At 52.3% G+C, this 57,671-nt stretch carries 51 protein-coding genes and 1 tRNA gene (1 of these 52 running past the window's edge); 33 read left to right on the top strand and 19 right to left on the bottom strand.

Features of this window, described 5'->3' with window-relative positions; all coding sequences use genetic code 11:
* Positions 1-1,416, bottom strand: partial view of a hypothetical protein gene (locus HRF49_06800; GenBank protein ID MEP0814357.1) — the 5' portion only. The gene continues 114 nt to the left of window position 1, outside the view; the window shows 1,416 of its 1,530 coding nt (coding positions 1-1,416); it begins with the start codon at positions 1,414-1,416; its stop codon lies beyond the left edge, outside the window.
* Between the two features lie 541 nt (positions 1,417-1,957).
* Between HRF49_06800 and HRF49_06795 the strand changes: the two genes are divergently transcribed.
* From HRF49_06795 to HRF49_06775, 5 genes are all read left to right on the top strand, one after another.
* Positions 1,958-4,903, top strand: coding sequence for a PD-(D/E)XK nuclease family protein (locus HRF49_06795; protein ID MEP0814356.1), 2,946 nt, complete (start codon positions 1,958-1,960; stop codon positions 4,901-4,903).
* Entirely contained in the window at positions 4,900-8,715 is a 3,816-nt protein-coding gene (locus HRF49_06790; GenBank protein MEP0814355.1) for a UvrD-helicase domain-containing protein, read from the top strand. Before HRF49_06795 ends, HRF49_06790 begins: the two co-directional genes overlap by 4 nt.
* 113 nt (positions 8,716-8,828) lie before the next feature.
* The gene (locus tag HRF49_06785; GenBank protein MEP0814354.1) at positions 8,829-9,923 is read left to right on the top strand and encodes a hypothetical protein; all 1,095 of its coding nucleotides are present in this window, start codon (positions 8,829-8,831) and stop codon (positions 9,921-9,923) included.
* 34 nt (positions 9,924-9,957) lie between these two features.
* Positions 9,958-10,602, top strand: a complete 645-nt coding sequence (locus HRF49_06780; protein ID MEP0814353.1) for an iron-sulfur cluster assembly scaffold protein — start codon at positions 9,958-9,960, stop codon at positions 10,600-10,602.
* A gap of 21 nt (positions 10,603-10,623) precedes the next feature.
* Positions 10,624-10,845 carry a hypothetical protein gene (locus HRF49_06775; protein MEP0814352.1) on the top strand — a complete coding sequence of 74 codons (222 nt, stop codon included), beginning with the start codon at positions 10,624-10,626 and terminating at the stop codon, positions 10,843-10,845.
* A 27-nt stretch (positions 10,846-10,872) separates the two neighbouring features.
* On the opposite strand, the gene lptC (HRF49_06770) is transcribed toward HRF49_06775, so the two are convergent.
* Both lptC (HRF49_06770) and lptC (HRF49_06765) read right to left on the bottom strand, forming a co-directional pair.
* A complete protein-coding gene (gene lptC / locus HRF49_06770; GenBank protein MEP0814351.1) occupies positions 10,873-12,090 on the bottom strand; it encodes an LPS export ABC transporter periplasmic protein LptC in 1,218 nt (405 codons plus the stop codon).
* A 173-nt stretch (positions 12,091-12,263) separates the two neighbouring features.
* Positions 12,264-14,441: an LPS export ABC transporter periplasmic protein LptC gene (lptC, locus tag HRF49_06765; GenBank protein ID MEP0814350.1), complete on the bottom strand. Its 2,178-nt coding sequence runs from the start codon at positions 14,439-14,441 to the stop codon at positions 12,264-12,266.
* A gap of 287 nt (positions 14,442-14,728) precedes the next feature.
* Between lptC (HRF49_06765) and HRF49_06760 the strand changes: the two genes are divergently transcribed.
* From HRF49_06760 to tsaB, 4 genes are all read left to right on the top strand, one after another.
* The gene (locus tag HRF49_06760; protein ID MEP0814349.1) at positions 14,729-16,030 is read left to right on the top strand and encodes a replication-associated recombination protein A; all 1,302 of its coding nucleotides are present in this window, start codon (positions 14,729-14,731) and stop codon (positions 16,028-16,030) included.
* Between the two features lie 88 nt (positions 16,031-16,118).
* Complete coding sequence (locus HRF49_06755) at positions 16,119-16,964, top strand: DUF58 domain-containing protein (GenBank protein MEP0814348.1); 846 nt, start codon at positions 16,119-16,121, stop codon at positions 16,962-16,964.
* A gap of 46 nt (positions 16,965-17,010) precedes the next feature.
* The gene (gene tsaE / locus HRF49_06750; protein ID MEP0814347.1) at positions 17,011-17,451 is read left to right on the top strand and encodes a tRNA (adenosine(37)-N6)-threonylcarbamoyltransferase complex ATPase subunit type 1 TsaE; all 441 of its coding nucleotides are present in this window, start codon (positions 17,011-17,013) and stop codon (positions 17,449-17,451) included.
* Complete coding sequence (gene tsaB, locus HRF49_06745; protein ID MEP0814346.1) at positions 17,444-18,118, top strand: tRNA (adenosine(37)-N6)-threonylcarbamoyltransferase complex dimerization subunit type 1 TsaB; 675 nt, start codon at positions 17,444-17,446, stop codon at positions 18,116-18,118. The genes tsaE and tsaB overlap by 8 nt, the downstream gene beginning before the upstream one ends.
* Positions 18,119-18,135: 17 nt before the next feature.
* Here the strand turns inward: tsaB and HRF49_06740 are convergent, their stop codons facing one another.
* Positions 18,136-18,522: a prepilin-type N-terminal cleavage/methylation domain-containing protein gene (locus HRF49_06740; GenBank protein ID MEP0814345.1), complete on the bottom strand. Its 387-nt coding sequence runs from the start codon at positions 18,520-18,522 to the stop codon at positions 18,136-18,138.
* 216 nt (positions 18,523-18,738) lie between these two features.
* Here HRF49_06740 and pyrF point away from each other — a divergent pair, with 216 nt between their 5' ends.
* The 6 genes from pyrF (at position 18,739) to HRF49_06710 (ending at position 25,129) form a co-directional block, all read left to right on the top strand.
* Positions 18,739-19,734, top strand: a complete 996-nt coding sequence (pyrF, locus tag HRF49_06735) for an orotidine-5'-phosphate decarboxylase (GenBank protein MEP0814344.1) — start codon at positions 18,739-18,741, stop codon at positions 19,732-19,734.
* A gap of 212 nt (positions 19,735-19,946) precedes the next feature.
* Positions 19,947-21,119, top strand: a complete 1,173-nt coding sequence (locus HRF49_06730; GenBank protein MEP0814343.1) for an alanine--glyoxylate aminotransferase family protein — start codon at positions 19,947-19,949, stop codon at positions 21,117-21,119.
* Between the two features lie 55 nt (positions 21,120-21,174).
* Positions 21,175-22,110 carry a 3-phosphoglycerate dehydrogenase gene (locus HRF49_06725; protein ID MEP0814342.1) on the top strand — a complete coding sequence of 312 codons (936 nt, stop codon included), beginning with the start codon at positions 21,175-21,177 and terminating at the stop codon, positions 22,108-22,110.
* 81 nt (positions 22,111-22,191) lie between these two features.
* Positions 22,192-23,532 (top strand): DUF1015 domain-containing protein, encoded by a 1,341-nt coding sequence (locus tag HRF49_06720; protein ID MEP0814341.1) that lies wholly within the window; start codon positions 22,192-22,194, stop codon positions 23,530-23,532.
* 52 nt (positions 23,533-23,584) lie between these two features.
* Positions 23,585-24,769, top strand: a complete 1,185-nt coding sequence (locus tag HRF49_06715; GenBank protein MEP0814340.1) for a pyridoxal phosphate-dependent aminotransferase — start codon at positions 23,585-23,587, stop codon at positions 24,767-24,769.
* A gap of 33 nt (positions 24,770-24,802) precedes the next feature.
* On the top strand, positions 24,803-25,129 hold the full coding sequence (locus HRF49_06710; GenBank protein ID MEP0814339.1) for a carboxypeptidase regulatory-like domain-containing protein: 327 nt from the start codon (positions 24,803-24,805) through the stop codon (positions 25,127-25,129).
* Positions 25,130-25,138: 9 nt separating this feature from the next.
* Here HRF49_06710 and HRF49_06705 read toward each other — a convergent pair whose 3' ends face one another.
* Positions 25,139-26,335 carry a phosphodiester glycosidase family protein gene (locus HRF49_06705; protein MEP0814338.1) on the bottom strand — a complete coding sequence of 399 codons (1,197 nt, stop codon included), beginning with the start codon at positions 26,333-26,335 and terminating at the stop codon, positions 25,139-25,141.
* Between the two features lie 141 nt (positions 26,336-26,476).
* Between HRF49_06705 and HRF49_06700 the strand changes: the two genes are divergently transcribed.
* The 5 genes from HRF49_06700 to HRF49_06680 all read left to right on the top strand — a co-directional run bounded on the left by HRF49_06700 (position 26,477) and on the right by HRF49_06680 (position 31,653).
* Positions 26,477-26,941, top strand: a complete 465-nt coding sequence (locus HRF49_06700; protein ID MEP0814337.1) for a Rieske (2Fe-2S) protein — start codon at positions 26,477-26,479, stop codon at positions 26,939-26,941.
* Positions 26,938-27,633, top strand: coding sequence for a cytochrome b N-terminal domain-containing protein (locus tag HRF49_06695; GenBank protein ID MEP0814336.1), 696 nt, complete (start codon positions 26,938-26,940; stop codon positions 27,631-27,633). The genes HRF49_06700 and HRF49_06695 overlap by 4 nt, the downstream gene beginning before the upstream one ends.
* Positions 27,634-27,714: 81 nt before the next feature.
* A complete protein-coding gene (locus HRF49_06690) occupies positions 27,715-28,077 on the top strand; it encodes a cytochrome b subunit of the bc complex (GenBank protein ID MEP0814335.1) in 363 nt (120 codons plus the stop codon).
* Between the two features lie 155 nt (positions 28,078-28,232).
* A complete protein-coding gene (locus tag HRF49_06685) occupies positions 28,233-29,357 on the top strand; it encodes a cytochrome c3 family protein (protein MEP0814334.1) in 1,125 nt (374 codons plus the stop codon).
* Between the two features lie 154 nt (positions 29,358-29,511).
* Complete coding sequence (locus tag HRF49_06680) at positions 29,512-31,653, top strand: hypothetical protein (protein MEP0814333.1); 2,142 nt, start codon at positions 29,512-29,514, stop codon at positions 31,651-31,653.
* 58 nt (positions 31,654-31,711) lie between these two features.
* Here the strand turns inward: HRF49_06680 and queA are convergent, their stop codons facing one another.
* From queA to HRF49_06665, 3 genes are all read right to left on the bottom strand, one after another.
* The gene (gene queA, locus HRF49_06675; GenBank protein ID MEP0814332.1) at positions 31,712-32,827 is read right to left on the bottom strand and encodes a tRNA preQ1(34) S-adenosylmethionine ribosyltransferase-isomerase QueA; all 1,116 of its coding nucleotides are present in this window, start codon (positions 32,825-32,827) and stop codon (positions 31,712-31,714) included.
* Positions 32,828-32,843: 16 nt separating this feature from the next.
* Entirely contained in the window at positions 32,844-34,202 is a 1,359-nt protein-coding gene (gene trmFO / locus HRF49_06670) for a methylenetetrahydrofolate--tRNA-(uracil(54)-C(5))-methyltransferase (FADH(2)-oxidizing) TrmFO (protein ID MEP0814331.1), read from the bottom strand.
* Between the two features lie 63 nt (positions 34,203-34,265).
* Complete coding sequence (locus HRF49_06665; protein MEP0814330.1) at positions 34,266-35,003, bottom strand: rhomboid family intramembrane serine protease; 738 nt, start codon at positions 35,001-35,003, stop codon at positions 34,266-34,268.
* A gap of 63 nt (positions 35,004-35,066) precedes the next feature.
* Between HRF49_06665 and HRF49_06660 the strand changes: the two genes are divergently transcribed.
* Positions 35,067-35,138: transfer RNA gene (locus tag HRF49_06660), tRNA-Glu, on the top strand.
* Positions 35,139-35,196: 58 nt separating this feature from the next.
* On the top strand, positions 35,197-35,823 hold the full coding sequence (locus HRF49_06655; GenBank protein MEP0814329.1) for a hypothetical protein: 627 nt from the start codon (positions 35,197-35,199) through the stop codon (positions 35,821-35,823).
* Positions 35,824-35,883: 60 nt separating this feature from the next.
* Here the strand turns inward: HRF49_06655 and HRF49_06650 are convergent, their stop codons facing one another.
* Positions 35,884-37,176, bottom strand: a complete 1,293-nt coding sequence (locus HRF49_06650) for a citrate (Si)-synthase (protein ID MEP0814328.1) — start codon at positions 37,174-37,176, stop codon at positions 35,884-35,886.
* Between the two features lie 342 nt (positions 37,177-37,518).
* Between HRF49_06650 and HRF49_06645 the strand changes: the two genes are divergently transcribed.
* The 4 genes from HRF49_06645 to HRF49_06630 all read left to right on the top strand — a co-directional run bounded on the left by HRF49_06645 (position 37,519) and on the right by HRF49_06630 (position 40,089).
* Positions 37,519-38,151, top strand: coding sequence for a sigma-70 family RNA polymerase sigma factor (locus HRF49_06645; GenBank protein MEP0814327.1), 633 nt, complete (start codon positions 37,519-37,521; stop codon positions 38,149-38,151).
* The gene (locus HRF49_06640) at positions 38,148-38,714 is read left to right on the top strand and encodes a zf-HC2 domain-containing protein (protein ID MEP0814326.1); all 567 of its coding nucleotides are present in this window, start codon (positions 38,148-38,150) and stop codon (positions 38,712-38,714) included. The genes HRF49_06645 and HRF49_06640 overlap by 4 nt, the downstream gene beginning before the upstream one ends.
* Entirely contained in the window at positions 38,711-39,778 is a 1,068-nt protein-coding gene (locus HRF49_06635) for a hypothetical protein (GenBank protein ID MEP0814325.1), read from the top strand. Before HRF49_06640 ends, HRF49_06635 begins: the two co-directional genes overlap by 4 nt.
* Before the next feature lie 86 nt (positions 39,779-39,864).
* Complete coding sequence (locus HRF49_06630; protein ID MEP0814324.1) at positions 39,865-40,089, top strand: 50S ribosomal protein L28; 225 nt, start codon at positions 39,865-39,867, stop codon at positions 40,087-40,089.
* A gap of 22 nt (positions 40,090-40,111) precedes the next feature.
* Here HRF49_06630 and HRF49_06625 read toward each other — a convergent pair whose 3' ends face one another.
* Positions 40,112-40,387, bottom strand: coding sequence for a DUF167 domain-containing protein (locus tag HRF49_06625; protein ID MEP0814323.1), 276 nt, complete (start codon positions 40,385-40,387; stop codon positions 40,112-40,114).
* Positions 40,388-40,416: 29 nt separating this feature from the next.
* Positions 40,417-40,797 carry a helix-hairpin-helix domain-containing protein gene (locus HRF49_06620; protein MEP0814322.1) on the bottom strand — a complete coding sequence of 127 codons (381 nt, stop codon included), beginning with the start codon at positions 40,795-40,797 and terminating at the stop codon, positions 40,417-40,419.
* A gap of 186 nt (positions 40,798-40,983) precedes the next feature.
* On the opposite strand from HRF49_06620, the gene HRF49_06615 reads away from it, so the two are divergent.
* Positions 40,984-42,078, top strand: coding sequence for a YjgP/YjgQ family permease (locus tag HRF49_06615; protein MEP0814321.1), 1,095 nt, complete (start codon positions 40,984-40,986; stop codon positions 42,076-42,078).
* Here HRF49_06615 and HRF49_06610 read toward each other — a convergent pair.
* Together HRF49_06610 and HRF49_06605 are read right to left on the bottom strand one after the other, a co-directional pair.
* Complete coding sequence (locus HRF49_06610) at positions 42,065-42,820, bottom strand: hypothetical protein (GenBank protein MEP0814320.1); 756 nt, start codon at positions 42,818-42,820, stop codon at positions 42,065-42,067. The two genes, HRF49_06615 and HRF49_06610, sit on opposite strands and share 14 nt — an antisense overlap.
* Complete coding sequence (locus tag HRF49_06605; protein MEP0814319.1) at positions 42,817-44,001, bottom strand: type II secretion system F family protein; 1,185 nt, start codon at positions 43,999-44,001, stop codon at positions 42,817-42,819. Before HRF49_06605 ends, HRF49_06610 begins: the two co-directional genes overlap by 4 nt.
* Before the next feature lie 167 nt (positions 44,002-44,168).
* Between HRF49_06605 and HRF49_06600 the strand changes: the two genes are divergently transcribed.
* Positions 44,169-44,477, top strand: coding sequence for an antibiotic biosynthesis monooxygenase (locus HRF49_06600; GenBank protein MEP0814318.1), 309 nt, complete (start codon positions 44,169-44,171; stop codon positions 44,475-44,477).
* A gap of 162 nt (positions 44,478-44,639) precedes the next feature.
* Entirely contained in the window at positions 44,640-45,503 is an 864-nt protein-coding gene (locus tag HRF49_06595) for a mechanosensitive ion channel family protein (GenBank protein ID MEP0814317.1), read from the top strand.
* On the opposite strand, the gene HRF49_06590 is transcribed toward HRF49_06595, so the two are convergent.
* From HRF49_06590 to HRF49_06575, 4 genes are all read right to left on the bottom strand, one after another.
* Positions 45,500-46,435, bottom strand: coding sequence for a quinate 5-dehydrogenase (locus HRF49_06590; GenBank protein ID MEP0814316.1), 936 nt, complete (start codon positions 46,433-46,435; stop codon positions 45,500-45,502). The two genes, HRF49_06595 and HRF49_06590, sit on opposite strands and share 4 nt — an antisense overlap.
* Before the next feature lie 6 nt (positions 46,436-46,441).
* Entirely contained in the window at positions 46,442-46,939 is a 498-nt protein-coding gene (locus tag HRF49_06585; protein ID MEP0814315.1) for a hypothetical protein, read from the bottom strand.
* Positions 46,936-47,553: an aminoacyl-tRNA hydrolase gene (locus HRF49_06580; GenBank protein MEP0814314.1), complete on the bottom strand. Its 618-nt coding sequence runs from the start codon at positions 47,551-47,553 to the stop codon at positions 46,936-46,938. Before HRF49_06580 ends, HRF49_06585 begins: the two co-directional genes overlap by 4 nt.
* Positions 47,554-47,620: 67 nt before the next feature.
* Positions 47,621-48,868: a DegT/DnrJ/EryC1/StrS family aminotransferase gene (locus HRF49_06575; protein ID MEP0814313.1), complete on the bottom strand. Its 1,248-nt coding sequence runs from the start codon at positions 48,866-48,868 to the stop codon at positions 47,621-47,623.
* 117 nt (positions 48,869-48,985) lie between these two features.
* On the opposite strand from HRF49_06575, the gene HRF49_06570 reads away from it, so the two are divergent.
* Positions 48,986-51,571 (top strand): PDZ domain-containing protein, encoded by a 2,586-nt coding sequence (locus HRF49_06570; protein MEP0814312.1) that lies wholly within the window; start codon positions 48,986-48,988, stop codon positions 51,569-51,571.
* A 30-nt stretch (positions 51,572-51,601) separates the two neighbouring features.
* Here HRF49_06570 and HRF49_06565 read toward each other — a convergent pair whose 3' ends face one another.
* Together HRF49_06565 and HRF49_06560 are read right to left on the bottom strand one after the other, a co-directional pair.
* A complete protein-coding gene (locus tag HRF49_06565; protein MEP0814311.1) occupies positions 51,602-52,426 on the bottom strand; it encodes an ankyrin repeat domain-containing protein in 825 nt (274 codons plus the stop codon).
* Positions 52,427-52,453: 27 nt separating this feature from the next.
* Entirely contained in the window at positions 52,454-53,293 is an 840-nt protein-coding gene (locus HRF49_06560) for a hypothetical protein (GenBank protein MEP0814310.1), read from the bottom strand.
* A gap of 87 nt (positions 53,294-53,380) precedes the next feature.
* Between HRF49_06560 and HRF49_06555 the strand changes: the two genes are divergently transcribed.
* From HRF49_06555 to xseB, 3 genes are read left to right on the top strand one after another with little or no spacing between them, the layout of a single operon-like run.
* Positions 53,381-55,483, top strand: a complete 2,103-nt coding sequence (locus HRF49_06555; protein ID MEP0814309.1) for a hypothetical protein — start codon at positions 53,381-53,383, stop codon at positions 55,481-55,483.
* A 9-nt stretch (positions 55,484-55,492) separates the two neighbouring features.
* The gene (gene xseA, locus HRF49_06550) at positions 55,493-56,851 is read left to right on the top strand and encodes an exodeoxyribonuclease VII large subunit (protein ID MEP0814308.1); all 1,359 of its coding nucleotides are present in this window, start codon (positions 55,493-55,495) and stop codon (positions 56,849-56,851) included.
* Positions 56,848-57,228, top strand: coding sequence for an exodeoxyribonuclease VII small subunit (gene xseB / locus HRF49_06545; GenBank protein MEP0814307.1), 381 nt, complete (start codon positions 56,848-56,850; stop codon positions 57,226-57,228). The genes xseA and xseB overlap by 4 nt, the downstream gene beginning before the upstream one ends.
* Positions 57,229-57,671 lie beyond the last annotated feature (443 nt).

Below are 57,671 nucleotides of genomic sequence, written 5' to 3'. Positions count from 1 at the left end.
ATCGGCGTAAATAACTTCCCTGGTTGTTTCCGAAAGAGTAAAAACCGGCGTGGAATAACCGTATCCCATTGTTCGAAAGCCGCGCACGTTCGCAGAAGTGGCTATAATCTCCTTTAAAGTGAACGATTTCAAATTCAACCTGCAAAGAATGTAATTTGCGTCCGGTCCGGCGGAATCCATACCGATTACGGCTTCGTTCTCATCGCGAAACGACGTTTTTCGAAATGGAAAGCTTGATGCTTGTTCCGGCTTTTTGGAAGTGAAAAAAAAGTATTCGTCCAATTTGTAGTCTATAAGCCCGCCGGTCGAATCCCAACCCACCTTGAACAGCGGTTTAAACATGCTGCTCATTGGATCGAAGCTAGCCATTATCCTATAATATCCATCCTCCCAAAGATTTTCGACAACACCAAGCAATGTCCCTGTTGATTCCACGTAAGTAGCTATGACAAAAGTATTGACCAGCTCACCATTTTGCGCAACGTGTTCTGGAACCAAATGCGCAACCATTTTTGCGCCTGTATCGTCCAACATACTGCAAAATATAATACCGCTTTGAACAATCACCTGTTTTTCCCCCCCGACTGTGTAAAATACAAAATACACCCCGTTTTTCGCGCCCTGAAGCGGACGGATTATGTTCCTGATCGGCTCCCGAGACCCGTTCAATTCAGGCAGTTTAATTTTAAATCTGCGCGTCACCGCGGGCGCGCTGTATCCTCCAAGTTGATCCGCTGGCGCCATTTCGATGGTAACTTCTTTTTCTCCGGTTTTCCCGTCGAAAAACAGCGGGCCGTCAGAGCGACAGATAAAGAGGTTGCGGCCGCTTGGATCAGGAATCACAATCGCCCTTGCAGTGCTTCCTCTTGGGTCAGGAGGCAGTGAAAACTTCTCCCCGGAAGCGATATTGAAATCGTCCAGTCTAATTACAAAACGGCTGTAAACCGATGGATACATTTGCAACGCTAAGTTCGGACTGTTTTCCCTTCCGAATAGGCCAGCGATATTCTGCAAAAGCAATTTAACATGATCCAGAATGTCAACCGGATGCCTATCCTCCCGCAAGTAGTCGAACGCGTTTTCGTACCTGGACATGAAACTGGTGCCGCCGCTCATCGAATACGCGACATCCAACAAAATTGGCTTTTCTTGCGAAAGAGGATATGCATACATCTTTGAGCGTCCGTTTTCATAACGCGAAGCTATTACCCCGGCACCGGATCCCAAGGCAGATTTAACCTTCTTGGACAACTTCTTCAGCTGATTGTCCGACATCCTGGACAAGTTCGGAGGGGCGAACAGCATGCTGATCGCCTGGGCCAGAAGCAAAATTGCAAATCCGCCTGCTATAAGTATCAGAAATCCGCGAAGAGTGAAATTTACCGCGTTCCTGTCGACGACAAGCCTGTCGTCCATTTTGTGAAACCGGGAAGGCGGCGGAAAGCTGCCCGGAGGTTTCCCTGAATCGTTGATTGCCGGCACGTGCAGATTGTACCCGACCGGGGCTTGTATAATCCTTATTCCGCGGCAACGAAGCGGCATAAATATGGCTAAACTAAAATTCATCATAGGACCTGCAGGCAGCGGGAAAACGCACGAAATCGCGCGGGATATATTGGATATCGCGGCAAACCGTGCGGACCGGGAATCACTTATGATTTTGCTGGTTCCCGATCAAGCCACCGCGCAGTACGAGCGGCTGCTCCTTTCAAAATCGAAATCTCCCGTCATCAGCGATTTGGCCATAACCGGTTTCAAAATGCTCCCGCGTGTTCTTGGCTACGAGCCTAAACAAGAACTCGCCGATCCTAATATTAAGCGGTTGTTGCTTTTCAGGATTCTTGCCGATGAACAAATGCCCCCGTTTTTGGCGAGCACCGGTACCGCAGGTACCGGGCAAATGGATCAAATTCTGGATTTGATTTCGGAATGCAAAAGATGCGGATTTCCTTTGGAAATGCTTGCCGAGGCGGCAGATGCATCCCAAAGACCTTGGTTGCACTCCAAAATAAATTACATCAGTTATCTCGCGGCAAAATTGAATTCGGAACTGGAATCCCGCAACCTTGTTGATGACACCGCGGGATTGGAGATTTTGGCTGGTGATATTCCCAAACTTCTGTCGAAACGGACACTTCGCCTATGGATTGACGGCTTCAGTAGGTTTACGGCGGGCGAACTAAGCGTTATTCGTGCGCTTGTTCAAGGCTCCAGGCAAACGACAATTGCTCTTCTTATGAATCCGTCCGATCTATCGCCGAGCGGGAAGAATAAAGATAATCCCAGGGATCGAATTGATACATCGCCACTGGGATATCCATTGGCCACGTACTTTGCTCTGGATTCGATGGCATCGGCGTTTAAGATCGAGCGAGAATACCTTAATCTTGAGCGGAAGACATGGAGATTCGCCGAAGCACCCGAACTTAACGCGCTTGAAATCGGCATTAGACAAGGAAGGAAGTCCCCAAATAACCTGCCCAGACAGAAGCTGCCAGGCTCGCAAATCAGGGATTTCCGGCTTGTAGCCGTCCCGACATCATCTGCCGAAATCAGGTTTGTCGCCAGGGAAATTAGGCGGCTTGTTTGCTCGGGTGTAAGGTACAAAGATATTTCCGTCGTGTCCAGGTCTCTTGAGCCGTATCGAAGATTGATTTCGGATTGCTTTCCCAAATACGACATACCCTTTTTTCTGGACTGCCCGCGGCCGCTGGCCGTCAGACCTGCTCTTAGGTTGTTTTCAGATCTTCTCGATTTTGCGGTTGAACCCGACAGGCGCAGCATGTTGTCGCTTCTGCGAAATCCGCATTCCGGTGTGCCGCTCGAATCCACAGACAGACTTGAAAATCTTTTGCTTCGTTTTGCTGTGCCAAACGAAGGAATATGCGAGCATTCAGTTAAGCTTGTTGGCGAATTTGAGCCGGCGCATGAAACTCATTTGGCTGCCTTTCTGATTTCACTAGGCGAATATGGTTCTAGAATCACTCGTCCCCTAACTGCGCCTGAATTTGAATATGAGATGCAGGGAATAGTAAAAATGCTGTTCCCCGGAATCGAAGAGCGCGTGCGCGGAGATATTATTGAGCTTGAAGCTTATAACTTGGCCGTAAGGACGCTGCATGAAATAGGCGTTTTGTGCGGTGACGAAAAAATGTCAGTTAGAATGTTCAGTGAACTATTTGAAGCTGCCGTATCGGATGCAAAAGCAAAAATTCCGCCGCCCGCACTGGATGAAGTAATTGTCTCTGAAATCGAGCGCGGCCGCCAGGAATCTCCAAAACATGTTTTCCTTCTTGGACTTATTGACGAACGATTTCCACTCAAAGGCGGGGATGGCGGATTAATCACGCAAGAGGAAAAATTATATTTGCGGCAACAGGGATTTCCGCTGGAAGGAGACGGCGTCAGCAGGTTTATTATGGAAAGATATTTGTTTTACGTTGCATGCACTCGCGCTTCAAATAGCTTGACCGTGACTATTCCAATAAGGGAATCCTCTGAAGCTGTTCCTTCTCCGTTGCTTTCGATGCTTCCCGATTGGGCTGCCGGAAGAATCGAGGAAAACGACGTGCCCGAAACGCCCCGCAATTTAAGCGAAGCCGTAACACCTATTGAGTTCGCATCTTATCTTCAATCCAAAGGCATGCAGAGGGAATTACTGGTTCCTTCAAATGGCGAAGTGAGATTGGCCGAAACATTGAATTTGCAGGCTCCTCCTGCCGCGGCAAAACTTCATAAATGGGGAACCGCTCTCCGAGTCAAATACTGCAATCGGATATCGCCAACCAGATTGGAAAAGTATTCAGCTTGCCCGTTTGCTTACTTCGCCGAGGCCGACCTAAGGTTGTTTAACAGGCCCGAGGGGCGGCCGGACTCGCTATCCCTAGGCGCAATATATCACGCAATTCTGGAGAAAACCCTTACAGAATCACTTACTCGCAAGCTTTGTTGGAGGGGTGGCGACCAATCTGCATTGCTTGCACTGATGGATGAAGCCGCAACTTATGTCCTTAATGATGCATCTTGCGACTGGAGCAGGATTCCGGCATTCAAGCTTCTTCAAGATCAAATCAAACGTGATGTCAAAAAAACTTTCCTTATAATTCTTCAAACGCTGAATGCGGGCCTTTTCGACCCACTGCTTGCAGAACAATGGCTTGGTAATCAAGAAGGGGCGCTTCCACAAGTAAAAATTGAAGTGGACGATGTTCGGTTTTTGGTTTCTGGAAGGATTGATAGAATTGACTTGGAGGCCAACAGCGGATGCCTTGCAGTCGTGGATTATAAAAGCGGCCTAAAAAAAATTTCGTGGGATAAGTTGTTTCACGGCCTGGATATACAGCTTTTATTTTATGGGTATGCACTTGAAATGTTGGCCGGGAACATTGTTCAAGCAATTGGCGTAGCCGATAACCCGCCGCGGCCAAAAGTAGGCGCGTTGCTGTGGTTTCACATTTCGCCCGATATTTATTCGCGGCCAACGTTCGAAGATGCTGGAGAAGATAAGGGAATAATGCGTAAATCGCGCGGCCTAATAAGCGAACATGCGGCAAGGTTATTGGATAAGTCTGCAACAGGCTGGTCAAAATACTATTCAATATACTTTAATAAAAATGGAGGATTCGGATATCAAAATAAAATAGACGTGATAGGGGCGGGCGACTGGAAAACTTTATTCGACTGGTTCACCGCATATTTGCGCAGAATCCTGTCCGAGATAGCGGAAGGTCGAATCGCGGTCGCGCCCGTAAAAGTGGGCAATTACTGTCTTTGCGATTATTGCAACTATGCTTCCGTGTGCAGGATGAATCCTTCACACGACATTGTGAGATTAGCTGGGAAAGCGGGCGATAAAGAATCAGTTATCTCCCTTATGAAGCGGGAATTGGAGGGAGTCCAATGAAAAATGGCCCGGTGAACTGGACAATGAGTCAGCGCAAAGCGATCGAGGCCGTCGATCGCCGGATACTTGTAAGCGCTGCTGCTGGAGCGGGAAAAACTAGCGTTCTTATTCAGCGATATTTAAAACTGCTAATTGAAGGAAACGCACCGGAGCGGATTCTGGCAATTACTTTCACCAGAAAAGCAGCGTCTCAACTCAAGATTGGCGTAATAAACAGGCTCGTTGAATCGAACGATCGCAATTTGGAGCTTTTGATCCCTAGAATCACCCAAGCGCCTGTTGGTACGATACATTCTTTTTGTTTGCAGCTTATACGGGAATTCGCAGGACCGTTGTCTCTTCCCGCGGACTTTGCAATTCTAGATGAGGATAAGTCACGCAATTTAAAAGAAATCGCTATTGGCAAGACAATCGCCGAAATGGCCAGTAGCAAAGCTGGACAAAAGCGCTATGCGCAGTTGTTGAGGTCATTCGGCACAGGCAGGGGCGATGAATGGCTGCATACTTTGGTGCTTGATTTGGCGGATTTTTTCGAAAAACTGCCCCAGCCGAGAGCCAGAAGCAAATATTGGCTTGGCCTCTACGATGAAGTAAAGTCAGCGGAAAGTTTTTGGCACACGACTTGGGGTAAGCTTTACAAAGATGCTTTAACAGCGGAAATAGAGAAAATCAGGCGCGAACTTGAATGGTTCGAAACGGAATTCAGAAAGTCGGCGATACCGGCAGCATGGCGCGAGGCAATTTACAACGATGTAAAGCTGCTGTCTGAATTTCTGTCAATGGATACGGAAAAAACCGGCGCAATGAATGACTTTCTTTCGGGCGCAAGCTGGACTCCCCGCTATCCTGCGAAGTGTAACATTTACGAGCTGGATCGAACTAAGGAGTCTTGGGTGAAATTTAGAAACAGGATAAAGTCCGATTTTAGAAAAACGTGGCTGGTTCCGGAGCTTATCATACTTTCTGAATTGAAAAAGTTTTCGTCCTCGCAGATATTGCCCGAATTAATAGATTTGGTTTACAAGTACACGGAGTGCTTTTCGAAAATCAAACTACGCTTGAAAATGCTGGATTTTTCCGACCTGGAAAGATACGCACATACTTTATTAGCCGAAACAGCGGCAAGCAACAAGCATGTGGCCGAAGTTTTGGCCGACAGATTCGATCATATTCTTATTGACGAATATCAGGACACCAGCCCTATTCAAGATGCGATTTTCGAATGCCTGTCGCAACGCGCGAAAATGTTTTTTATGGTTGGCGATGTAAAGCAAAGCATTTATCGCTTCAGGCATGCCGAGCCGGATTTATTTGTTAACCGATTGAACCTTATCCGAAAGGGCAAAGATGAATCGTCCAGTTTAATCGACCTGCCCGATAATTTCAGAAGCGTCAAACCCGTAATAGACGTGGTAAACGCTGTTTTTTCACGGATTTTTTCCGAGAATTTCGGCGGGATTGACTATTGCGATGGACACAAGCTTATAAGTGGCGCTGGAAATGAATTGAGCCAGTGCGCATCCGGATGCGTAACTCCGCACGTATCGTTGAAGCTTATTTTGTCATCGGGAACTCGCGTAGACGACAAAGAGGTTGAAAACGATGATTTTGATACGGAAAATGCGGGCGGCGACTTTGAAGAAACCGACTTATCCCGCAAAGAGCTGGAGGCATCACTTGTCGCCAGGGAAATTTTATCGTTGGTTAATTCGGTGCCTGCAATTAAAGTAATCGAAGAAAATGATGGGCAGAAAAGGCCTGTCCCGATATCGTTCAGGCACGTAGCCCTTATTTTGTCCGCACCGGTCAATTGGGTGGATACATATGCGGAGGTGTTCGGCCGTTACGGAATTCCGTTCTGGTTTTCAGCAGGAGGTAGCGCGCAACTTATGTCCGATCCATTGTCTAGGGATCTGTTAAGCATATTGCGCGTTATTGACAATCCGTTGCAGGATATTCCGCTTTCTGCGGTTTTGCTCGGTCCTTTGGTCGGCCTAACGCCTGACTACCTTCTTGCCATCAGAAGCTCAATGGAACATTGCGAGCTGCTGTTCGATGCAGTTGTGTCTTCGGTCACCAGCAAGGGTTATAATCAAGTTCTGACAGTTCTTTCAGAGGCCTTGGGCGAAAGTGCTCCATCAGAGGAGCTTATGCGATTCGCAACTGAAGAGCGATTGAAAATTGAGCGTTTCCTGGAATGGCTTACTGAAATGCGCCAAACTGCCCAGTCGGATGAGTTGTCTGAAGTGGTGCTGAAAACTATACGCGATTCTAATCTGGACAGCCTTGCCCGGCTCGGTTACGGGACAGCGGATTCAAGCTCCAGACTGGAATGGTTCGCCGGAATTTCGGAATCCATGCCGCCGGGAGGACTCGGAGATTTGATTAAAAAAGCGTCGGCGGAAGACAAAATCGAACTTCCCACATCGGCGGTCGGAGACCGAGTTCAAATCACAAGCATTCATCAAGCGAAGGGGCTTGAGTTTCCGATAGTGATCGCAGCCGGTTTGGGACATAAATTCAGATTCGATGAATCGAAAAGAGCCGTAATTTTCGATCGTGAAATTGGTTTTGGTTGCAGGTTACTTCACCCCAACCGCCACGCTACCTATCCATCTCCTCCTTACCGCATTGTCGAACGGGCGCTGCGCCACAAAATGCTTGAGGAGGAGGCTAGAAAACTTTACGTTTCCCTAACGCGCGCAAGAGAACGGCTGATAATGGTCGGTTCGGTACGCGAATCCGCCTTCAAGGTAAGCTATGCAGCGAGGAGGACCGCCAAAAACGAATGTATAAGGGAACGGGACGAAGCCTGCAACTTTATGGATTGGCTAATGCCCATTTTTATTGAGGCAAAACCTGTTTACGCGGCCCTGGAATCAATCGGCGTTCAAATTGGTGGGATTGCGCCGCAAGGCTTGGATGCGGATTTGAGCTGCGATGTGTTCCGGGAATCCGAGCTGAAGGCTGCAATCGGAAAAGAGACACTTCCCAACCTTGCTCTTAAAACCGAACTTGGCATGGATGTAACTCCGTTGAATGAAGCGGAACTGAAGATTCCCGATGCCGTGCTCTTTAAGTATCCATTTTCTTCAACGATAAGCATTCCGCGAAAGATAAGCGCATCGTCCCTATCCAAATACGACGATCCGGAAGGTTTGCGAATGATCGCCGAATCGTTCGAACCGAGGGATGCCTCGCGAAATTCACACAATCTGCGCAATGACTCGCTTCGACTCGGCTCGGCGGTTCACATTCTCATGTCCAATTTGCCATTCGGTTGTGGTGTCGGTATAAATCCGGAAGAAACTCTTGCGGAGCTCGTTTCTCTGGGCAAAATCGCCGAATCAGATGCAAGCAATATAGAAATGAATCGGATTCATTCTTTTCTGGAAACGCCGCTTGGGCGTTTTTTAAGCGGGAAAGGATTTGCAAGAACAGAATGGAGATTTTTGTTAAGGTTAAATAGAGAGGACTTCGCATCAGAACCAAGAGCATTAAGAGCCCTAACGGCACTGGCAAATCCAAACATGCCGCAATCATCCGCAATCAGCCCCTCAATTGTAATGCTTAATGACGATGATTTCGTGGTGGCTCAAGGCGCGGTGGACTTGATTTTTGAATGCGACCGACGCAGAATTTTGGTTGACTGGAAAACGGACGCGGTTGACATGGCAGAAGTAAATGGAAGAGCCGAGAATTACTTCCTCCAAATGTGGGTCTACATCAAGGCGGTTGAAGCAGGATTGGGGCCGGTGGATTCGGCCAAGTTGGTTTTTCTTACTCCCGGTGTGGCAGTCGAAGTAACCTGATTTGATGCTCGTGCGCTTATTAGGACGATTTCGCCAAGGTGTACCTGTATAATAAGTGCCCCATGCAAAAGACGTTATTGTTTCGCTTCGCATCTTGGATGCTCGTGTTTTTGATGAATTCGATCTCTCCGGCGTTGGCGGATAATCCTTACGCGCGGACGATCTCATTCAACGACGGAAGCCGCATATCCACGTTTGCGTGGTTCGACGAAAACAACGTGTTGCTGTATGCAATCAATCCAAACGGAAGCATCCTGTGGAAGCACAACATTCACGATGGCACCCGCAGCAAGGTCATTACGGCAACCCAGCTTGAAAAATTGTTTCCGAGCGGCACAAACATTTCCAATCTAAAGCTTTCGGTGTCGCCAGGACATAATTATCTTCTGTTTTACGAACCATTTTCGGATCCCGCCGTCAGGCCGTTTTTCCGCGTTATCAGCCTTAAGGACGGCGAGCCGAAACTTGTGAATTTTGAGCACATGCCGGATAATTTCTGGGTTAAGGAATTTGCCTGGGATCCGACCGACCAGTATCTTTACGTCGCAGCGGTTCCATACCTGTTTCCAAACGAGCCGACTTCGATTGCCAGACTCTCTTTGAACACGAACAGCTTTGTTGCGCTGGTGGTCAAGGACAACGCTGACCTAATTGACGAAATCGTGTACAGCTTTGAATTGGATGCCCTTATTATTGACTGCTGGAGCTTCCGTGGAGAGTATCCTGCGGATCACTACATTCTGAAATACGATTTTTACGAGAACTCTGCTTCGATTCTGGGGCTTTTTCCCTACGTTCACAGTATGTTCATAACCGATTCGGGCAAGGATATTTACTTCAGTCTGGTTTCGAGGGATACAAACAAGGACGGGGTGCTGGATTTTCTTGACGAGTCGGACATCTCCACTTTCAACCTCGAAAAAAAGGAAAATCAAGTTCTGGTCAAGCATTCGGGATACGAACTGCAACCAAGTCTGACGCCGGACCGCAAATGGCTAGGATACTTGCGGATACCCGAACGTATTGGCGAACCGCCTGAATACTCGGATTCAAAAGACCTGTGGATTATGCAGCTTGACACCCGCCGCGAAATCCTTGTGCAGGATGGATGCGCCCAGTATCTGTTCAGCCTTGATTCAAAGAAAGTGCTTGCTTTATCTGAAGACAGGCTCAGACTGGAAGTGTATTCGATACCCAGCAGGACTTGATTTTTCGAGGTCTTCGCAAATGGCAGAATTCGACATGATGGACTGGCTTTATGGAGAGGTGGTTAAGGACCATTTCCTCAACCCGCGCAACGCCCTTTATTCGGACACCGCGGACTGGGACGCATCCGCGGACGGTATCGGCACGGTCGGTTCTCCGGTATGCGGTGATATGATGCGTGTTTGGATTAAGGTTGACCGCGACTCGGGCCGCATTCGGGATCTGAGATGGAAGACCTTCGGCTGCGCAAGCGCCATCGCATCCACTTCAATGATGAGCGAAGTCGTACTTGAGGATGGCGGCATGACGTTGGAACAGGCTCGAGCACTAACGCCCAGGGACATACTTAGAAAGCTCGGCGGTTTGCCTGAGCATAAAATTCACTGCAGCGTGCTTGGAGATAAAGCGCTTAGAGCCGCAATAAATGACTATTATACTCGGATTGGAATGTCGGAAAAGGTCATCGACAAGCCTTCCGCGGTGATATGCGAATGCTTGCAGGTGACCGACAACGACATAGAAGAAGCTGTTCTGGAAGGAGTACGTGATTTCGCGGGTTTGCAAAACAGAACCAAGGCTGGTACGGCTTGCACCAAATGCCATGACTCGCTTAAAAGAATTCTCGGCGAGTATATGGCGAAATATTTTTCCGCAGATGCGGAGGATGCTGTCCAATTTTAGTAGTCAATTAAGGAGCGCCAAATGGAAGGACACTCGACCGAGTTCACTTTTTCAGATCCGGTGGATGCGATTCATTTCGCCCAGCGCCAGGAGCGAAAGGCGGAAGCCGTTTACCGCAAAATTGCCGAAAACGTAGACGATCCCGGCATCAAGGCGCTTATGCTCGAATTGGCCGAAGAAGAAGTCGGGCACTGGAACAAGCTGCAGGCCATCCTTGACCAGCATTTTCACGCGGAGTTCTAGGCTCAAACCAGCGCCGGACGGCGCGCGTTACCGCGTCGACTCGCGGGATTGACTTCCATTAGCGTTGCCCGAATCCGCTGGCGCGATTTCTTCGGCTTCGCCCTTCTTTTCGCGGTTCTGATACATGAAAAATCCGTCCACGTCCCCGCTGAAAATATATACCTTGTTGTCTGTATCAGCCGACAATGAATCGCAATAAAGAAATTCCTCGCCGGAATTAATAATCACGCCGCCGGACATTTCAAGAAGCTTTTCCTTGTCGTCGAAGGTCATTTTCTTCGATTGGGCTCCCCTGCCCTTTCGGCCTTCGATTTTGATTGTTTCACCATCTCCCGCCAGGCCTTCCATCTTACGCTTGTCATAATCAAAAAGCATGGTTTCGGCTAGGATTGTCATCGGTTCCTGTATTTCGTCAAGAAGTTCCTTCTCCGCTTCTTCCCGTTTAATAAGGCCGCCTTCGACGAGCCAGTTGCCGTCCTTTTGCCAGTATTTGACATTGCCCTTGGTTGTCATTGTTTTCTTTGCATCGTCAACCGCCAAATCGTCGCATTCAAGCCTTTTATCGCCCTGATCCACAGTCACGCGGTCCTCTCCGGTCCCCTTAAGACAGCGCACGTTGCCATTTTCGTCGTTCACAAGCATGCTTTCGCACTTGATCGTCGTCTTGCGTTTGGTTAGGGATTTGACCAAGTCCGCATCTTCCTGCGCTACCACCTTTGCCTGGTAAAGCCAGTCGTAGTTGTCCATTACCAAGACGACATCTCCAGACAACGAGTAATTGCCGGTTGCCTTTTCGTAGCTCATTTCGGAAGCTTCTATTGTCAGACCTTCCTGTACAACCTTGACTTCGCCTTCTGCCGAAAAGTCTTCAGTATCCCAATTGTAATTGAGCTTGCCACAATAAACTTTGGTTGTTTTGTTTTTCAACACTGTAATCAAACGGTTGCGCTTGGACAGAGTTTCAACGACTTTGGCCTTGCCTTCGTTGTACCGGTTGAACTGCACGAATCCTTCCGCGCTCATCCAGTTGTTTTTGTAATCCACAAAAAGCTTGTTGCAAGTGATTCGATATTCCGGATCCTCGAAAAAAACATTTCCGGAAAGCGTGGCAGTTTCGGTGTTTTGGTCAATATCCGCCTCGTCCGCCGTAATCTTGACATCGAAGTAATAAACTTCAAGGCCGCCTTCCACATGATAAAGCTTGTCGGTTGTATTGCCGGTAATCCGCCCATTGGGGATAAACATCCGGACAAATCCGCGCCGCGTGTACTTGCCCTGCTCCGGTTCTGATTCGCCGTACTCAGTGGAATCCGCGCCACTTTCTTGGGCCAACGCCCGCGTGCCAAGCGCAAACTGCAATGCGAATAAAAGTAACACCAAACAAGCAATCAATTTTGAAGCCGACAAACTGACAGACTTCATTTGTCATCCACATCCTTGCGCGGTTCGATGACAATCGCATCGCCCGGATCTCTTTTGTTACCGCTGTCGGCTGGAATGTCGTTGGATTCGCCCGATTTACCTGAGTCTCCTGATGAGTTGTCGTGCCTTGAATTCATATCGTCCTGGAGTTTGAAAAAAAGCTCCAGTGGTCCGTCTGCACTTTTTTCGCCAGATTCCTTTATTGGAGGGGGAATGAACTCGCCTCCGGTCGGAGGGGAGAGCGGCAATCGCCCCGGAACCTCTCTTGGATCTTCCAATCCGAGTTCGCGCCTCTTTTCGCTGACCGCATCTCGCCCCGAAAGTCCCGAAACTTGCGGCGGAGCCAAGGGAATGCCTTCGGGAAGAACCTCGGCATCACCGGAACGGCCAAATCCGGGTTGGCCCGGCGCCGCGCCGTCCTTTTTCCACGGTGTAATTCCTACCTCGTCGCCCGACAATCTCTGCATCCAATCAAATCCGTCCGCCGAAAACGCTTCAGCCGGGGCTTCTGGAAATAAGGGACGGCTTCCTTTGCCAAATCCCGGCAGCAGCACGTCGTCAATCCATCCGGGCAGAAATTCCCAGGGCTTGTTCTCCTCGCGCCACTTGGCCCGCTCCGCTTCGGCAATCGCGACGGCCTCTTCGTCGGATGTGTTTTTTGCACCGCGTTCCGCCAGACTGCGCTTAACTTCGTCAAATTTTTTCGTGTACTTCGGCGGGATTCTTATCGAAGCGTCGGCTTTGCCGTTTACCTCGATGTCGTCAGAATCCGAGAAAAAGATGATCTGCTCGCCCGTAAAACTTTCATCCTTCTTGTTGACGTACAGGACGTGTCCTTGACATGTGAATTTCTTTTTCTTGTCGTCAAACAGCATCTCGTCGCAAGTCGCGATTTTATCTTTTTGCCTCACGCGGACGTTTCCGGCTCCGTAAATATCCGCCGAATCAAGAAACAACACGGCTTTATCGCCGGTGACTTTGACCGCCTCAAATAACATCTTCTCGACATCCGGATTTTTAAAATCTTTTAGAACCTCGTCTTCCTTAAGCCACTCTCCGCTGCCTTGAAAAATAAAAATCTCGTCATCCAGCCACACAACCTTGCGCAATTGGCCGGTTTCGTCATCCTGGAACTTGCCGTAATAGGTGACTCCCCAGGCGCCGGCCCTGCGATCGTCTTGCATGACAACGCTTCTGCCGTACGTGCGCGCGTAGTCCGAATCCCAAAAGTATTCTATGTCGTTGGCGGTAATCAGGGTCGTACGCTTTTTCATCGAACGCAGGGCGGGAGCGTCGTTTGGCTTAATCTCCGCTGGATTGATCCTCATTTGCACGTTGCCGTAGCATTTCGCCCAGGAGTCCTTTTGATGGACTTCCACGTGATTGGCGACCAGCTCGATTTCTCCCTTCCGAAAATAAATCTGACCGGGCGGCTCGTCGCCGTAGTCGATTTCAACCGGCATTCCTGTCCGGGGATCGGTCACATTATACTGTTTGTCGGAAAACGAACTTACAGCGACAGTAACCTCGAGCTCCTTGTCGTAATAGACCTTGTCTGCCGAAATGAAGATGTTTTTGAAGTCCTGGAGCTTGAGCTGTGTTTTCGTAAGCTCGCGGTCGCTAATGAATTTTGTGTCTTTGAGTTCAATGATTTTAATCTGGCAATGACCCACGAAGAAAAGCTGGCGAAGGTTTTTATCCCCGTGCATGTAATCTGCGGAAACCAAATTTCCTTCCTTTGTACGAAGTTCGACCTGCTTCGGAAAGATGAATTGATTGGAATAGTGCCGCCAGTGGACTTCCTCGGTTGAGACGGCCATTTCATCTCTGGTTAAAAGGTGCACTCCGCCAAGAAGATGAAGATCCTGGGAAGGCTCGTCGTACACGATTTTCTCGACTTCGATATACAGGTTCGGACCCTGGCTGTCAAAAAACCGGGCGGTAGCCTTATGAAATTCATACTGGTCTTCGCGTGCGGAAACGGTCACTTTTTCACTCTCGATTTCCCAGACGATTTCCCCGCGATCGTTTATACCCGTAGCCCGGTTCTCGTTTAGCGCGATGCTGTATTTCGCCTGGCGTGGCCTGTTGACAATGGCGTTTATTTCGCGTTCAGAATTGTAGAAAATCAGATTGACGCCGCCAATAACCGCGGCAATAGTGACGATTGCCAAGACCGCCTTGGTTATTCGCGCAACGGACGCAAAAGCACGCGCGCGGCTTATATCTTGTTTTAATACCATTTTCCCCTTGCCGAAGGGTTCCTTTGCGGGCTGAAATTGCAACCGGCCCGGATCCCGGCCCGATTGTACCTCAAGGTAACGTCAGTCGGACAGCATTTCAAGACGGAATTTAAAAGGTATGAGTTCACAAATCGAAATTGCGTCCGATAAGATCCCACATCCGAAGATGCGCTTATAATTGGCTTGTGGCTGGGTTAAACGCGCCATTAGCCGAAAGGATGCGCCCTCGGACGCTCGACGAGTTCGCAGGACAGGAGCATTTAGTCGGCGAGGGCAAATTGCTGCGGAATCTGATTGTCAGCGACAATATGCCATCGCTGATACTTTGGGGGCCGCCGGGATGTGGAAAAACGTCGCTTGCCAACATAATCGCGGAAGCGACAGGAGCGCAGTTTATTAAACTATCCGCGGTTACGAGCGGCATCAAGGATGTAAAAGAGGTCGTTGATAAGGCCGGTACCCACCGATCCATGTTCGGAAAGCCAACGATCCTTTTCGTTGACGAGATTCATCGGTTCAACAAAGCCCAGCAGGACGCGTTCCTGCCCCATGTCGAAAACGGGACAATCACGCTTATCGGTGCAACAACCGAGAATCCGAGCTTCGAGGTTATCGGGCCGCTACTATCAAGATGCAAAGTATTGGTTTTGCAGCCTCTGAATGCCGATTCAATAGTTTCGATATTGCAAAACGCTCTTTCGGAAACCGAGCGCGGCCTTGGAACGCTCAAAATAGTAGTGTCCGACCAAGACCTGCATAGAATTGCGCAGGTGTCTGACGGCGATGCAAGATTTGCACTCAACACGCTCGAGCTTGCAGTCGAGATTTATTTAGCAAGACATCCGGAAGCTAAAGATTACGAACCGGCCACCGTGGAGCTTACGGAGGAACTTCTGAAGGAAGCGCTGCAGGAAAAGGCCGTGCGCTACGACAAGGAGGGCGAGGAGCATTTTGACCAGATAAGTGCTCTGCACAAGGCGGTTCGGGGAAGCGATCCTGACGGTGCGCTTTACTGGCTGATGCGTATGCTTGCGGGAGGCGAAGACCCGAAATACCTTGTACGAAGGATGATTCGGATGGCGGCGGAGGATATCGGATTGGCCGATCCAAATGCACTCGTGCTTGCCGTCGCGGTGAAAGACGCCGTCGAGTTCGTGGGGCTGCCGGAGTGCGACGTTCACCTTGCAGAGCTGGCCATATACTTGGCATGCGCCCCGAAGTCAAACAAGGCGTACCTCGCGGTTGGTACGGCCCGCCGGCTAATCGAGGACACCGGCAGCCTGCCGGTTCCTTTGCACATCCGCAATGCGCCGACAAGACTGATGAAAGAGCTGGGATACGGAAAGGATTACGACTACCAGCACGATCACCCGGGAGCCTTCAGCCCGCAGAAGTACTTGCCGGATGAAATAGATGGAAGTGTGTTATATAGGCCGTCTTCCCGCGGTTATGAGGCGAAGCTGGCCGAAAAGCTTAAGAAGTTGTGGCCGGAAAGATATTCTGGCGACTCCCGGGATTAGGGATACCTGGGGCTGGTAAAATCGATTCGTGGAAACTTCGAATACTCAACCTACTGATTCGGCTTCAGCTCTTTTTGATGCCGCATTCATGTCCCAGCTTGAGCAACTGCAGATAATCGCCAAAAAGATGTTTCGAGGCAAGCTCCGAGGGGAAAAACGCAGCCGAAAGCTCGGACAGAGTGTTGAATTCCACGATTTCAGGCAATACATGCCGGGCGACGATATCAGGCGAATCGATTGGAACCTCTATGGTCGGATAGAACGCTATTTCGTAAAGTTGTTCGTCGAAGAGGAGGATTTGACGCTGTACCTTCTCGTGGATTCCTCGAAATCGATGTCGTTCGGCACGCCGCCCAAGTTCGATTACGCACGAAGGCTCGCCGCGGCGTTGGCATATATCTCGCTTTCAAACCTGGAAAGGGTATCGGTAGCCGTTTTCGATACCGACCTTGGTGTGATTCAAAGACCGACACGCGGGCGCAGCAAATTCGTCCACCTGTTCAAAATACTCGAGGCGCAAAAGGCTGACGGGAAAACGTCGCTTGTTCAGGCGGTAGCCGAGTTCCTTGCACTTAAACAAGCGCCGGGCGTTGTCGCGATTATTTCCGACTTTCTGTTTCCTTTTCCCGCTCGTGCGCTTTCCGGGCTTGTCGGCAGAGGAAACCAGGTGGCGCTTATCCAAGTGCTTCTTCCAGAAGAAATAAAGCCGGAATTGTCCGGCGATTTGGAGCTGCTGGATTCCGAATCTGGCGAACGAGTGGAAGTTAGCATGGGAAGTTCAGTATTCAAGATGTATGTCGAAAGGCTGGCGGAACTTCAATCCGAGCTTTCCCGATGGGCAGCACGTACATCAAGCGATTATGTATTAATTCCTTCAGGACGTGACCTAACCAAGGCGGTTCTGGGCGATTTGAGAAACCGAGTAATTCGGTAATGCTTGGTATACTTCATCCGTGCGCATTTTTGATTCGCGCGAATGCATGTTCCAGCTTGGATTCGATATAGCTTCCAGAATTGCGCGGCCGCTCAATTTCTGGCTAATCGGGCCGCTGGGTGCCGGAAAAACGGTGTTTGCAAAGGGCCTGCTGAAAGGAATCGGGGCGTCCGAACAAGCAACGTCTCCTTCATATTTGGTTGCTAAAGAATACATCGACGGCAGAATCCGCGCCGTTCATTTGGATCTTTTCAGAATGTCCGGAATCGAGAAAATGAGGGAGCTTGGTCTTCTGGAATATTTTGACGACTCCTGGCTGGTGATCTGCGAATGGGCGGACCGGCTGGAAAACCACGCGGAATACGGAGGTTTAATAGTTCGATTCGAGTATGCCAATAGCGACAAACGTACCGTTGAATTTGAGATAGTTCAAAATGCTACGTCCAGTGAAATAAGCGCTGAACTTGGAGAATTGATTCTTGGTTAAGCTGTTAGCAATTGATACGAGCGGCCCGACGTGTATTTTGGCCGTTCATTTGGACGGGGAAGAGGCAGAGGTCAAAATTGAATTTGACAAGTCAAAAAACGAGGCTTTAAAGCAATCCGTCGCCGGTTTACTGTCGGATTTCGGACTGCGCCCGGATATGCTTACCCATATAGCCGTAGGCGTAGGGCCGGGAAAGTTTATTCGGCTGAGAACCGGTATTTCATTTGCGAACGGGCTTGCATCATCAATCGGCGTACCGATTGTCCAGGTGGACTCTCTTGCGGTTCTTGGATATTCTTGTATAGCGGATCCGAAAAAAATCGCCGCCGTTCGCGAAGGAGGAAAAGGCAAAGTATTTTTCGCCGTTGGCCTTAAGGATTCAGAAGATCCACTATTCGATCCGCGCACGCCTTGGAAATACGGCCCTTCTGAAACCACTTTTGACAAATTGTGTGATTCCGCGATGGCTTACGCCGAGCTGATTGCACTCGATGACGATGCACAAGCAGGCTTTCAACAAAGAATACTGGTTCCCGGCACCCACTTTGCCCACGTTCACAGTGACGCCAAAGTGCAGGCGTTTTTAAGGCTGGCTATCGAAGGAGTAAGGCGCAACAGGTTTTGCGCGATCGCTGTGCCCCGATACGGCGATCCGATTTGGAAATGACGGCGACCGGAATTTTCTTACGATTCGGTTATGGCGTAGTCTTCCGTCAACGTGAATGTTGGACCGTCGAAGGAGGGTGTTGCCACCACGGTGAAACCCTGACCTCCGTTTGTGAGGGAAATCTCAATCGTGTATCCGAACATTTCTACGGAATTAGCGGAGAAGCGTGCATCTAGAAAACCATTCGTTTGAAGCGTTATGAAATCCCCGTAAATCCAGTTTTTGGGATAAAAGGCTTCCTCCGCCGACGAAATGTTGCGTAGCGTACTGATAACCGACTTGATTTGCGCTTGTTGTCTAGATGCAAGCATTATCGGCACCGCGGTTGCCGCGATAATCGCGATTATCGCCACTACAATCATCAGCTCGATAAGCGTAAATCCGCTCGAACGGGAATTAATCATGGATGGCTCCTGAAATAGCGCCTGCCCATAAGCAAGCAAGCCGATTAATAATACCCGTGAATTTATGCGTCAGCAAGCATAAATTTTACAACTGCATCAACTTATTCGAATTGGAAGAAAGATTGCGAATTGCATCTAATTAGGCCAAGTCCTTGTAATGCCGGGAAAGCCTCGTATAATCGAATTTCCATCTCCTTAGTAGGCGGTAACATCGGGATGAACCAAAACATTTCGGAACGTGCGGCAAAAACAAATTTCGGCGACAGGTTGCTCCGGTCGGTTATGCAAAAAAAATCCGTTCTTGTAATCGGGCTGGATCCGCGCCCTGAAGACTTGCCTTCTCCATTGCTGTCCGAAATTCGTAGTGGATTCAGCCCCGATTCCCTGGGACCGGGAAGGGAAGACAAAAGTCTTGCCCGCGCCGTTTACACGGGCGTAAGAAAGTTCTGCATCGAAATTATCGACTCTACGGCCGACTTTGCATGCGCCGTGAAACCGCAGATTGCTTTTTTTGAACAGCTTGGCCCGGCCGGATACAGAATTTTGGGTGACATACTTGCGCGAGCGCGCAACAGGGAACTGATCGTGATTATGGACGTCAAGCGGGGGGACATAGGAACTACAAGCGACGCCTATGCCCGCGCTTGGCTTGCATCGGTAACGCCTGCTGGAGTGCCAAACACCCTCGAATGCGATGCGGTTACCCTGGCGCCTTATTTGGGATGGGACACAGTCGCTTCGTTCGCCCCTTATTTTGAAAACGGTAAGGGTGCGTTCGTTCTTTGCAGAACGAGCAATAAAAGTGCCGTAGAATTTCAGGATTTGAAATCCGGAAACGAGCGAATATGGGAGAAAACCGCGCAGTTGATTGCAAAATGGGGCTCGGACAAAACCGGGGAGTCAGGTTTTTCTTCGATTGGAGCGGTCACTGGCGCCACTTACCCGGAAGAAGGCCGCCGGATTAGGGAAATTCTGCCGAACGCCTGGTTTCTGGTGCCCGGTATTGGCGCGCAAGGTGGAAAGCCGGAAGACGCCAGGTGCTTTACAAGAGCGGACGGAACCGGAGCAATTTTCAACGCCAGCAGGGGCGTGATATACGCATATAAGTCCAGAGAATACGAGCGATTTGGCGAAAAGGGATTTGCCGATGCCGCCAGAGCAGCCGCCGAAAACCTCCGAACCGTACTTTGGGAAAATTGCGGTATATTGTGATTTGGTGGTTCGAATTACAGCCGGCGGCCGATTTGATCTACCTTTGCGGTTTATGGCTCTTGGCGTAGGGTTCACATTCGCATTCATGAGAACTTATGCACTAGCTTCACAAAATCTCCATTTCACAAGCTCCTTTAGTACAATCGCCAGATGAGAGGCCTGACGCGGAATCATTTCCGCCGATCGCCTTGACCGTCTCACGGAGGCCTGAAATGAAGAAAGTGCACCTGTTTACGCCCGGCCCAACAATGGTGCCGGGAGATGTCGCTCTCGCCGGTGCGAAGGATATGATTCACCATCGCACGGATGAATTCAAGGTTATTTACGACAAAGTCGCAGCGGCATTGAAGAAGATTTTTGTTACAGAAAACCCCGTGCTTGTTCTTATGTCCACCGGAACCGGCGCGATGGAGGCTGCTGTTTCCAACCTAATCGGTCCTGGCGAAAAGATGATCACCTTCAACGGAGGCAAGTTTGGGGAGCGCTGGGGGAAGATCGGCAAGGCATACGATTGCGTTGTTCACGAAGTCAAGTATGGCTGGGACGATTGCAGTTCGATTGACAAGCTCGAAAAAGCCATCTCGGAGTGCCCGGACGCAGTTGCGATTTTTACCCAATTGAACGAAACGGCCAGCGGAATAAGGAATCCAATCAGAGAAATGGCGGAAGTTGCCCATAACGCCGGAATGATGATTGTCGTGGACGGAATTTCCGGCCTGACCGCGATGGAATGCCCGATGGACGCTTGGGGGTTGGACGTTTTGCTTTCGGGCAGCCAGAAGGGTTTCATGCTTCCACCCGGGCTCGCTTTCATTTCCCTCAATCCCAAGGCTACCGAAAAGGTCAACAACACAAAACGTCGTGCCTTTTACTTCAACCTGCAAGCGGCCATTAAAAACGATGCCGATCACACCCATCCGTGGACAAGCAATGTCAGCCTTTACCAGCAACTTGCAGTCGCTCTGGACATGATATTGGAGGAAGGTCTGGAGAACGTGATACACCGCTGCCACATCCAAGGCGAAGCCGTGCGAAGCGCTGCCAAATCCTTGGGGTTCGAGATCCTGAACGCCAAGAGCCCAGGCGACGTTTTGACTCCTATATTGCTCCCTGAATCCGTCCCCGCTTCAAAGGTTGCTAAGTATGTCCGCGGCAACTGGGGAGTTTACTTCGCCGCAGGCCAGGATGAATACAAGGACAAAATCCTTCGAATCGGCCACCTCGGATATCAAGACCATTTCGATACGATTATGGCCGTCGCGGCATTCGAAATGGCCATGAAGAAATTCGGCGTCGATATCGAATTGGGAAAGGGAGTCAAAGTAGCCGAAGAAATACTTCTTGAGGATCTAATCGGAAGCGCGGCCAAGGCCGCAGCCGGATAGCTAGTTCGTTTCCCATTCGCCGCGCATCGCGCGAACATACAAAGGAGGCAAGCAGATGGCGAAAGTTTTAATATGCGATTCGATGTCCAAAGGACCGCTTGAGGAGATCAAAGCGTGCCCATACCTTGAGGTTGTTTACAATCCGGAAATCACTCCCGAGCAGTTGCTTACTGCGGTGAAAGGAATGGACGCTATTGTCGTCCGGTCGCGCACAAAGGTGACTGCTGCCGTCATTGATGCTTCCGACTCGCTAAAGCTAATCGTGCGCGGTGGCGTCGGGGTAGACAATATTGACTGCAACGCTGCTGAAGCGAAGGGCATCGAAGTGAAAAATACGCCGGCCGCATCCAGCGTATCGGTCGCCGAGCTTGCGATCGCCTGCATGTTCGCCCTGGCGCGAAAAATAGTTCCCGCCGTTAATTCTATGAAGGCGCATCAATGGGAAAAAAAGGCATTTGCCGGTGTTGAGCTCTGGCAAAAAACTCTAGGATTGATCGGCGTAGGCAGGATTGGAATTGAAACGGCACGGCGAGCAATAGGCCTGGGGATGAAGGTGATAGGCTTCGATCCCTACGTGGACGTAACAGGCATTTCCGACGTGCCAATCGAAGCGGCCGCCCTTGACGATTTGTTGTCCCGGTCTGACTATATTTCAATTCACACACCACACACCGAGGAAACCCACAATTTGATTAATGCCGATAAACTTGCCCTAGTCAAGCCAACAGCGTTTCTTATCAACTGCGCGAGAGGCGGAATCGTTGATGAAAAGGCGCTAGCGGAAGCGCTGCGCCAAGGCAAGATTGCAGGAGCTGCGCTGGATGTTTTCGGCAGCGAACCGCCAACGGAGTTTCCCTTCGACGGATTGGACAATGTTGTTTTGACTCCCCACATCGGAGCCCAAACCGCCGAAGGGCAAGGCCGGGTCGGAAACGAAGTTGCGTCTATACTCCGAGAGTACTTTGCTTCCGAAAAGTCAGCCTCGGTTTAACGCCGCTCGCTTACGCAAAATCCGCGCAAGCACCTTAAACATTGATATTCCGGGGGCGCGCCCCGTTCCTGAGGTATGCCAATGGCAAAAATAGAACCTTTTCGAGCAACCAGATTTTCCACCGAATTGGTTGGTAATCTCTCCGATGTAGTCGCACTGCCCTACGACAAAATAACTCCAGCGATGCAGGATGCTTACTACGCCAAAAGTGAATTTAACATTTGCCGGATAAGCAAGGGAATACCACAAACTGGCGACTCGGAAGGAAACGATGTCTATTCGCGTGCCGCGGAAACTTGGAAGAGATGGCTTGAATCAGGCGTTTTGCGCGAAGACGATCGACCTGCGCTTTACGTCTACCACCAAATATTTCAAGTTGGCGGAACTGAATTCACGAGGCGCGGCTTGTGCTGCATGGTGGAGCTTCAGGATTACGGAACCGGAGGCGTAAAGCCGCATGAAAGAACGCTCGACGCGCCCAAACAAGATAGATTCAAGTTGTTGATGGCGCTAGACGCTCATCTCGGGCAAATTTTTCAGCTTTACCCGGATCCCGACAACGAGGTCGCTTCCTTGTTGGCTGAAGCCTGCATAAGTGAACCGGAAATGGAAGCAACAATCGAGGAAGACGGCCAGGTGGTTCATCGGGTTTGGGCGATTACGCACCCGGATACTATTAGTACGATCCAAAACCTGCTCTTGGGAAAACAGCTTTTTATAGCCGATGGCCACCACAGGTACGAAACGGCTTTGAATTACCGCAACGCAAGAATGGCCGAATACATAGGAGGCCCTGACGGGCATAATCCGCGGTTCGCAATGATGACGCTGGTTGGAATGAGCGATCCCGGACTTGTGGTTTTGCCGACCCACAGAGTGCTATTTAACTTGGCGCATTTCAACCCAGGTGATTTCATAAGCCAGATTCGGCAATACTTCGCGATAGCCGAAATGCGCAGCCTGGATGAATTGGCGGCCGAGATGAAATCCCGCTCCGATAAGCTGGGCCGCAATGCATTTGGATTTTATATGGGCGGGCGCTTTTATCTGTGCGAGCTTTCGGACCATGATATTATGCGCCGCCTCGCGCCCGAAAGGAGCGAGGCATGGCGGTCGCTGGACGTTGCCGTGCTCCACGAAGTGGTATTGGAACATTTGCTTGGCATATCGAAGGAAGCCCAAGCTGCGAAAACCAATATCAGCTACGATAGATCGGCAATTTCGGCGCTTGCAAAGGTCAATTCCGGTACGCACCAGCTGGCGGTTTTGATGAATCCGACAAAGCTGAGTCAGATTCGAGAAGTCGCTGGCAACGGGGAAGTGATGCCCCAAAAGAGCACGGATTTTTATCCGAAGCTCATAACGGGTTTGCTTGCCTGTAAGGTGAATTTGGGAGCCAAAAGGCAAGCTGCCGCGTCGTAAACTTCGTATTCGATGCGGCCGCTTCATCCCACGAGAGCTTTGGAGGAATGGAATGAAGTTCGCATCGAGAATGTCAAAGCTGGGAACCGAGACGGCTTTTGTTACTCTTGCAAAGGCGAAGGAGCTCGAAGCCCAGGGAAAAAGCATTGTCCATCTGGAAATCGGAGAACCTGATTTCGCAACTCCGCGCAACATAATCGATAAGGCTCATTGGGCCTTGGAAAACGGTTACACGCACTATACTCCCTCAGCGGGATTAAGAGAAATGCGTGAAAAGTACGCGGAATATGTTTCGAACCGCTACGGAGTGCAGTTATCGGGCAAAAACGTTGTAATTATGCCGGGGGCGAAACCCGTCGTATTTCTTACCGCGCTTGCGCTCGTGGACGAGGGTGACGAAGTGATCTACCCGAACCCCGGTTACCCGGCGTATGAAAGCGTTTCTACGTTCCTTGGAGCGAAGTCTATTCCGATCATTCTAAGGGAAAAAAACGAATTCAGATTCGACATTGACGAGCTCAAGTCGCTGATAACCCCGAAAACGAAGCTGGTTTTCATCAATTCGCCCCAGAATCCTACCGGCGGAATGCTGGCCAAAGAAGATATCATTGCTATTTCCGAGTTGGCCGAAAAGCACGACTTTTACATTCTGTCCGACGAGATTTACAGCAGGATCGTTTACGAAGGCGAGCACTTCAGCATAATGAATACCGATAATCCGCTCAAGCGCGTGATCTTGCTTGATGGCCACAGCAAGACATATGCAATGACTGGTTGGAGGCTAGGATACGCCGTCTGCAACGAGGAGCTTGCCGCCAAGTTGGAGCGACTGATGACGAATGCGGCATCGTGCACCGCTGCATTTACGCAAATCGCCGGTGCGGAAGCGCTTCATGGAGATCAAACAGCGGTGGAAGATATGGTACGCGAATTCAAAGAGCGCCGGGATTTGATAGTAGACGGACTTAACGCTATTGAAGGGGTTTCTTGTCTGATGCCGAAGGGCGCTTTTTACGTGTTCCCCAACTTTTCTAGCTTCGGAAGGTCTGGGCGGGATATTGCAGACCATCTACTTTACAATGCGGGCGTTTCCTGTTTGGCTGGAACCGCCTTCGGTGAACACGGAGAAGGGTTCCTGCGGTTCTCCTACGCCAACAGCAAGGAAAACATCAAGGAGGCCCTCAGGCGTATAGCTGAGGCGATGCCGCTGCTCGAAAAGCATTCAAGCGCCACTTAGACTGCGCTATACTGTATTTTTGCTTTGGAGGTAATGATGAATTTCAGACGCATTTCAATCGCTTTTGCGGCGCTGTTGTTGTTGGCGGCATATTTGGTTTCCTGCTCGGAGCCGCCGCCCGGTGAAATAACCGGCAGTGTCCGCAAGGATGGCAACCCATATGGCGCCACTCTGGTGGCGGTCAATGACAAAGGCGAGGAAGTCAGCCAAGGCCAGGCAGTCGACGGCGTGTACACGATTACTGGGCTACCCCCGGGGCATTACACCGTTAAATGTATGGATTTTCAAGGCAACTTGCTTGGGGAACAGGAAGTGGATGTAGAGCCTGATGGATCCCACCCCCTGCATTTTGAGCTGTAGCGGCCCGGTTTAAAGAAACTCGTCGAAAGGCACTACCGCCAAAATATTGCTGACGCGCCTTGAAGCGCCGTCTTTGGGCTCGTTTACAACTTTGCCGTCTACGAACATGGTGGACGACCCGCCGCCATCAAAGCCCATCAAGTCGGATAGTGGATACAGGCCAATCATCGCATAGGCCAGCTCCGTCCAGGTGGCGCCGATACTGTAATCCTTCGAACCAGAGTCAACCACGACGATGAGTATTTTCCCGCTGACGGTTTTTCCTACGGCGGTTCTTGCAGTAGGGTAATTGAACGACGCTTTGAATCCTTCTTTTGCTGGATCCAAAACCAGCCTACCTTCTTTTACAAGCATCGGGCCCCCGCCCAGTAGGTATGGAAAGGAATCCCACTCCTTTGGCAGGTTCGTTCGCACAATTACTTCCTCGCCAAGCATCACTTTGTCCAGCCAAGTAAGGCCCTTTAGTATGGACGAATGGAAGGAAAGCACCATGCCATCGCTTGGAATTCTTGTGTTGTTCCTGTTTACTTCCTGAATTAGATACCTCTCCGGTTCGAGAACCGCAAAGGGGTAGTAGGTTGAAGTGGGACTGATGCGCCTGCAGAGAACTTCCACGCCCCATTCGTTCGTTTTTGTTGATGGTCCGAACTCCGGATAGAATACAATTAAATCGCCTTCCTTTCTCGGGCGGTTGATGCCGTGAATTGGCACCGACTTGTCCACATCCGGAAAGTAAAGCTCGGCGCTAACCCTGAAAGTGCCAAAACTCGCGAAGCCCTTTTCGTCAATTCCCAGTACGGCCCGGTTAAGCCATTGGTTGTATAAAAGTCGGTGTTTAACACCGATTAACCCAACCGGTAAATTGGTTTTGGTGTCAAAGAATCCGCCGTTGATGGCAGCCACCGCCCCTGCTCTCTTGGCGATCGAGCCAACTTCTTCCAAGGAACCTATTCGGTTATTTGCTATAACCGGCTTAAGGCTATACGAACTGAGCGGATCAACCTCGACGACGAAAATGTGCGCCGGCCCACGCTCGAAAATCATCCTGTAATGTACAAATTCAACGCCGTCGGCGATATTGCGGCGCCATGTCTTGTCCAGTTCCCAAGCTGAAGCAATCTTTGACGGCAGACAAAAAAACAGCGCGGCCGCCCACCAGAAAGCGGTGGCGGCAAACATAAATAAACGTATCGGCCCCGAAAACACAACGGGATGATAAGCGAGCTCCTCGTGATAGTCAAACCGATATCAATAAAAAGGTACCGATTTACCGATAACTGTTGACAAGTTGAGAAAACACCACTAGCATTTTTATGGCTCTGTGTTTCCCCGATTCGGAGGTTAATAGTGGTAAAGGAATTCGAACCAGGGCATGCTGACGAGTCCAATGAGGCTCGTCGCAAGGCTGTCGAATGGCTTCTTGGGAGCTCTTTCCTCGGCCTTGCATTCATCATTTGCTTCCCCTTACTCAACATCCTTATTCCACCCAAACGAACGTCGGAGAAAAACGAACTGATCGAGGTGGGCCCCGAGGGGTCGGTGGGCGACGGTTCTCCCAAAACTGTAATGGGATCTGATGGCGTCCCGATTATCGTATTCCTTGCCGATGGAGCGTTAAAAGCACTAGAAAAAAAATGTCCTCACCTTGGCTGCATGGTCGACGTTGCAAGCAATGAACTTGATTGTCCCTGCCACGGCGCACGGTTCACGTTCGACGGCAAGTTGATCGCCGGCCCCTCACCCAGGGATCTTAAGCAATACAAAGTGGTAATACGGGAAGGAAAAATCTTCGTTGGGGCGGAGGTGTCATGAGCGCATCTCCTCAAAGCAAATCTGAAAGGCCTTGGAGTTGGCGGGTAGGCGACTGGTTCGAGGAACGGTTCGAATGGCGGGAATGGTGGCGCGCGCAAGCCAACCAGATCGTCCCATTGCACGCAACAAACTGGATGTACTGCCTTGGCGGCTTGACCTTTTTGATGTTCGGCATCCAGCTTGTAAGCGGAATTCTTTTGCTTCTTTACTATAAGCCAACAGTTTCAGAGGCATATAACTCGGTTAGATTCATCGCTACCGAGGTCAGCTTCGGCTGGTTTGTCAGAAGCGTCCACCATTGGTGCGCGAACTTGTTCATTGTGTTTCTCTTCCTCCATATGGCGCGGGTTTTCTTTACAGGAAGCTACAAAGCACCGCGAGAGATGACTTGGGTCAGTGGGGTGGTATTGCTCTTAATCGGACTCTTATTCGGTTTCACGGGATACCTGCTTCCTTGGGATCAAATTGCCTACTGGGCGACTACTGTCGGCACCGATTTGGCTAAGGCCGTGCCCCCGCCTGCGCTTGGAAACCTTCTTATAGTGCTTTTAAGGGGCGGAGCCACGGTATCCGGCGACACTTTAACCAGGTTTTTCATGTTGCACGTTGTCTTTCTTCCTTTGGGGACGCTTGTTTTTATGCTTGGTCATTTCCTTATGATCAGGCGCCAGGGCATTTCAGGCCCGCTTTAGGAGGTCATCGTGGTTTACCATCCGCGTCCAGGAGAAAAAGTCGTTGGGCCAAGGTTTTGGCCGACGCACCTTTTAACCGAAATGGCGGTGGCGATTTTTTGCCTAGGCCTGATTGTAATTTTGTGCGGCTTATACGTAAAAGGGCTCGAACCTCCCGCAGACCCTTTCACGACTCCAACCCACATAAAGCCTGAGTGGTATTTTCTGGCGGTTTATCAACTATTAAAAGTGGTTCCAAAAGACTTCGCCGGCATTCAAGATTTCAACAAGCCGTTTACGATCATTATCTCCGGCCTGTTTTTCCTGGCGGTTGCTTTACTGCCGTGGCTTGATCGCACTCCGGCAGATGCACAGCACCCCATCAAAAGGCCGCTGGTTTCACTCGCCGGCTTGGCATTTGTGATTTTCTATATCACTTTCACAATCTGGGGGTATTATTCGTGAAAACTCCTAGAATCGCATTTCGCGAGGTTTTTTTGCCGATAACTGCTCTTTTATTGTTATTCTTGACCAAACCCGCCTTGGCTCAAGAGGTTGTAGGGAAACGCTCGGATAGTTGTATCGCCTGCCACGAAAAAATGGGAGGCAAATATCTGAAATTGGTTCAGGATTTCAAAAAAAGCACGCACTGGGATAAGGGACTGGGTTGCGTTGATTGTCATGGAGGCGATCCAACTTCAGGAGACGTGGCGGTCGCGATGGATCCTGCAATTGGTTTCGTCGGCAAGCCGACCGGCGGCCAGATACTTGATACCTGCACGAAATGCCATGCAAACCCGGAATACATGAAGCAGTTCGGAAATATGCGCACCGATCAGCTTGAACTTTACAAAACGAGTATTCACGGCAAGCGCTTTTTTGAAAACGGCGACATGAATGTTGCATTCTGCTCGGACTGCCATTCGCCGCACTTAATTGCTCCAGCGTCAAATCCGCAGTCATCCACGCATCACGAAAACATCCCTGCAACCTGCGGCAAATGCCATGCAGATAAATCGCTAATGTCCGCCTATGGAATAGACGCCGATATAGTGAGCGATTACATGGCCGGCCGGCATGGCGAACTGCTTTTCAAGGAGAAGGAAACAGCCGCACCGGTATGCACTTCCTGCCACGGCTATCACGGCGCTGCGCCTCCGGGAGTAGATTCTGTCGTGAATGTATGCGGCTCTTGCCATCTTCGAACCGAGCAATATTACGCGCAAGGGCCTCACAATGAAGCCTTCAAAGCTATGAGCTTTCCTCGCTGCATAACTTGCCACGATAATCACAAGCTTAAAAAACCTACCGACGAGTTCATAACATCAACCGAAAAAGGCGGATGTTTATCGTGCCACGACACCAAAAGCGCGGCGTACGCAACGATTAACACGATAAAAACATCGCTTGCCGGACTAAACGAGCTTCACGAGGAGTGTCTTACACTAGTTGAAGAAACGGAAAAAACTACGCATTTAAGTATGACCGATATGCTTCCAAAGGTGGAAGAAATAACCACGAAACTGCTTACGGCGCGCGGCCTCCAGCATTCAGTCGATGGAAAGCTCATTTCCGACAACCACAAAGAGGCCGAATCCATTTACATGGAAATCAAGTCTTTCACCACGAAACTGATTTCGCGGGGCAGACAGGCCAAGCGCACAGTTTTGATTTTGGGGGCTTTGGTGTTTGCTTACGGCCTGCTGATGCTGTACTATACGAAGGTGGTTTTGGGAAACCGGTAGTAATTCTCAAGCCCCGGACGGCGTCCCTGGGCGCCTGTCCCTGTTTAGACAGATGACCCTGCCGTCGCCAACCAAGCTTCGTTTTTGGTCGCAAATCTCGCTCAAATCGAGCGCAGATTTGCGTCTTTTTTTTCTTCTGCCGGCTATCTTGATATTGACCACGTGTGGCGGTCAGGACAAGCACAACGCCGCCAAAGTGCCCGTCTCCGAATTTTCCGAAACACCTCCTGCCGGAATTTCCGCAGACCTGTGGAAATCCCTTCCCAACACGCCCGGCCACGGCTCCCACGTACTCAAAGAGCGGATGGAATGCGCAACGTGCCACAACACCGACAACTTCCTGGAGCTGCCCGATCCCAAAAAATGCCTCGAATGCCACGCTGAAGGCCATTTCACCAGCGAACAGGCAAAAAACCATTGTTGGGCTTGTCACGTTTTCAAAGTCCAAAAAACGGGAATGGAGCTTGTTCCCGAATTCAACGACTGCCAGATATGCCACGCCGAACCACTGCAGACTGAAATTAACAAGGATTTCTTTTCCCCCGATGCTGCGATGGCAATATCCTGCAAGAGTTGCCACAATCCACACGACGAAAGTTACGAGATTACGTCTTCTACCTGCCTGAACTGCCATGCGGTTTATAAGCCGGGCCAGACTTCCAATCCGGGACATCAATCCTGCGTTCAGTGCCACAAGCCCCATTCCTGGACCAACGTCGGAAACGCCGAGTTTTGCACGCAGTGCCATACCCAAACAACGGAAGTGCTTGAACACAACTTCCCATTCCACCCCAAGAACTGCATCCAATGTCATAGCCCACATTATCTGGGCAATTTCAAAACCGGTACTTGTGCAAGCTGCCACGAACCGGGCTGGAAGGAGCGTTTCGCTCCCGCATCGGCACCGGCGAAGCACAAAGATTGCCTTAGCTGCCACGCGATTTCCGACTGGAAGGTTGCAGCTCCATCCAAATGCCTCGAATGCCACTCAAGAGCCATTTATCCGGGCGCGGTGCCCGCTTCCAGCATTCCTTCCAAACATAAGCAATGTTTGTCATGCCACCAGAACCACACGTGGAAAGCGCCCAGAGGATCCTCAACTTGCCGCAGCTGCCATGCTCCAGTTGTCAAGGAAGTGCTCAAAGGCAAAATGCAAAACTGCGCCATTTGCCACAACACCCACGAAGGCAGCTTCAAGGGCTGGCAGTCTTGCGCCGCTTGCCATCACAGCCCGGTCGCCAATTCCAAAGAACTGCCCGCCAAAGCGGATTGCAGCCTCTGCCACAATCCACACACCTGGAAGCCCAATCTTCCCGCGGCAACGGACGCGGAACTTGCTCAAATCTTAGAAATCTCCGAAGCGGAAGTAGCGAAGCAAAAGGCCGACAAAGCTCTGAAGCTGAACGAATTCCAGATGGCCGCGGTTCACACTCTCCGGAACAGCAAGTTCTGCGGCCAATGTCATCCTGACGTGCGCGATTCCGGTCTGGCGTCGCTGAACAACGTAAAGGCGGATTGCGCGCTTTGTCATTCCGATCACCTGTGGAAACCCGAGCCTATTTTGTGTCTGTCCTGCCACGCAGACATCGGAACCGACACTGCCACGGCTGGAATGCCCGAGTGTGCAATGTGCCACGCGGGGCACAACTGGTCTCCCGAACCGCCGGGAGCCTGCAAGACCTGCCATCCATCGCAGGTGGATAACGGCAACGCCTCTTCAGGTCAATTCAAAGCAAACTGCGCGCTGTGCCACATCCCTCATACCTGGACTCGGACGCTGGATTGCGCTAGCTGCCATGCGGATAAAGCGGATGAAACTTCCTCCGGGCCGCATGTATCCTGCTCTTTCTGCCATGCTGACCACAACTGGACGCCCAAGCCGGAAGTAGCCTGTGCGACTTGTCATGCGGACATTGCGGAAACCAACTTGAAATCGAAAATGACGACGTGCACGATGTGCCACGCAGCCCACTCATTCAGCAAGACTGAAATGCCATCTTGCACGATGTGCCACGCGGACAAGCTTCAGGCAAACGAGGAGAGCATCAAAAACAACTGTGCAATGTGCCATGCGACACACGAGTGGAAGGCGGATCCCGAAAGCTGCGCGTCTTGCCATGCGGATATGACATCCAAGGGGCTGCACGTTCGCGATGGTCATCAAAGCTGTATGACCTGCCACGCAAACCACGCCTGGCGGGAGGTGCCGAGGCAAAACTGCCAAATGTGCCATGCCGACAAGGACGAGGCGCATTATCCGGATAAATCCTGCCGGGAATGCCACTACTTTAAGTAGCAAAAACATTAATGTTTGGCGTTTGACTTTTCGGGCGCAGAATCTCAACGATTTTTCATCACTCTATAAGCATGCAGTCGCCGAACGAATAAAAGCGGTAGCGTTCCGAGATGGCCGATTGATAGGCGTTTCTTATCACGTTCCGCCCCCCAAACGCATACACCATTGCCAGCAAAGTGCTTTTCGGTAAATGAAAGTTGGTTAACATTGCACCAACTACTTTGAAATTGTAGCCGGGAAAGATGAACAAATCCGTTTCGCCTTTTAATTTGAAAGGTGTACCGTCCACCGAGCAATTGCACGGCGAGAATACAGCTTCGAGCGTGCGCACGGTAGTTGTGCCTGCTGCAACGATCCGCCGGCCTTCGCGGATTGCTTTTATAATCGCCTCGGCTGCTTCTTCGGAGACGCGATATTCCTCCTTATGCATTTTGTGCATGGCCAAATCCTCTGACCTTATCGGCAAAAACGTTCCAATGCCTATATGCAGAGTGATTCGCTGGATATCAACGCCGCGCCTCGCGATTTCGTCAAGAACCTCTTGCGTGAAATGCAATCCGGCGGTAGGAGCGGCCGCGCTACCCCTGTTTAGCGCGTAGACCGTCTGATATCGGTCGGGAAATTCCGACTGACGTTTGATGTATGGTGGAATGGGCATTTCCCCGCCGGAATAAAACATTTCGAGAAATAACGGCTCCTCCAATTCGGCCGCAGGATGCATGTCATCGAGTTTGAATTGCTCTTCATCGTGGCATTTGGGCAAGTAGGCCGTTGCTTTTATTATTCCACGCGGGCCTCCTTGCTCCGCCCATTCGACCTCGATCAGAAAATCGTTCACAAGCAAGTATCTATCGCCTTTCTTCAATCCTCCCCGCACTTCGGCGATTACTTCGAACCGATATTCATCCATCTCCTTCAGTACGACGATTTCCACCGAGCCGCCGGTGAGTTTGCGTCCGCGGATTCTTCCGGGAATCACCTTGCTGTCGTTCAGCACCAATACATCCCCAATCCTAAGCAGCTTAGGAAGATCACGGAAATTTCTGTGAATTATCTCGCCGGAATTGCGGATTACATGGAGCATTCTTGACGCCGATCTATCGTCCAGGGGCTCCTGCGCTATCAGCTCGGACGGAAGCTCATAATCCAGGAGTTCAATGGGATAAGAAGACATGTCCGCAAGTGTTGGATTAAGTATCGACATATCGAAATTCCGTTTCGGACTTGGCTGCAATATCTGCGGCGATTTTTGCAATTCCTTCCCTGCTCCTTCTAATGAACCATTCGGCCCGGTCTTTCTTTTTCAATTTTGGAACATCCTTCCACATGCCGAAAACCGGCGCAGTCGGCCTGTATTCCTTGTTGCCGAAATCGGTCATCCAACGAAGCGCTTCGCCGATTACCGTTTTCTCCGGGATTCGCAAGGGTTCCGCTCCCGAGACTATTCGCACGGCGTTCAATCCCGCCACCAATCCGGTCGCTGCCGCGGATTGATAACCTTCCAGTCCTGTAATCTGTCCGGCGAAGAGCAAATTGGGATTAGCACGATATTGAAGCGTCGGATAAAGCAGCTTCGGAGCATCTATGTAGGTGTTTTTGTGCATTCTTCCATGCCTTAAAAACTTCGCCTTTTCGAGACCGGGAATCAAGGACAAAACGCGTTCCTGCTCGGGAAATTTAAGCCGGGTTTGAAATCCGACAAGCGAATAAGCCGCCCTCATCGAATCTTCCTGGCGGAGTTGCACGACTGCGTACGGTTCCCTGCCCTTTACCGGATCCACAAAACCTACGGGTTTCAGCGGCCCGAATCGCATCGCATCTTCGCCGCGGCGCGCAAGCTCTTCGATGGGCAGACATCCTTCGAACAGGCTAAGCTCCTCGCCATGTCCTAGAGGTACCAATTCGGCCGAGAGCAGCTCCTCTCTGAATCTAACATATTCATCCTTGTCCATCGGTGAATTTAAGTAACCTTCGTTTTCCCCCTTGCCGTATCTTGACGCCTCGAAAATGCGGTCGAATTTCAGCGAATCTGCAGAGACAATTGGGCTGGTTGCATCGAAGAAATGCAGTCTTTCTGAGCCAAGAAACGCGTCCAAACTTCTCCAAAAATTATCGGTTGTGTTTGGCCCGACTGCGACAATCACCGGATCGTTGCCGGATTCGGCTGCAAATTCCGCGATATTGTCGACCGACCCGCGGATGACATGAATCAAGGGATTACATGAAATTGCTTCGGTCACTCTGGCGGAAAACCGTTCGCGATCAACCATCAGCGCCGTACCGCCGGGAAGCGCCTCCGCCTCCGCACAATCGAGTATAAGCGAGCCCAGCATCCTCAATTCTTCCTTCAAGAGACCTGCACTGGTATGCGGATCTTTGCTTTTAAAAGAATTGCTGCAGACTAGCTCGGCAAATCCTGATGTGCGGTGTGCGGGCGGCATGGTGTGGGGACGCATTTCCCATAGCTCAACTTGGACGCCGCGGCGCGCGCATTGCCAAGCTGCCTCGCTCCCAGCTATTCCGGCACCGATTATCCGAATCCGCTTCATGGAAGAAATACTACCCCCATCGAGTAATACCAGCTTCAAACGCTTGAATGCCTGCCGGGAAAATTAGTCGAAATCATAAATTCGGCGCGTCCAGCCGTAGTGTTTGCCACGCGGCGGAGACTTTCTGGCCATAAAGGCTTTTGCAAGCAGCAAACCTGCTGCGAATCCTCCGATATGCGCGCCGTACGCGATGCCTCCCCCGGTAAGTTGGTCCCCCATCGCGCTCCATATCTGGAAAACAATCCAAACAATCAGAAAAAGCGCAGCCGGAATGTATACGAACCTCACGAATACAAAAAGCCACATAAGACTGTAAATTCTGGCCGCGGGATAGTAAACCAGGTAGGCGCCCATCACTCCCGCAATAGCGCCGCTTGCCCCTACCATTGGAACGTCCGACAGTGGCGAAAGCACCACCTGGGCGATTGTTGCCGCAATTCCGCAAAGTAAGTAAAAACCCGCAAATCCAAGCCGACCCATTACATACTCGCAGTTGTCGCCGAACAACCACAAAAACCACATGTTGCCTATTAAGTGCATCAATCCGCCGTGCATGAACATAGAAGTGAAAATGTTCAGATAGACCGGCAGGCCGGTAGCGGGCGGAAAGTCCCTAAAGGTCACAAGCTCCTTCGGTATCGCCCCCCATGTGAATACCGCCGCTTCCATTCCCCCGCTGAACGTAATTTCCAGGTAGAAAGCATAGACGTTGATTGCAATCAACAAAAGCACGACAATCGGCAGGCCGTAGCTTGGATTCTCGTCTCTTAATGGCAAAAAGAACACGCTCCGATTATACATCCTCGGTTTTGCGGCCGAATGTTGCACCCGAAGCCCGCTTTTGGTACTATCTCCCGCTCTCAAGGCCCTATCGTCTAGTGGTTAGGACGTAGCCCTCTCAAGGCTAAAACACGGGTTCGAGTCCCGTTAGGGCTACTTTCCCCGGCAGGCTCACAATTAAAGCATTCCATTCTTGGGGTGCTACTATCTTTCCGTGGAAATCGAAGAGTTATCCATCGGCTCGCTCAAGACGCACGCGCGGGAATGGGCCGAAAGACAGGTCCGCTTCCGCTGCATCATGTGCGGCTATGTGGGCCGCCAGCACGACTTTTACGATGGAAGCGTAGCCTGTCCCAACTGCGCCGACAGGGGGCGCTACCGGCAAAGCTTTCCTGTAAACGTCAACTATCAGCCACTCCTACAATCCATTCATTTGCTTTTTCATGTGCCCGACGAAAATGTGAAAAGCATGGTGGTGAACTTATTCGTGACGGCATACGAGCTGATGTTCGAGGAACTGTACGCGTACCATTTGCTCAACATCGGCGTTTCGGGGGATCTGACCGACTTTATCGTCGACGAAGCAAGAAGCTTCGAAAGAAAAAAGCGGCTGTTTCACGCTCTTTCGCGTGTTTATTTTGACGATGCGGCCGAAAAAATAGGTGAGGCAAACACGGTCGCACGCTTTGAGTACTTTGTACGCTCACGTAACATGATCATCCACAGGGGCGATTTGACTGTAAACGCACGGGCTGTGGAGGAGTGTTTCCGGTTGGTCGAAAAACTTCCTGCCGTTTTTCGAAAGTTCAACAACGAATTCTTTCTCTGGAAGCGTAAATAAGAACGGAGCCGATGCCTTAGCACCGGCTCCGCGAAAGGAAGTTCAGCCAAGTTTATCCGGTTACCCGGCGGCTTCCGCTTTTGCAACCTGCTTCTTAATCCATTCGGTCGTCACGCTCTTCGGACGCGTAATCGGAGTGCCGATCGCCCGATTGTATACGAGCTGGGCAAGCATACCCATCGCGCGGCTCACGCTGAAGAGAACCGTATAGTAGTCGAACTCGCGCAGGCCGAAATAATAGAGCAGGCACCCGCTTGCCGCATCCACGTTCGGCCAAGGATCCTTCGCCTTACCCATTTCGGTCAGGACCTTGGGCACTACTTCGTAAACTCGCGCGACGATCTTGAAAACCGGATCCTCCGGGCATACCCGCAAGCCGAAACCGTGAAACGCCGTGAATCTAGGGTCGGTAATCCTAAGAACTGCGTGGCCATATCCCGGAATGACGCGGCCGGCATTGAGAGTATCCCAGCTAAATTGCCTTAGCTCCTCTTCCGAAGGAACTCCTCCGAACTTTTCCTTTACGTCGAGCACCCATTTGAGGCATTCTTGGTTGGCCAAACCGTGCAATGGACCTGCAAGCCCGTTCAGTCCGGCGCTGACTGCGTAGTAGGCGTCGCTTAGCGCACTGCCGACCGTGTGGCAGGTGTTGGCGCTGACATTGCCGCTCTCATGATCGCTATGAAGCGTCAAATACAGACGCATCAAGTTGGCGAACTCGCCCGTGGGATCGTCAAACCCGAGCATCTTAACGTAATCCGCGCCCATGTCCAAATTCTTGTCCGATGGAATCAGGTCGCCCTTTTCGTAGCGGATGCGGTACACGCCCGCGGCGACTTCAGGTATCCACGCGATTATGTTAAGCGCGTCTTCAAGCATCGGTTCCCAATATTCGTCTTTCTTCATCCCTTCATCGTAGCGTTTGCGGAACTGGCTTTCGTTTTCCAGAACCAGTATCGCGGCGTCAAGCATCACCATCGGATGGGTGCCCTTTGGCATTGCACGCAGAACATCCCAGATGTAAGCTGGAACGCCTTTTCGCTCGGCGAGGTTCTTTTGCAGATCCTCCAACTCTTCCTTGCTCGGAAGCTCACCGGTGACCAAAAGCCAGAAAATTTCCTCCGGCAACTTGTCCTTGATGTCCAGGATCGGGTAGCCGCGGATAACAAGCCCGGTGTCCGGCTCAACAAGCGAAGTGTCACAAATCAGGCCTTTAACCCCCCGCATTCCGCCGTAGGCCTGCCCCACGTTAACTTCGCTGATTTTGACCTCTCCGTGGGTTTTCACAAGATTTTTAATCTCCTCGCGCAAGGGGGGGATGATCTTGGCGAGTTTTTCGTGAAGCTTGGACATATCGGTCCTCCTTGGGGTTCTGTAAGGTGCTTTGTAAGCCGTTTCACTAACAAACTTCAGATGCGGCATAGCATTGCACCTTGAATATTATATCACTAGTCAAGCCCAATCCAACGCAAAGAAACATTGTGAACAAAAGCAGTAGCTCAAAAAAGTGACCAGGTTCACAAATCGGTTCGGCATCATTCTTAAAGTGAACTGTTGCTCTAGGATTCACAAGCCTGAAGATGTATAACCCAGTTTAGGGCCAGACAGGCACTCCATTTACGCAAACCGGGTTGTTCCACCGATTTTTCGTTCGTGGCCTATAATGATGAACAAGGGGGCGGCTTTTTCGTCTTTTTGGATGTGGCTCGAGCGGTTCCAAATTTGCTTATGTGCAACAACCTGTCAACGGGCATACTAGACGAAATCGGCCATGAAGCCGAAATCGTCGAACTCGCCCGCCGCGGAGACGAATCCGCTTACGGTCAACTTGTGCGCGCCTACCATCGCAGGGTTTTCCATTTCATTCGTGGAATGGTCAAAAACAATGAAGATGCGGAAGATCTCGCCCAGGATGTGTTCGTAAAAGCGTATTTCAACTTGCGAAGCTTGAAGAACAACGCAAGCTTCAAAAGCTGGCTCTTCAGAATCGCCTACAACGTGACGCTCGATTTTATTCGGAAGAAAAAGCCGCAAGTTGTCGATACCGAGGATAGCATCCGCGAGACATTCGTTGACGTCGGAAATCCGAAGGCCGAGCTTACGCGAGAGCACACCAGAAAGCACGTTCGAAAATGCCTTGATATGTTGAACGACCAGCAGCGAAACGTCTTAGTGCTTTGCGATCTCGAAGGTATGTCCTACCAAGAAATCGCCGATTCGCTTTCGATTCCATTCGGTACGGTGCAGTCCAGGATTTTTTATGCCCGAAAGAAGCTTCGCGAGCTTTTGGAGTCTACGGGATTCAGCGAAGGAGATGCAACCCAGTGAACTGCAATTATCTGAAACATCATATGGATCCATATCTTGACGGTGCTATTAAGAACGCCGATCTTGCCCAAAAGATTCGCAGACATCTTGATGTTTGTCCTGAATGCCGGCACCGTTTTAATGAGCAGCGCGAACTTAAGCTTGCGGTCGCGAATATTGTCCGCGACGAACCTTCTCCATACCTTGAAACCAGAATAGGCGCGGCAATCAAACTCAGGAAACGCGACAACGTCAGACGGGGCGCCGTTCGGCTTGCCTTTTTCGGATCGCTTTTGGGCGTTTTCGCCGCGATTATCTGGCTCGGCATCCCCTTTGCATCGCGCGCACTTGCGCCGGACAACTCGCAATTTTATGTTTCCGCGGATTTCGATCGCAATGCACAAACCGGTAATTCTTCATCAATACTCGTCAATTCGGAAATAACTGCGGACGAGTTTCTCCGTTTCGCGGTTGACAGCCACAGGCTTGCCGAATCGGAAATGAACGGGATGCTTTACTCAGCCGTAAATCCAGACGAGCTTGAGATTGTTCCGGCGCCGTTGGAGGAGAGCGGCGGCAAATGAAATTGCTTTCGCCAAAAGCCGCATCCTTGGCCGCGAGCTTAATGTTTATCTTTTCGGCCACTGCGCCTGTCGCGGCTAAGAATCCAACAGCGGAAGAGCTGCTTTCCAAAGTACGCCACACACTTGAAAGTAGCGCCTATTCCTGCACGATTCGAATTGTAAAATCCAGGGGCTCGCGCGGCACAAAGGAAGTATTTCAGCGAATTATCCACGTCCCAGGCAAGTCTCTAATACAGCCCCAGGTAAGGGATGCCGAAGGCGATTTGAAGGACGTAGATATTTACTTCATCCGCGTCGAAGACCGCAGATATCTTGTGGACAGGAGCAGAAAAATCGCGGTCAACGATCCACGCGGCTGGGGCGGAATTCAGGAATGGATAAACATCGGCGGCCGACAGGCAGCATTGCTTGAAAATGCAACCGTGTCCGAAGGGAAATACGGCAGCAAAAGGACTTGGATAGTCGCCATTCCCGGACGAATGGTGCGCAAAGTCTGGATATCCGCCGACAGCGGCTTTCCGCTAAAGCTGGAATTGTTGGTGGATAATCGCAAGCTGCTGACCTTTGAAGTGCTTGACGATTTGAAATTCATCCATGTCGCGGATATCGACAACTCGCTTTTCGATATACCGTATGGATTCGAAAACAAGTCACCCTTGCCCAGCTTCAGGCACGACGGAGCGATTTCCGCGGCAAACGCGTGGAGACCCCTGGTGCCTGAATTCACCAAAATTCCTGAGGGATTCGCTTTTGAGGAACTTATTCCTCACAACCTCAAGCACAATCTAGTATTCCAGATGATTTTCACGGGAGACGACCCTTCCCTTGTCGTAAGCGTTTTTCAAACCAAAAATTCCGAACTGGCAAAGCTGCTTCAGGATAAACATGATAAGCGGCCGATGGTGTATGCGGTGAAAACAACCGATGGAGTGGTGCTCATTGCACTCGGTGAATTTGAGGCACAGTTCCTTCAGGAATTCCTTGACATTTTCCATAGGGATGACGAACTTGCGGATGAGCTTGTCTCCGCAAGCAGCGTTGCCTATCGCCATTTTGGCGGGTAAAATCCGGGCCGAGCACTCTTGACAGCGGCGGAGCTATTGTTATAATCCCCGCTTCCGGCCGTCAGGCCACACCTGGAGGTATTTGTATGGGTAAGCGTTGTCAGGTAACCGGTAAAGCTCCGTTGACGGGGCATCACGTTTCGCACTCGCAGCGGAAGACCAAGCGCAGGTTCAACCCGAACCTCCAGTCCGTCACACTTTACCAGGATGGTCGAAAGGTTCGGCTGAAGGTTTCTACGCGTTTCCTGCGCTCTTTTACGAACAAAGGCGTACGGATACCGGACGAAGTAATAAAAAAGTACGCGAAGTAGCCGGCCAAATCCCAAAAATCCGCTATTTGCATCTCAATGCCGCCAGTTTTTCGGCAAAGGTTGACGCATCTATACCCACCGCGCGCACGCGCTTATCCCGCGTCGCGGCGCCCGCAGTTACTGTCACGTTCTTGGCAGGGATTCCAAGCCACCCCGCCAGCTGCTTCTCGATTTCTCTGTTCGCTCTGCCCTTCTCCGGCGGCGCAACGACTCTGACCTTAACGGCGTCGCCGTAAGCGCCGGCAATTTCGTTCTTGCCGGCACCGGGAATTGCCCTGACGGCAAATTCAATCCCGATACCGCGTTCTTCAAATTTCGGAGCGCCGGTCACTGCACCCTCACGTAGGGTAATATATCTGCGAGCTTTTTCTCTCCGATCCCTTTAACGTTTATCAAATCATCAGGAGAAGCAAAAAAGCCGTTTTCGTTTCTATATTGAATAATCCGCTCGGCAAGAACCGGTCCGATACCCGGAAGCTGCTGGAGGTCCTCCGCTTTCGCCGTATTTATGTTGATCGGGCTCTTAGGCGGCTGCTTTTTGGCGGAGGACGATTTTGGTGCGGGCTTTTCCGCGGCGGCCAAGTGCTCTGCACCGGCTGGCTGTGGAGAAACGATTGCCGGCGACGTGGGAAGAGATGAAGCCGTCTCCATCCTACGATCCACGATGGCGGAGCTGTCCTGCGGAGGAGGACTGGAAAGCTGGTTCATCGAGTAAATGAACACGCCGCCCGAAACCAATGTAAGCGCGAGAACTGCAACCGCGATTTGATAGCGCGTAAGTCCCACGCATTCATGATAGCCTTCAGGAATCACCTGTCAAATGGAATCCGCATTCGAACAACATTGGGATTTGATTATCCTATTTGCGTCGGTTTACTGTGTTAGAATGCGTTCGTGTTCAAAAGGGTTGACCGGCTCATTCTTGGCGAAGTTTGGCAGCCCTTTTTATTCGGGCTATTCAGCTTTTCAATTCTCATCGTATCGGCGACGATGCTTAAGTCCACCCTGGACTTCATGATCAAGTTCAACCTGCCCTTCTCGCTTTTCGCAAAGCTTGTTCTTTTGGGTATTCCTCAAGTTGTTGCACTTTCGTTCCCCATGTCGGTGCTTTTGGGAACACTGCTTGGGATCGGCCGCCTAAACAACGATTCCGAGATAATTGCTCTTAGAGCGGCAGGGATTTCGCTTTTAAGGGCTGCAGCCGCAGTTGCCTACTTCGGGGTTGCTGCAGCCGGCATCACTTTTTTCCTTTCAGAAGGCGTCGCGCCGGGCGCCAACAGCGCAATCGTCCGCATTAAGAACGAAGTTTTATTGCGCAAGACAGGAGCGGTGAATCAGGAAAACCTCGTCTTGCCTTTCTACGAAGGCGGGCAGCTCACCTTTCTTTTGCTCGCTGAAAAGCTTGAGGGAGACAAGCTGACGGGAATAAAGTTTTTCAATTTCGGCCCCACCGACCAGCGCAGCTCTTGGATTACGGCAGAAACGGGCGTCTGGCAGGAGGATCATTGGGTATTCCATAACGGCTCGCGCTACCAAGTAATGCAGGAAGGCTCGGTTCTTACGTCCACTTTCGATATCCTTGATATACGCGAACTCGAAATCAAACCGTCCGGGCTGACCCGTAAGGCGAAGACAAGCCTTGAAATGAGCATATCGGAGCTTCGGGCATATATCAACGATTTGCAAAGGGAAGGTCTTGAACGCGAAGCCGCAAAGGCGCGCGTCGAGTATTACTTCAAATTCTCCACTCCCTTTGCCAGCGTGTTTTTTGTTCTCATAGCGTTTCCTCTCGCGATAAGCGCAGCTCGGACGACGGGTGGAACGGGAATGGGCATCGCGGTTTTGATTGTGCTTGTTTACTATGTAATAACGGTCGTGGCGATGAAACTTGGTCAGGCAGGTGCCATCCAGCCGCTTTTGGCAAGCTGGATTCCGAACGCGATTGTCGCCGCGGCAGGAGCATACTTGTTCCGGGTCAGGAACCGCTAGCTGCACTTTTTATTTTTCCGTGAACCGCCGTAATCAAAGCCAGTGCGACCGCGACCGTTATGGCGGAAGCAAACAGAAGCTCGTAGATCTGAAATGAGTCGAGCTTCAACGTCGTCGTCTGCGTCGCCAAACTTGGAAAAATTCGATTCCAAGCGAACAAATCGTTGAACAAAGGCAATTCCGGATGTTCGCGGGAAAGCCAGACCTGCGCATATTCCAACAAAAGCATCCAGGCGAAATAAATCGGCGCGAAAAGGGGCTGGCGCGGTGCTAATTTGATGAACAGCAAACCTGCAACCGCAGTACCGGAAGAAACGAATGCAAAAATCTGCACGCCTCTCTCCAAAACCGACAGGTAATCTCCAAAGCCGAAGGCCAATGGAACGAGCAAAAGTATTGCATTGTCAATCGAAAGCACGACAATCGTCGCACCTGCGGCTTGAGAGTAAGTCCGCGGCACCGATTGGGCGTGCAAGGCATTTCCTTTTGGGGCGGTCGAACGCCACAGATACAGGCAAGCTTTGAGATAGAGGCAAACAATTCCCGGAATCAACAACCAGCGAAGAACCTCCGATTCCCAAGCCGCCTGTTGATCAAGCGTTTTAATTTCGGGCGCTGCAGCCGAGAAAAACACGACAGCCACAACCTGGATGGCAAGCACGAGCGTGGTGATTGCCCATCCCGCCTGAAGCCGGACTAAATCCACCGCAAAATGTTCAACCGCGTCGAGGCTTCGTTTCACGATCCCGCCGCCGACATGATTTTTTCAAAATACCCCGACCAAAACATCAGCGCGATGTATAGCACGAGCGCGCCGAACAGGATTGTGAACAAGGGGCCGATCATAGTAAGCATCGCCCTTGTCCTGTATTGAAGTTCGCCCTGCAAGTACTGGTAAACCTTGAACAGCATATCGTCAACACTGCCCGCATGCTCCCCCGCGGCCACCAGGTGGCGAAGAACGCTTGGGAAAATCCTGCTTTTGGCAAGGCTGGTTGAAAGCTGCTCGCCACGGCTGACTTCGCTGTAAACGACCGAAAGCGCCTGCTCTATGCCGTGATGGTTCGCCGCGTCTTTTGCCATATCCAGCGCTTCAAGGTATGGTACCCCGCTTTTGATCATAGTCCCGAGGGCGAGGCACGTGCGCGCCACACCCGCCGTCGCGATCATTCCGCCAATTCCCGGAGTTACCGAGAGTACCAGCCGGAACATTGCAGCCACGTGACGGTTCTTGCCGAGCAGCCAAATTGCGACGACTGCAACCGCGGCTGCAACCATCACGCTGAACAGGCTCATGCCGAAATAACCCAACCACGCCAGGATGAATGCCGCACCAAGCGCGACTACGAACACAATGGATGGATAAATCAGCGCGCCCTGCACGCGCCGCCGAAGGTCGACTTCTTCCTCCAGAAACTGAGCGAGGTTGGCCAGCACGATATCGAGCGTACCGCTTCCTTCCGCCGCCTTGATCATTCCTCTGTACATCTTGTTGAAGATGCGCGGATGCCTGGCCAGAGCTTCCTCGAATGTGTCACCCGACTGGATTCGTGTCGAAATGTCGCGCAGAGCGCCTTGCATCATCGGGGAAAGCGAGCCTTCCAGGACGGCCGAAATGGCATGCGCGAGGTTCAATCCTGCTCCTACGCCCGATGCCAGTTCCCTTGTCACAAGCGCAAGCTCGCCCAGCGTCACGAAAGGGATGATGCTTCCGGCAATCGCGCTTAAACAGCCTTGGCCGTAGCTGAAGGTCGAGGTTCCACCTTCGGAATGGTAGATTTGGCCTGCAGATTCCCTAATCCGGTGGACGAAAAGTCCGCCGTCAAGCAGCCTGCCAACAGCGGCGTCCTGCGATTCCGCTTCAATGGTGCCGGAGCTTGACCGGCCGTCCATATCGCGGGCTTCGTACCTGTAGGTGGGCACAAATCATTTTACCCCATCAGCTCTCCGGACAATTAGCCGGTGGTTGCCGCCGAAATTACATAATTTCGGTAATTCGGGGTAGAAATAGCGGGCTTTCCCGAAGGGATGGGCCGCGGAACTTTCAATTTCGCAATTTCATCTTCTGGAGGTATGGTTTGTTCGTTGCAATCAATTACATCACGTGCAAGGAGCACTATAGGGAGAAATTCGAGTACCTGTTCAAGACGCGCGCGCGCGCGATCGACAGAATGCCTGGTTTTATTCGTATGGAAGTACTTCGTCCCAAAAAGGACGGAGACAGTTATCTGATAGTAAGCCACTGGGAATCCGAGGAAAATTTCAAGGCTTGGGTAGGTTCACCGGAATTCATCGAAGGCCACCAGCGCGGATTCGAAGATATCAAGGAGGCCAAAGCGAGGGGAGAAGAGTCTCCGCTTTCGTCCGATTTCAGAACCTATGAGGTGATTACCACTTGAAAAAATGGCTTGCCAGAGTCGGCATTGCTGGCGCTGTGTTCTTTTTCGTGAAAGGACTCGCCTGGCTGATTATTCCTCTGCTAGCGGTAAAGAGCTGCCAGGAATGATAGTGGACGGAATTGGAACCTGATAACATGTTGCGTCTTTTTTGAGGATGCAGCGATGGAAGACCTGCCCGTCCGTGTAACCACCGAATGGCTGACTCCGGTTGTAACCGGTTATCTGGCGCACGGCGCAAGAATTGTTTTGATTATTGTAGGTTCTTGGATCGCGCTCGCGGCGGGCAATCTTCTGTCCAAGCGAATCGCGGACAGGGCTTCCAAGCGTCTTGAATCCGAACCAGGAATAGCCGAACGCGTGCGCACAGTCAGCGGAGTGCTGCGGAATCTTTACAGGTATGTGGTCGTTTTTATTGCCAGCCTGCTGGTGCTGTCCGAGTTCGGAGTAGACCTGGGGCCGTTACTTGCAGGCGCGGGAATTTTGGGGCTGGCAATCGGTTTTGGCAGCCAAGAGCTTGTAAAGGATGTGATCGCCGGCTACTTCATTCTGATTGAAGGCGAATTTGGCGTTGGCGACGTGATCAAAGTAGGGGAACATGTCGGCACCGTTGAACGGCTCGGACTAAGAAATATCAAACTTGTGGCCTTCGACGGTTCAATTCACGTAATACCTAATTCCCAGGTTTCCACCTTGGTCGTTTTGTCCAAAGGATTCGCCCGCGCTTTTTTGAAAGTGGATGTTGCTTACTCTACCGACTTCGACAAAGTAAGAACCTTGTTAAGCGAGTATTCGTTGGGATTGATGAAGGAATTGGATTACATCCTGGGCGAGCCGGAAATTCTCGGAGTCAATTCGCTTAAAGATTCCGGAGTGGAATACTTTATCGCGATAAAGGTCAAGCCCGGCAAACAGCATGAACTTCAACGGAGAATGCAACAGGACGTGGTCGAGTTATTCCGCGCAAACGCGATAGAAATACCATTCCCGCACCAAGTCGAAATCGTCCGCACCGCAAATTCGGATTAATTTGCCTTATCCAATGCGCGAACCGATGGTGTGATTTCCAGCTTGTTCAAATACGCTTCGTAATCGGCTAATGTCGGCAAATATCCCTCGCTGTGCGAGCGCTTGATCAACGCGACGATGCACGCTTCCAGAAGATTGGTTCCAAAGCTCCGGCCCTCGAAAACGGGAGTTGTCGTAACAAGCCATCTCACGCCCCGGCCTGCGAGCATTGTCACGTCTTCTTCTGTTGTCGTGTTTGTAAGAATCACCTTGCCGTTCAAATTTGACGGCGCGTACCGCTTTATGTAATGAAAGTCGCCGCATATCCAGTCGGCGCTCTCGAACAACTTTGGATACTTCGGAGTTTGTTTCTCCTGCTTTTCGCCCGTCGGATAAATCCATGTGAACGGCAGGCGCGTGACAATGGGCAGCAGCACGCTGCCAAGGAAGAACAACGTTTTCAGACTACGAATGGGTATCCCGATTCCCAAGGCGAATGCAAGATCGCCGAAAACGACGCTTCTGCAGTATTTCCATAACGATTGCGCCATTCCCGTGCGGTCTATGCCGCTAGTCATCATCGCCCGCGAATCCGAAAGTTTTGGAGTACCCTCGAACTTTTGCGCCAGCCACTCTACGGTGCGCCGCTCAAGCGTGTTTTTTAGACCGCTGCCGTCCACAACAGGCGATTTCCTGGCCGCCTGCGCCATTTTAAGCGCATCTCTGACGACGTATTTGCGGTCTCCGACCCATAAGTAAAGATCAATCCCGCCGAGACCGATCGCGTCCACCTTTCCGTCCATTTCGCGGATCAGCCGGATGGCGGCGTTAATATCGCCATCGGTGCCGCGCCTTTCAATAATGACCTGTTCTCCTAAAAGCGCCGTGGAAACTTTTTTGTCCCGCTTGGAGCTTCCGAGAGAAACGCTTAAAACGCTGATAGCCACTGGCATCACCCCCTATGCAAAAATCGAAAGCATATGATGTTGTTCCGGCGACAGGATAAGCTCGCGGCTTATCTGCCTTGGAAACAACTCGGAATCGTCCCAGAAGCTGCGCGGCAAATTCGTCGCACCTCCAATCAGGGCGCCGCGCTTTTGCAAATCCTTCAGCAAATTCCCAATGTTGATTAAATATAAAGTACTCACCAGCAGCGCGCCTCCGTGTATGAACACAAGGTAATATTCGGGCGCGTGGGCCGCCGGAATATCGAGGTAATATTCGTTGCGCGCGAAAGCCTTTACTTTTACGGATCGGCCTGAAAGCGGGCCTGAAGCAAACCAGCCTTCCATGCCCCCGGGGTGGCCGCGGCCCGCGGCCTGGATATCGAAAACCCTAATCGCCAAATATTCGGCTACGTTAACCTTGTATGCCGGACCGCGTATGATGTCTGAAATCGACTTTTCGATAATATGCCTTTGCTCGAGCAAATCAGCAAGATAGAACAGGTCATTCATAACTGACTCTCCACAGTACCTTTGACGTAATTAACCGTGTTTCCGGCTGTTACAGCATATTCCCAACCTTTCGTAACAATCTCCTCGATTTTGACAACAGCCGCGGCCACCATGGCAAGCACAGTTGGCATTTCCTCCGGCTCGAACGGCTCCAAAACCCAATCCGAAAGGTATTCCAATTCGCCGCCGCCTATGCCCAACCTTACGCGGTAAAATGCGCTCTTGTAGTGGCGGATAACGCTCTCAGCGCCTTTGTGCCCGCCCGCGCTGCCGTCGGCCCGCAGCCGCATTTTGCCCAGCGGAAGGTTCACATCATCGAAAACCACAATCAGAGATGCGCCTTTGTTCCGTCTCATCAGCGGGCCGACGCACAGCCCGCTTCCGTTCATAAACGTCATCGGTTTGACGAGCAGCACAGCCTTGCCCTCGATCCGCGCCTCGCGCACCTCGCCTTGACATCGCTGGTGTTTATTTCCCGCCTTCCACCGCTCAGCTAACGCGTCCACCACCATGAATCCAAGGTTATGCCGCGTGGCCTTGTACCGCTCGCCTGGATTGCCCAGCCCGGCAATCACCCAATCGTAGGAAGCTGCAGGAACTCGCCGAAAAAACACGGTGCGATTATACAACCGGATTCTGCACGGCTTGCTTTTTGATTTGGCCGAAGGGGATGAAAAACTGCTATATAGATACCGCCGCAAGAACCTTGCGCACTGCGCCGACGACCGAATCCATCTCTTCGTCAGTCATCGACGGATAGAACGGCAGCGACAAAACGCGCATGCCAGCGTCTGCCGCGACAGGCCAATCTTCTGCCCGCCAGCCGTATTTGTCCTTGTAATATCTGAATTCGAATATCGGGCGGAAATGGACATATCCCTGGACGTTTTCAGCCAGCAGTAACGAAAGAAATTCGTCGCGGCCGACCGTAATTTTGTCCAAATCCAGAAGGCAGGGAAATATGTGATGCGCGCTCTTTACATGATCCCGCACCTGAAGCGGCTCGATTCCCGGCACATCCGCGAGCAGCGAGCAATATCGCTCATACAGCCTGAGACGCTTTTTCCAGTTTTCATCGAGCTTGCCAAGCTGCACCAGCCCAAGCGCCGCCTGCAGGTCGAATATGTTGTATTTGAATCCCGCGCGCTCGATATCGTACAATTCGAACCGGCTACCTTCGTACCTTTGCCACGCGTTTCGGCTCATCCCGTGGAGCGAGACGACCATCGCCCTGGCTTTCGTTTCTTCGTCGCGGCAGACAAGCATCCCCCCCTCCCCTGTCGAGAGATTCTTGTTCGCGTAAAAGCTGAAGCATGAGTACGGCGAAAATCCGCCCATTTTTCTGCCGCGGTATTCCGCCTCAACCGCATGCGCGCAGTCCTCGATAACCGTAAGACCATGCCGCTCCGCGATATCCGATATCGCGTCAAGCTCGCATGGATGCCCCGCGTAATGCACGGGAATTATCGCTTTCGTCCGATTCGTAATCGCCCGTTCGATTTTTTCCTCGTCAATACACAGCGTATCCGGATGAATATCCACAAGCACGGGCGTCGCGCCGACATGCTCGATTACGTTGACCGTCGCGGCAAACGTCATCGGCGTCGTGATTACCTCGTCGTCAGGGCCGATCCCTTCGCAATGCAACGCGGTATGCAGCGCCGCGGTGCAGGAGTTCAGCCCAAGCGCAAACAAACCGCGGGAATTTCCCGCCGACTCTCCGTTCTTCGTTCCTCTTGCGAGATAATATGCAAACGCCCTCTCGAATTCGACGGTTTTCGGGCCGCGCGTGACCCACCCGGAGCGCAGGCATTCCTCCAGCGCGGCAAGCTCCACCGGATCGTATGCGCGCCGATAAAGCGGGATAAGCTCCCGGCAAAATGGTTCGCCGCCGTGCGCGGCAAGCTCGGATGAAGGCTTGGCGGACATCCTCTCCATTATATCGGCCGAACAATTCTACGTTTCAGCCGCCAGCAGCGGGTGAAACCGCCCATCGGACTATAATGTCGCTGCCGAAGTCCGGTGATTCCTGCACGGGAGAGCGCCATGGGAAAGTGCTTGCATTTGTTGACCGCCGCATGCGCCGCAAATCATGCGGTAATTTGTGTTTTTGCGGCCATCCTTGTCGTAGCATCCGCTCTATGCCCCGCCATCGCCACGGACAACGTTTACATGGGCATCAATATGTCCAATTCCACCGATCCGCCGGGACTTGCGATCGATCCCGTATTGGACTCGCCAGCGTACAAAGCAGGACTTCGCTCCGGAGACGTGATACTCGCGCTCGACGGAAAGGAACTCGGCGCGGATGTCGCGACGTACAACCAGCAGCTTCAGGACGCGCTTAAATCTAAGCACGTCGGCGATTCGCTCGCCGTGAAAGTTTTTCGACCGGGACCGCAACTGATCGTTACGGTGAACGGCGTCGAATACCCGACCGAATTCCCGCTGGAGGATTACCCGGACATCCTCGCGCACTCAAAGCCCGGCGACGTCGTGAAGCTCGAAGCCATAAACGAATCGCGCACGCTTGAATTCACCGTTATCCTCGGCCCTCGCCCGGAAGGCGGCGCGGGGACGATTCCGCCTAATGAGCAGCTATGGAATACGCTCTGCGCAAATGCAAACGAAACGACTTCTCCATATCCAATGACAGATGCGGAAATCAACCTTCGATATTTGGCGCAGATTTTGACAAGCGCGTCAGGCACTCAAACCCAATTTGATGACCTGTTTGTGCGGCTGAACAACCGGGCTAGCCCCGACGATGGATTCAGGAGCCATCTGGTCTCACTGATTCTGCGCGACGGCTTCACCATGGATAGGTGCATAAAACTTGTTGAAGCCGATTTAAAATCCTGCGGTTTGAAAACGATTTGGGGATTTGACGGAATACATTCCACCGCAAGCTGGATGCTGAAAAACGACGCGGCGACATCCTGGATGGCGCAGATGCCCGTCAATATCACGATTGATAACTACACCACATACTGGGAAAATCGCTTCAAAGAAGCTGCGGAATTAGTGTCCGAGGCTTTTTCTGCTTTGTCCGACGAGGAAAAAGCCTTTGTCGCAGAACATCGCGCCGGTCTTGCTGACGCGTTTGCGGCGGACAATTACATCAACGAAGATGCTGACAAGCGCAGGTTCCGAGACAACGCAAAGCTGATAGCAATTTCCAGAAAAATCGAATACAGCAAGCTCTTGGCGGCTCAAGCGAAGTTGCTGGTTTTCCAGGAGCCCTATTACCTGGACGAGTTGAAATCGAACTTGAAGCGTATTTATGCCGGCAAGCTCGACCAGCCTGTCCTTTACGAAAAGGAAACTCCGTTCGGATGGATCGTCATTCAGGGAACCGGCCGCACCTGGCGCAACCTGCCCACCGACCCGGCGCAGTACCGCCACGACCTGCTCGTCATCGACCTCGGCGGCGACGATTTCTATTCGACGACCGCGGGCAGCGGAATCTCGCCCCGGCACCCCGTCGGCGTCCTGATCGACTTCGGCGGCGACGACGCCTACGAGTCCACGCTGCCCTATTCGCAGGGCTCCGGCTCCCTCGGTTGCGGGCTGCTTGTGGACCTCGAAGGCGACGATTCTTACATCGGGATGAACTGGGCGCAGGGCACGGGCTTTTTCGGCTGCGGCGCGCTCGTTGACGCGGCGGGGAACGACAGCTACCGCGGCCAGGCGTTCTGCCAGGCGGCTAGCATTTTCGGCACCGGCATCCTGTACGACGTCTCCGGCGACGACCGCTGCGAAGCGCATCTGAAATCCCAGGCGTTCGCCGGCGCAAAGGCCGTCAGCTTTCTCGTGGACGGCGCTGGCGACGACTACCGTTACGCCAAAGGGGTGAACCCCACGAACTACGGCGACCCCGGCATTTTCGATTCCTGGAGCCAGGGCTGCGCGGACGGCTTCCGCCAGTACGCCTCTGGCGGGATCGCTGGAGTGATAGACCTGGGCGGCGACGACTACTGCGAAGCGGGCAATTTCTCGCAGGGCGGTGGCTACTACTTCGGCCTCGGATTCTACTACGACGAAGGCGGGAACGACCACTTCGTCGGCAGCCGCTACAACCAGGGCTTCTCGGCGCACCAGGCCGTCGGCGTGTTCCTCAATTACGGCGGCGACGACCTGTACCAGACGCGGCAGGGCGTGGCGCAGGGGCTTGCGTGGGACGAGTGCGTCACTTACTTCTACGATTCGTTCGGCGACGACCGCTACGAGGGCGGAACCGGCTTTTCGCAGGGCGCGAGCGCGCACAACTCGCTGTGCATCTTCCGCGACGGCGGCGGGCGGGATATATACGACTACCCGCCGGGCCAGGCGCGCGCGGGCGGAAACGACTACCACGGCGGTTCGTCGCTGTCGATGTTCATAGACGAGGGCGGGGATGTGGATAGCTATAACTGGGATGTCGCGGCTTCGATCGCAGCCGGTGCCGCAGCTTCGGAATCCGGCGAATCCGAGGTGGCTGAGAGCGCTGCACCGGCTCGCACGAACGCCAACAATCTCATTACAGTCTGGAAGGAGTACGGGTTCTTCTGCGACCTGCCGGGAAGCATCGCGGAGATACTGGAAGCCGACGCGTGGAAGGGGATATGGGTGGAGCAGGGGTTTGAGAATTAAATTGAGCATTAATAGGCATTATCGCCATGGCTACTCTTTCGCCCCATGCTTCTTTAAGAATGCAGCCATTTTGTTTTTCTTGTACTTTTTGGCCATACCTAATGGAGTAAGGCCATCATTGTTGCGTGCGTTCAGATCAGCTCCACCTTTAATCAAGATTAGCGCGGCATCCATTTCCTCACTTAAAACTAGTGAATGAAGTAGAGAATTTCCGGACTCGCTTTGCCGGACATTCAAGTCCGCTCCTTCGTCAACCAAAAGGCGAACGGTTTTGAGACCATCTGAATTCGGAAAAATCTCTTTGTTGAACTCCTGCATTTTCACGGACATCAAAGCAAGTTGAAGGGCTGAAACCTTTTCAGGCGACATTACGGCATTTACTTGGGCACCACCGCCAATAAGAACGATGCAGATTTCTGCTTGTCCATTCGAAGCTGCTACTTGCAGAGGTCCCATTATCTGTTCTGCAGGGACAACTCCCCTTTGAGGCTTTCCATTTACCTTCTCGTTATATAAAAGTCTGACTGTGATATTCGCGTCCGCGCCTTTGCTTAGCAGGTATTCAACTACAAATTGCTTATCGGCGATTATGGCTGCAATGAGGGGCGTGAGCTCACGATTGAAAGTAATTCTGTCCTTTCCGGATTCATCCACTTCAAGCCTTACATGTTTTGCATTAACTAGTTCGGGAGATTTGGAAAGGATTGACTTAACCTTTTCCAAGTCCCCCTTCTCGCACGCCTCTATCAGCTCCTTTTTCGTCGCGCCCCCGGGCACCGGCTGGCATGCTGCCGCTTCAAATGAGATTACGATTGCAATAACGAGAACTACGAATACATGGATGTACGATTTCATATCCGCGCTATTTTACACGAAATTCCCCTACTCCTCCCCCAGATGGTACCTCTCGATGTCCGTGCTCAGGTTCTCCTCGCCCGGCAGGTAAATCCTCGACAGCTTGCTTATTTGGTCAAGGTAGCGCCGGTACGTCACGCGCTTCCTCGAATCGCCCTCCTCCTCCGCGATCTGCAGGTTGATTGTCGCACGCTCGCGGGCCACCTCGTACTGCCCCTCGAACAGCAGCCCCTCCATCGTTGGATCCACATACGGCGTCTCGGACAGTTTTTTCATGAACAGCTCGTGAGTGCGCAGCTTTTTCGGGCGCTTAAGCCACTCCCGGCGCTCGGCCTTGCGGCTTCGGCGCAGGCTTGCCGCGTCCCGCCGAAGCAGCCAGAACTCCTTCCAGCGCACCTTCCACGGCTTTTTGGGCGGCTTTGGCGGATCCAAAAGGTCGGCGTTCTCCCGAAGTTCCTTCGCAAGCAGTGGATTCGTAAGCGCAATCCGTTCGGCGCGCTCCCGCAACTCCTTCGCCTTGAGCTTGTCGGCGCGCGTCGGGCCGGACGGGCCGGGGCGCCGGTATCCGAAGCCGCGCTTCGCGGTCAGCCGGGCCGGGCGGCGGCCGTTCACCTGCACCGTGTCTGCAAGCTGCCAGCTCATCTCCGCGTCGAACATGTCTATTTCGACAAGCGAAGTGTGCTGGAACATCAGGTAGGCTACGATGCCGGCGAACGGGAAGCACAGCGCCACAAGCCCCCAGAACCGGCCGCGGCCGTACTTGCGCTCGGCGTCGAGCTGCACCCAGCGCGCCTGGCCGAGCCAGACGAGGATCGCCAGCGCGTTCCAGATTACGTCCCAATTGAAATGCGGTGCGGGCATGAGCAATAGATTGGACGGTCGCAGATGGAATGCTGTTCCCGCCGCGGGTTATTTTACCCAATTAGAGCCAAGCCCGGTGCTAAAATCCTTCCGGTGAAGCTAGACCGCGCACTTGCCGGTGCAATCATTTTTCTCGTGCTCCTCACGCTCGTTTTCCACTTGAGCACGCTTTTCCTGGGCGACGTATACTCCCCCTCCGGCGATATTCTTTACCAGAACTACCCGTGGCGGCTGTTCTATTCGCAGGAACTGAAAGCCGGGCGGCTGCCTTACTGGTATCCCGGCCAGGCGTGCGGCTTCCCGCTGTTCGCGGAAGGCCAGATCGGGCCGCTTTATCCGCCGAATCTACTGCTCTACAGAGTATTCGACACTTGGACCGCGATCAACATCGGCGCGGCACTCTCGACATTTTTTGCAGGTCTCGGCGCGCTGTTCTTGTTCCGCAGGCTAAGGTTATCCATCTCCGCTTCTGCGTTCGGCGCGTCGATATTCATGATTTCCGGGCCGCTGACCGCACATCTTGGGCACCTGAATCTGGTCGCCGCAGTCTCGTGGATGCCTTGGATAATCTTCGGCTCGCTTGCCGTCGCGGAATCCGCTGAAAAAAAACGATTTGTATATTTTGTCGCGACCGGATTCGCAATATTAATTTCCATATTCGCCGGGCATCCGCAGATGACGATGATATCGATCATCAGCGCGGCGATATTTATTTTTGCGTATGGCGTCATTTCACGCCGCGGCATCGGAAAATCTTTAGTGGCAATATTGATTGCACCCGTCGCACCCGCAATTGTCGCCGGGCTTTCCGCCGGATTGTGCATTTGGCCGACTGTCGAACTGCTCCGCCATTCCAACCGCGCCGGATTTACGCTTGCCGACTTTCTCTCGTACAGCTACCCGCCGCACATGGCGCTGACATATTTGTATCCGTTCTTTTTCGGGCCCGCGAATTCTTGGCAGTCGCCGGATTACCGCGGCCCGCAGGGATTCGTCGAGTTTGTGAGTTTCATCGGCCCCGTTCCGCTTATTGCCGCGTTTGCCGCTTTCGTTTTTGCCATCCGCTTTTGGAAGGCTGCGCCGAAGCTGGATTCTTTTTTCGGCCGGGCGGCCGAGTCCGTTAAGCTGCTCGTCGCCTGCGATATCGCTTATTTCATTCTTGCTCTGGGAAAATGGGCGGGAGTTTACGCTCTGTTTTATATCATTCCGGGATTCGGCGCCTCGCGGATTCCAGCACGGTTCATCATTCCGGACGTGTTGATGGCCGCGGGGCTTGCGGCAATCGGATTCGATTTGCTCATACGGCGCGCTTCAAACAGCAAATTTTCTGCAGCGCTGATCGCTGTCGCGATGTTCGCGCTGTCCGTCTGGCCGCTGTTATGGTTTCATTCCAAATTCAATTTGACATCAAGCGCGGAGGCCGCGTTGCCGGTTCCACATTGGTTCGCGTTGTTGGCCCGTAACGACCCCGGCCTGCGGATTTATTACGAGGAAGGAGAAAAACGCCCCGACCTCGGCTCGCAGGAATCGGATGTTGAATTCGCGAAGCCTTGCTATCCATGGCTCGCGGGAATCCCCAGCGTCGGATGGGCGGGCGAACTTGTGCTGAATGATTACAAGAAATTTTGCGATACCGCGCTTTCAAGCGACGGCTCGAATTTAGAAGACGAACGCAAGTCGGAGATGGTCGCGTGGCTCGGCGCTGTTCCGAGCTACCCGTCGCCCATCACGAAACCGCCGAAGCCCGGATACTACCTCTGCGGCGCGTACGAAAAGCTTGCATCGCAAGACGAAATTCTGGAGCGAATTGCGGATTCATATCCCGTTTACCTTGATCAGCTTGCAATGGGAACGAATGAAATATCGGTGAAACCGTCGCTTGAGGGTTTCTCTTCGGTTAGACTTGTGAAAGGCGAAAGGCCAGGCGAGGATTCCTTCGAAATCGCCTGCGATACTGACAAGATATTCGTACGCGCGGTGAGCTGGTATCCCGGATGGAGCGCGTTGCTCGACGACACGCCGGTAAATATATTCAAGGTGAACGCGGCTTTTCAAGGCGTGGAAATACCGGCAGGCAAGCATACGCTTAAATTCAGGTACAACAAAAAATTATCGCCCCCGGCAATATTTCTTCCATACATAGTGTTTGCGGCTCTGATCGCCGCCGCGCGGTTTTTGTCGTTTCGCCGCGTGTAAAATAGCGGCGTGTCGTTCGCGCGCAAAACGATTTCCGTAACCGAGCTGACCACGCTCGTAAAAAGCCTGCTCGAAAACGAGCCGGCGCTTGCGGCCGTATCCGTCGTAGGCGAAATCAGCGGATTGAAAATCTACGACCGCCACGTTTACTTCACGCTCAAGGACAAGGAAAGCCAGGTGCGGTGCGCATGGTTCAACGGCGCTTCGGGCGCGCAGCGCATCAAGCTCAAGGACGGCGACGAGGTAGTTTGCTCCGGCCGGGTAACCGTATACCTTCCGCGCGGCGAGTACCAGCTCACGGTTTACGAAGTAATCCCGCGCGGCGCGGGCGAGCTTGCGGTCGCGTATGAAAAACTGAAGGAAAAGCTTAAGGCGCAGGGGCTTTTCGACTCGGAGCGCAAGATTCCGATTCCCGCCCTTCCCCACCGGCTGGCAATCGTCACTTCGCCTAAGGCCGCGGCGCTGCAGGATATGCTTAACGTCCATGCGCGCAACGCGCCCCACGTCGAGCTCAAGCTTTTTCCGTCGCTCGTGCAGGGGGACGGCGCGGCCGCGGAACTTATCCGCGCGGTCGCGCTCGCGCAGGCTGATCCGGATGGATTCGACGCGCTGATAATCGCGCGCGGGGGGGGGAGCATCGAGGATTTGTGGTGCTTCAACGACGAAGCGCTTGCGCGCGCGCTCGCCGATTGCACGATTCCGACCATAAGCGGCGTCGGCCACGAAAGCGATACGACGATATGCGATCTCGTCTGCGACCTGCGCGCGCCCACTCCGACCGCGGCGATGGACGCCGCGACCGGCAACTGGCCGGACGTGCTGGCGCAGCTGGACGCGCTCAAATCCGCGATCCCCGCGCGCACTCTGCGGCTGCTCAATACATCCGGACGCGATTTCACCGCAGCGTCCGATTTGCGCACGATCCGCGCGCTCGTCGGAAGAATCGAACAGGCCGAGCAGACCGCCGACGGCGCTGCTTCCGTTTTATCGGCCGTTCCGGAGCGGCTCTGCGCAATGCGCGATGCCGCAACTTCGCTTATCGGGCACCGCGCGGCGTCCGCGATCCTCACGCGCATCGAACGTACCCAATCCGACGCGCGCGCTCTCGAATCCGCGTCCGCGAAATCCGCGATCGCTCTTCTCAAATCGCTCGCCGACCGGCTTTCGGCATTCCAGGCGCGGCTCGAAGCGAGCGATTTGTCGAAGCATCTCGCGCGCGGGTACAGCATAGTCGAGCGCGCTTCCGATGGTACAATCGTGACCGGCCCGGCGGATGTCGCTCATGCCGAGCGGTTGTCCATCCGCGGCGGCGGCGGCGCGTATTTTGCGGTAGTCGATATGCCCGGCGGGGCCGAGGAGCAGGAATGAGCAAATCGAAAAAACAGGATAACGACGGCGCCTCGCCGGACATCGGCGGGCTTATTCCGGACGAGGACGAAGCGCTGGATTTCGGAATCGCCGCCGCCGGACTGCCCGATTCCGCCGGCGATACGTCCGCGGCCACCCGCGATTCGCTTGACGATTTCGAGACGACGTTCGAGCGGCTGAAGGCCATCGCCTCGGAGCTTGAACGCGAAGATATCAAACTCGGAGATATGGTGAAGCTTTTCGAAGAGGGAGTCGCGCTAATAAAGCAATGCGACAAATTCCTTAAGGAAGCGCGCAGCCGCGTCGAGAAGTACATCCAGCGCACGGACGACGGCCGATGGGTGATCAAGGGGCTGGAAGAAGCGGACGCGAGATAAGGAGCGCGGGCTTCCAAGTCCGCCCGTAATTCAATATCGGTGCGATTCCGGCAGCCGATACGGCGGGCCATTTGGCGGCCGCATCATGGCCGCCGCGACCGCCGCCACTTTCTGCGCGGGTTCGGGCCGCCGAACCTGTGCCGAACCTATGCCAAATTGCGCGACCGGAGCGACCCGCCGCCGCGGCAAAACGGCGCGGACACGGCCCGGCGGAATGTGCGCGGAACCCGCGCGGAATTGCGCGACGCGGGCGCGACGCGGGGAAAACAAGGGAGTTGAGAGTTCGGAGTTGAGCGTTGAGAGTCAAAAATCAAGGAGCGCGGCGTTTGCGCGGCGAGCTTAATTGGACTATCACGGCTCCGGGAAGCGCGGCCGGGAGGCCGCGTATCGCCGCCAAAACGGGCAAAATCCAACCGAATGGCGGAATCCGCCGGAATCGGATA

This window comes from bacterium (genome assembly GCA_039961635.1).
Classification (GTDB): domain Bacteria; phylum 4484-113; class 4484-113; order JAGGVC01; family JAGGVC01; genus JABRWB01.
Note: the sequence above shows the minus strand (reverse complement) of the source record. Positions and strands in the feature narration are given on the sequence as shown.

What these genes read in the sequence shown, in the direction of transcription:
- HRF49_06795 (MEP0814356.1), top strand. Translation starts at nt 1,958, where the DNA reads ATGCTTGCCGAGGCGGCAGATGCATCCCAAAGACCTTGGTTGCACTCC.
- HRF49_06720 (MEP0814341.1), top strand. Translation starts at nt 22,192, where the DNA reads ATGGCAAAAATAGAACCTTTTCGAGCAACCAGATTTTCCACCGAATTG.
- lptC (MEP0814351.1), bottom strand. Translation starts at nt 12,090, where the DNA reads ATGTTTATCCCCAATGGGCGGATTACCGGCAATACAACCGACAAGCTT.
- HRF49_06760 (MEP0814349.1), top strand. Translation starts at nt 14,729, where the DNA reads ATGCGCCCTCGGACGCTCGACGAGTTCGCAGGACAGGAGCATTTAGTC.
- xseB (MEP0814307.1), top strand. Translation starts at nt 56,848, where the DNA reads ATGAGCAAATCGAAAAAACAGGATAACGACGGCGCCTCGCCGGACATC.
- HRF49_06565 (MEP0814311.1), bottom strand. Translation starts at nt 52,426, where the DNA reads ATGAAATCGTACATCCATGTATTCGTAGTTCTCGTTATTGCAATCGTA.
- HRF49_06585 (MEP0814315.1), bottom strand. Translation starts at nt 46,939, where the DNA reads ATGAATGACCTGTTCTATCTTGCTGATTTGCTCGAGCAAAGGCATATT.
- HRF49_06665 (MEP0814330.1), bottom strand. Translation starts at nt 35,003, where the DNA reads ATGTATAATCGGAGCGTGTTCTTTTTGCCATTAAGAGACGAGAATCCA.
- HRF49_06730 (MEP0814343.1), top strand. Translation starts at nt 19,947, where the DNA reads ATGAAGAAAGTGCACCTGTTTACGCCCGGCCCAACAATGGTGCCGGGA.
- tsaE (MEP0814347.1), top strand. Translation starts at nt 17,011, where the DNA reads ATGTTCCAGCTTGGATTCGATATAGCTTCCAGAATTGCGCGGCCGCTC.
- HRF49_06755 (MEP0814348.1), top strand. Translation starts at nt 16,119, where the DNA reads ATGTCCCAGCTTGAGCAACTGCAGATAATCGCCAAAAAGATGTTTCGA.
- HRF49_06690 (MEP0814335.1), top strand. Translation starts at nt 27,715, where the DNA reads ATGGCGGTGGCGATTTTTTGCCTAGGCCTGATTGTAATTTTGTGCGGC.
- HRF49_06710 (MEP0814339.1), top strand. Translation starts at nt 24,803, where the DNA reads ATGATGAATTTCAGACGCATTTCAATCGCTTTTGCGGCGCTGTTGTTG.
- HRF49_06725 (MEP0814342.1), top strand. Translation starts at nt 21,175, where the DNA reads ATGGCGAAAGTTTTAATATGCGATTCGATGTCCAAAGGACCGCTTGAG.
- HRF49_06785 (MEP0814354.1), top strand. Translation starts at nt 8,829, where the DNA reads ATGAATTCGATCTCTCCGGCGTTGGCGGATAATCCTTACGCGCGGACG.
- HRF49_06595 (MEP0814317.1), top strand. Translation starts at nt 44,640, where the DNA reads ATGGAAGACCTGCCCGTCCGTGTAACCACCGAATGGCTGACTCCGGTT.
- HRF49_06790 (MEP0814355.1), top strand. Translation starts at nt 4,900, where the DNA reads ATGAAAAATGGCCCGGTGAACTGGACAATGAGTCAGCGCAAAGCGATC.
- HRF49_06635 (MEP0814325.1), top strand. Translation starts at nt 38,711, where the DNA reads ATGAAATTGCTTTCGCCAAAAGCCGCATCCTTGGCCGCGAGCTTAATG.
- trmFO (MEP0814331.1), bottom strand. Translation starts at nt 34,202, where the DNA reads ATGAAGCGGATTCGGATAATCGGTGCCGGAATAGCTGGGAGCGAGGCA.
- queA (MEP0814332.1), bottom strand. Translation starts at nt 32,827, where the DNA reads ATGTCTTCTTATCCCATTGAACTCCTGGATTATGAGCTTCCGTCCGAG.
- HRF49_06575 (MEP0814313.1), bottom strand. Translation starts at nt 48,868, where the DNA reads ATGTCCGCCAAGCCTTCATCCGAGCTTGCCGCGCACGGCGGCGAACCA.
- HRF49_06780 (MEP0814353.1), top strand. Translation starts at nt 9,958, where the DNA reads ATGATGGACTGGCTTTATGGAGAGGTGGTTAAGGACCATTTCCTCAAC.
- HRF49_06630 (MEP0814324.1), top strand. Translation starts at nt 39,865, where the DNA reads ATGGGTAAGCGTTGTCAGGTAACCGGTAAAGCTCCGTTGACGGGGCAT.
- HRF49_06715 (MEP0814340.1), top strand. Translation starts at nt 23,585, where the DNA reads ATGAAGTTCGCATCGAGAATGTCAAAGCTGGGAACCGAGACGGCTTTT.
- HRF49_06740 (MEP0814345.1), bottom strand. Translation starts at nt 18,522, where the DNA reads ATGATTAATTCCCGTTCGAGCGGATTTACGCTTATCGAGCTGATGATT.
- HRF49_06590 (MEP0814316.1), bottom strand. Translation starts at nt 46,435, where the DNA reads ATGCCAGTGGCTATCAGCGTTTTAAGCGTTTCTCTCGGAAGCTCCAAG.
- HRF49_06775 (MEP0814352.1), top strand. Translation starts at nt 10,624, where the DNA reads ATGGAAGGACACTCGACCGAGTTCACTTTTTCAGATCCGGTGGATGCG.
- HRF49_06620 (MEP0814322.1), bottom strand. Translation starts at nt 40,797, where the DNA reads ATGAACCAGCTTTCCAGTCCTCCTCCGCAGGACAGCTCCGCCATCGTG.
- pyrF (MEP0814344.1), top strand. Translation starts at nt 18,739, where the DNA reads ATGAACCAAAACATTTCGGAACGTGCGGCAAAAACAAATTTCGGCGAC.
- HRF49_06695 (MEP0814336.1), top strand. Translation starts at nt 26,938, where the DNA reads ATGAGCGCATCTCCTCAAAGCAAATCTGAAAGGCCTTGGAGTTGGCGG.
- HRF49_06650 (MEP0814328.1), bottom strand. Translation starts at nt 37,176, where the DNA reads ATGTCCAAGCTTCACGAAAAACTCGCCAAGATCATCCCCCCCTTGCGC.
- HRF49_06570 (MEP0814312.1), top strand. Translation starts at nt 48,986, where the DNA reads ATGGGAAAGTGCTTGCATTTGTTGACCGCCGCATGCGCCGCAAATCAT.